The sequence below is a fragment of the Morganella sp. GD04133 genome (genome assembly GCF_029835375.1).
In the GTDB taxonomy this organism is placed as follows: Bacteria; Pseudomonadota; Gammaproteobacteria; order Enterobacterales; family Enterobacteriaceae; genus Morganella; species Morganella morganii_B.
The window spans coordinates 1-48264 of record NZ_JAODZS010000034.1 but is presented as its reverse complement, the minus strand read 5'-3'; the positions used below and the strand labels follow the sequence as shown (position 1 = coordinate 48264).

Annotated in this window: 44 protein-coding genes; 29 read left to right on the top strand and 15 right to left on the bottom strand. The window is 51.7% G+C overall.

What is annotated here, in order from left to right; all coding sequences use genetic code 11:
* Window positions 1-305 precede the first annotated feature (305 nt).
* A complete protein-coding gene (dusA, locus tag N7387_RS16415; RefSeq protein ID WP_279800311.1) occupies window positions 306-1352 on the top strand; it encodes a tRNA dihydrouridine(20/20a) synthase DusA in 1047 nt (348 codons plus the stop codon).
* Between the two features lie 35 nt (window positions 1353-1387).
* Here dusA and N7387_RS16410 read toward each other — a convergent pair whose 3' ends face one another.
* Both N7387_RS16410 and N7387_RS16405 read right to left on the bottom strand, forming a co-directional pair.
* Window positions 1388-1702, bottom strand: a complete 315-nt coding sequence (locus tag N7387_RS16410; RefSeq protein WP_279800310.1) for a hypothetical protein — start codon at window positions 1700-1702, stop codon at window positions 1388-1390.
* 161 nt (window positions 1703-1863) lie between these two features.
* Window positions 1864-2847 carry a quinone oxidoreductase gene (locus tag N7387_RS16405; RefSeq protein WP_279800308.1) on the bottom strand — a complete coding sequence of 328 codons (984 nt, stop codon included), beginning with the start codon at window positions 2845-2847 and terminating at the stop codon, window positions 1864-1866.
* Between the two features lie 231 nt (window positions 2848-3078).
* Between N7387_RS16405 and dnaB the strand changes: the two genes are divergently transcribed.
* The 3 genes from dnaB to N7387_RS16390 all read left to right on the top strand — a co-directional run bounded on the left by dnaB (window position 3079) and on the right by N7387_RS16390 (window position 6896).
* Window positions 3079-4485, top strand: a complete 1407-nt coding sequence (gene dnaB / locus N7387_RS16400; RefSeq protein WP_015422419.1) for a replicative DNA helicase — start codon at window positions 3079-3081, stop codon at window positions 4483-4485.
* A gap of 79 nt (window positions 4486-4564) precedes the next feature.
* Complete coding sequence (alr, locus tag N7387_RS16395) at window positions 4565-5644, top strand: alanine racemase (RefSeq protein WP_279800304.1); 1080 nt, start codon at window positions 4565-4567, stop codon at window positions 5642-5644.
* Between the two features lie 55 nt (window positions 5645-5699).
* Window positions 5700-6896, top strand: a complete 1197-nt coding sequence (locus N7387_RS16390; protein WP_279800303.1) for an aspartate/tyrosine/aromatic aminotransferase — start codon at window positions 5700-5702, stop codon at window positions 6894-6896.
* 51 nt (window positions 6897-6947) lie between these two features.
* Here the strand turns inward: N7387_RS16390 and N7387_RS16385 are convergent, their stop codons facing one another.
* Both N7387_RS16385 and uvrA read right to left on the bottom strand, forming a co-directional pair.
* A complete protein-coding gene (locus tag N7387_RS16385) occupies window positions 6948-7214 on the bottom strand; it encodes a DksA/TraR family C4-type zinc finger protein (RefSeq protein ID WP_279800302.1) in 267 nt (88 codons plus the stop codon).
* Between the two features lie 131 nt (window positions 7215-7345).
* Window positions 7346-10180 (bottom strand): excinuclease ABC subunit UvrA, encoded by a 2835-nt coding sequence (uvrA, locus tag N7387_RS16380; RefSeq protein ID WP_279800301.1) that lies wholly within the window; start codon window positions 10178-10180, stop codon window positions 7346-7348.
* A 276-nt stretch (window positions 10181-10456) separates the two neighbouring features.
* Here uvrA and N7387_RS16375 point away from each other — a divergent pair, with 276 nt between their 5' ends.
* Entirely contained in the window at window positions 10457-10978 is a 522-nt protein-coding gene (locus tag N7387_RS16375) for a single-stranded DNA-binding protein (RefSeq protein WP_262860259.1), read from the top strand.
* 68 nt (window positions 10979-11046) lie between these two features.
* Here the strand turns inward: N7387_RS16375 and N7387_RS16370 are convergent, their stop codons facing one another.
* A complete protein-coding gene (locus N7387_RS16370) occupies window positions 11047-11847 on the bottom strand; it encodes a hypothetical protein (protein WP_279800300.1) in 801 nt (266 codons plus the stop codon).
* 125 nt (window positions 11848-11972) lie between these two features.
* Window positions 11973-12440 (bottom strand): hypothetical protein, encoded by a 468-nt coding sequence (locus N7387_RS16365; RefSeq protein ID WP_025154694.1) that lies wholly within the window; start codon window positions 12438-12440, stop codon window positions 11973-11975.
* Window positions 12441-13772: 1332 nt separating this feature from the next.
* On the opposite strand from N7387_RS16365, the gene ilvB reads away from it, so the two are divergent.
* Together ilvB and ilvN are read left to right on the top strand one after the other, a co-directional pair.
* The gene (gene ilvB, locus N7387_RS16360; protein ID WP_279800299.1) at window positions 13773-15464 is read left to right on the top strand and encodes an acetolactate synthase large subunit; all 1692 of its coding nucleotides are present in this window, start codon (window positions 13773-13775) and stop codon (window positions 15462-15464) included.
* 17 nt (window positions 15465-15481) lie between these two features.
* On the top strand, window positions 15482-15766 hold the full coding sequence (gene ilvN / locus N7387_RS16355; RefSeq protein WP_004238249.1) for an acetolactate synthase small subunit: 285 nt from the start codon (window positions 15482-15484) through the stop codon (window positions 15764-15766).
* 42 nt (window positions 15767-15808) lie between these two features.
* Here the strand turns inward: ilvN and N7387_RS16350 are convergent, their stop codons facing one another.
* Window positions 15809-16366 (bottom strand): XRE family transcriptional regulator, encoded by a 558-nt coding sequence (locus N7387_RS16350; RefSeq protein WP_072872452.1) that lies wholly within the window; start codon window positions 16364-16366, stop codon window positions 15809-15811.
* Window positions 16367-16537: 171 nt separating this feature from the next.
* On the opposite strand from N7387_RS16350, the gene N7387_RS16345 reads away from it, so the two are divergent.
* Window positions 16538-17287, top strand: a complete 750-nt coding sequence (locus N7387_RS16345; protein WP_262860256.1) for a sulfite exporter TauE/SafE family protein — start codon at window positions 16538-16540, stop codon at window positions 17285-17287.
* A 6-nt stretch (window positions 17288-17293) separates the two neighbouring features.
* On the opposite strand, the gene N7387_RS16340 is transcribed toward N7387_RS16345, so the two are convergent.
* Window positions 17294-18088 carry a M15 family metallopeptidase gene (locus N7387_RS16340; RefSeq protein WP_279800298.1) on the bottom strand — a complete coding sequence of 265 codons (795 nt, stop codon included), beginning with the start codon at window positions 18086-18088 and terminating at the stop codon, window positions 17294-17296.
* A gap of 260 nt (window positions 18089-18348) precedes the next feature.
* Here N7387_RS16340 and N7387_RS16335 point away from each other — a divergent pair, with 260 nt between their 5' ends.
* The 3 genes from N7387_RS16335 (at window position 18349) to N7387_RS16325 (ending at window position 22518) form a co-directional block, all read left to right on the top strand.
* On the top strand, window positions 18349-19695 hold the full coding sequence (locus tag N7387_RS16335; protein WP_262860254.1) for an NCS2 family permease: 1347 nt from the start codon (window positions 18349-18351) through the stop codon (window positions 19693-19695).
* 270 nt (window positions 19696-19965) lie between these two features.
* Entirely contained in the window at window positions 19966-21615 is a 1650-nt protein-coding gene (locus N7387_RS16330; protein ID WP_025154689.1) for a Na+/H+ antiporter, read from the top strand.
* Between the two features lie 3 nt (window positions 21616-21618).
* A complete protein-coding gene (locus tag N7387_RS16325) occupies window positions 21619-22518 on the top strand; it encodes a carboxylate/amino acid/amine transporter (protein WP_279800297.1) in 900 nt (299 codons plus the stop codon).
* Here the strand turns inward: N7387_RS16325 and metR are convergent.
* Window positions 22403-23365, bottom strand: coding sequence for an HTH-type transcriptional regulator MetR (metR, locus tag N7387_RS16320; protein ID WP_279800296.1), 963 nt, complete (start codon window positions 23363-23365; stop codon window positions 22403-22405). The two genes, N7387_RS16325 and metR, sit on opposite strands and share 116 nt — an antisense overlap.
* Before the next feature lie 105 nt (window positions 23366-23470).
* Here metR and metE point away from each other — a divergent pair, with 105 nt between their 5' ends.
* Window positions 23471-25756, top strand: coding sequence for a 5-methyltetrahydropteroyltriglutamate--homocysteine S-methyltransferase (gene metE, locus N7387_RS16315; RefSeq protein WP_279800295.1), 2286 nt, complete (start codon window positions 23471-23473; stop codon window positions 25754-25756).
* A gap of 66 nt (window positions 25757-25822) precedes the next feature.
* Here the strand turns inward: metE and prfH are convergent, their stop codons facing one another.
* Both prfH and N7387_RS16305 read right to left on the bottom strand, forming a co-directional pair.
* Entirely contained in the window at window positions 25823-26434 is a 612-nt protein-coding gene (gene prfH, locus N7387_RS16310; RefSeq protein WP_279800314.1) for a peptide chain release factor H, read from the bottom strand.
* Window positions 26431-27567 (bottom strand): RNA ligase RtcB family protein, encoded by a 1137-nt coding sequence (locus tag N7387_RS16305; RefSeq protein ID WP_279800294.1) that lies wholly within the window; start codon window positions 27565-27567, stop codon window positions 26431-26433. The genes prfH and N7387_RS16305 overlap by 4 nt, the downstream gene beginning before the upstream one ends.
* A gap of 442 nt (window positions 27568-28009) precedes the next feature.
* Between N7387_RS16305 and udp the strand changes: the two genes are divergently transcribed.
* The 10 genes from udp to tatC all read left to right on the top strand — a co-directional run bounded on the left by udp (window position 28010) and on the right by tatC (window position 36587).
* The gene (udp, locus tag N7387_RS16300; protein ID WP_004238238.1) at window positions 28010-28765 is read left to right on the top strand and encodes a uridine phosphorylase; all 756 of its coding nucleotides are present in this window, start codon (window positions 28010-28012) and stop codon (window positions 28763-28765) included.
* A gap of 132 nt (window positions 28766-28897) precedes the next feature.
* Window positions 28898-29680 carry a tyrosine-protein phosphatase gene (locus tag N7387_RS16295; RefSeq protein WP_262860249.1) on the top strand — a complete coding sequence of 261 codons (783 nt, stop codon included), beginning with the start codon at window positions 28898-28900 and terminating at the stop codon, window positions 29678-29680.
* 23 nt (window positions 29681-29703) lie between these two features.
* Window positions 29704-30237 carry a DedA family protein gene (locus N7387_RS16290; RefSeq protein ID WP_262860281.1) on the top strand — a complete coding sequence of 178 codons (534 nt, stop codon included), beginning with the start codon at window positions 29704-29706 and terminating at the stop codon, window positions 30235-30237.
* 137 nt (window positions 30238-30374) lie between these two features.
* A complete protein-coding gene (gene rmuC, locus N7387_RS16285) occupies window positions 30375-31799 on the top strand; it encodes a DNA recombination protein RmuC (protein ID WP_279800292.1) in 1425 nt (474 codons plus the stop codon).
* 60 nt (window positions 31800-31859) lie between these two features.
* Window positions 31860-32615: a bifunctional demethylmenaquinone methyltransferase/2-methoxy-6-polyprenyl-1,4-benzoquinol methylase UbiE gene (gene ubiE / locus N7387_RS16280; protein WP_004238233.1), complete on the top strand. Its 756-nt coding sequence runs from the start codon at window positions 31860-31862 to the stop codon at window positions 32613-32615.
* A gap of 1 nt (window position 32616) precedes the next feature.
* On the top strand, window positions 32617-33291 hold the full coding sequence (locus N7387_RS16275; protein WP_279800291.1) for an SCP2 domain-containing protein: 675 nt from the start codon (window positions 32617-32619) through the stop codon (window positions 33289-33291).
* Window positions 33278-34915, top strand: coding sequence for a ubiquinone biosynthesis regulatory protein kinase UbiB (gene ubiB, locus N7387_RS16270; RefSeq protein WP_262860246.1), 1638 nt, complete (start codon window positions 33278-33280; stop codon window positions 34913-34915). The genes N7387_RS16275 and ubiB overlap by 14 nt, the downstream gene beginning before the upstream one ends.
* Window positions 34916-35020: 105 nt before the next feature.
* Complete coding sequence (gene tatA / locus N7387_RS16265) at window positions 35021-35281, top strand: Sec-independent protein translocase subunit TatA (protein ID WP_024475177.1); 261 nt, start codon at window positions 35021-35023, stop codon at window positions 35279-35281.
* A gap of 3 nt (window positions 35282-35284) precedes the next feature.
* The gene (tatB, locus tag N7387_RS16260; RefSeq protein ID WP_279800290.1) at window positions 35285-35809 is read left to right on the top strand and encodes a Sec-independent protein translocase protein TatB; all 525 of its coding nucleotides are present in this window, start codon (window positions 35285-35287) and stop codon (window positions 35807-35809) included.
* 22 nt (window positions 35810-35831) lie between these two features.
* The gene (gene tatC / locus N7387_RS16255) at window positions 35832-36587 is read left to right on the top strand and encodes a Sec-independent protein translocase subunit TatC (protein ID WP_072872463.1); all 756 of its coding nucleotides are present in this window, start codon (window positions 35832-35834) and stop codon (window positions 36585-36587) included.
* A 71-nt stretch (window positions 36588-36658) separates the two neighbouring features.
* Here the strand turns inward: tatC and rfaH are convergent, their stop codons facing one another.
* Window positions 36659-37150 (bottom strand): transcription/translation regulatory transformer protein RfaH, encoded by a 492-nt coding sequence (gene rfaH, locus N7387_RS16250; RefSeq protein WP_262863084.1) that lies wholly within the window; start codon window positions 37148-37150, stop codon window positions 36659-36661.
* A gap of 205 nt (window positions 37151-37355) precedes the next feature.
* Between rfaH and pepE the strand changes: the two genes are divergently transcribed.
* The 3 genes from pepE to fre all read left to right on the top strand — a co-directional run bounded on the left by pepE (window position 37356) and on the right by fre (window position 40337).
* On the top strand, window positions 37356-38081 hold the full coding sequence (pepE, locus tag N7387_RS16245; RefSeq protein WP_279800289.1) for a dipeptidase PepE: 726 nt from the start codon (window positions 37356-37358) through the stop codon (window positions 38079-38081).
* 73 nt (window positions 38082-38154) lie between these two features.
* Window positions 38155-39627 carry a 4-hydroxy-3-polyprenylbenzoate decarboxylase gene (gene ubiD / locus N7387_RS16240; protein ID WP_262860242.1) on the top strand — a complete coding sequence of 491 codons (1473 nt, stop codon included), beginning with the start codon at window positions 38155-38157 and terminating at the stop codon, window positions 39625-39627.
* Window positions 39628-39635: 8 nt separating this feature from the next.
* A complete protein-coding gene (gene fre, locus N7387_RS16235) occupies window positions 39636-40337 on the top strand; it encodes an NAD(P)H-flavin reductase (protein ID WP_262860241.1) in 702 nt (233 codons plus the stop codon).
* Between the two features lie 133 nt (window positions 40338-40470).
* On the opposite strand, the gene fadA is transcribed toward fre, so the two are convergent.
* On the bottom strand, window positions 40471-41637 hold the full coding sequence (gene fadA, locus N7387_RS16230) for an acetyl-CoA C-acyltransferase FadA (protein ID WP_279800313.1): 1167 nt from the start codon (window positions 41635-41637) through the stop codon (window positions 40471-40473).
* A 7-nt stretch (window positions 41638-41644) separates the two neighbouring features.
* A complete protein-coding gene (fadB, locus tag N7387_RS16225; RefSeq protein WP_279800287.1) occupies window positions 41645-43822 on the bottom strand; it encodes a fatty acid oxidation complex subunit alpha FadB in 2178 nt (725 codons plus the stop codon).
* Between the two features lie 288 nt (window positions 43823-44110).
* Here fadB and pepQ point away from each other — a divergent pair, with 288 nt between their 5' ends.
* The 4 genes from pepQ to hemG are packed head-to-tail and all read left to right on the top strand — an operon-like array spanning window position 44111 to window position 48079.
* Window positions 44111-45445, top strand: coding sequence for a Xaa-Pro dipeptidase (gene pepQ, locus N7387_RS16220; protein WP_279800286.1), 1335 nt, complete (start codon window positions 44111-44113; stop codon window positions 45443-45445).
* Window positions 45445-46071 (top strand): IMPACT family protein, encoded by a 627-nt coding sequence (locus N7387_RS16215; RefSeq protein WP_279800285.1) that lies wholly within the window; start codon window positions 45445-45447, stop codon window positions 46069-46071. Before pepQ ends, N7387_RS16215 begins: the two co-directional genes overlap by 1 nt.
* Window positions 46072-46091: 20 nt before the next feature.
* Window positions 46092-47543, top strand: a complete 1452-nt coding sequence (gene trkH / locus N7387_RS16210) for a Trk system potassium transporter TrkH (protein WP_025154668.1) — start codon at window positions 46092-46094, stop codon at window positions 47541-47543.
* Between the two features lie 11 nt (window positions 47544-47554).
* On the top strand, window positions 47555-48079 hold the full coding sequence (gene hemG, locus N7387_RS16205; RefSeq protein WP_279800284.1) for a menaquinone-dependent protoporphyrinogen IX dehydrogenase: 525 nt from the start codon (window positions 47555-47557) through the stop codon (window positions 48077-48079).
* Here hemG and N7387_RS16200 read toward each other — a convergent pair.
* Window positions 48076-48264 (bottom strand): hypothetical protein (locus tag N7387_RS16200; protein ID WP_279800283.1); only part of this gene is annotated, 189 nt, incomplete at its 5' end. The genes hemG and N7387_RS16200 overlap by 4 nt on opposite strands.

The window sequence follows — 48264 nt, the reverse complement described above, 5'->3', positions numbered from 1 at the left end:
GACTGGGAAACATTTTAGTTCAGACTGCGGCATGTTGAATAAAATGCAGAATCCCGTTGTTATTCACAATTAAGTTGTGCCTGAATTATATCTACCTTTGTTTGCCCATGTTTCATGGGCTTTTTTAACCGAAAAATCCGGGATTTGGGTGTGCCTGTTCTATGAATGGCGTGCTTTCACTGTGGATGCGTTTGTCTGTGGTATATAATAGGCCATCAGTTATATGCTCCTTTATTCAGGTCCCCAAATATCAGGGGCGCTGGTAGGGGAGCCAATAAAGAAAAAACATACGAAAAAGACCAAATATGCACCAAAATACGCCAACAGAAAAAACCACTGAAACCCGGCAGTTACGCACCACGAGCGGCTATAAGAACCTTAACCGTTTCTCCGTGGCACCGATGCTGGACTGGACCGACCGCCATTGCCGCTATTTCCACCGCAAACTCAGCCGCCACGCGCTGCTGTATACCGAAATGGTGACAACAGGAGCGATTCTGTTCGGGAAAGGGGACTACCTGGCGTATAACGAGGCGGAGCATCCGGTGGCATTGCAGCTTGGCGGCAGTGACCCGGCGGCACTGGCGCAGTGTGCGAAAATCGCACAGGAACGCGGTTATGATGAAATCAACCTGAATGTCGGCTGTCCGTCTGACCGTGTGCAGAACGGCATGTTCGGTGCCTGTCTGATGGGTAACGCTTCACTGGTGGCGGATTGTGTGGCAGCGATGCGGGATGTGACGGATATTCCTGTTACGGTCAAAACCCGGATCGGGATTGATGATCAGGACAGTTATGAGTTTCTGTGTGATTTTGTCGGCACCGTGGCGGATCGCGGCGGCTGTGAGATGTTTGTTATCCATGCCCGTAAAGCCTGGCTCTCCGGCCTGAGCCCGAAAGAGAACCGGGAAATTCCGCCGCTGGATTATCCGCGTGTGTATCAGTTGAAAAAGGATTTCCCTCACCTGATTATGGCGCTTAACGGCGGCATCAAAACATTGGAAGAGGCAAAAACCCATCTGCAGTATATGGATGGTGTGATGGTCGGGCGTGAGGCCTATCAGAACCCGTCAATCCTGGCACAGGTCGATAATGCGCTGTTTGATGCGGCGTTGCCGGTGACTGATACCGTCGCAGCGGTGGAAGCCATGTATCCGTATATTGAGGCAGAACTGGCGACAGGGACTTATCTCGGCCATATCACCCGCCATATGCTGGGAATTTTCCAGGGTATTCCGGGGGCGCGTCAGTGGCGGCGTCATCTGAGTGAAAATGCCCATAAAGCCGGAGCTGATCTGCGCGTGATTGAAGCGGCACTGGAATTTGTTACCCGAAAAAATATAACTGAATAATGAACTCTCTGAACAGAGAGTTCATTTTGTTTCAATTATAATGAATCAAAGAAGCGGTTATAACATGCGATGATATAACTGATTTGTGCATTAAATGCAGCTTTGATTACGTCTTTCTGTTCTGGTGTTTCAGCTTTCTTTTTCAGAATAAAAAAGCTTTCCTGCATTAATTGTACAGTGACATCTGCAGATTTCTGAAATGCCGATAAGCTGTTGTTTTTACCATAACATTCAAGAAGGGCATCAAAACGGTTATCAGCTTCATCACGAATCATCTGGAATTCAGCGTTTGTGATTCTGCCATCCTGATAGATGAAATCAACAAGATGGTTTATTTCCGTATTATTCATAGTCATTCCTTTTATCAGTGAAAGAGAAATAAGAATAAATATCCGGTGTTAAACAATCAATAAAAATAAATATATAAATTTAATATGAATCAGAGGTATTTATTAATAAAAATCCTCATTTAATAACGAGAATTTTTATTATTAATCAAATAATATATATCTTAAGGAATTAAGATACTGGAGCCGGTCGTTGCACGACTTTCCAGGCGCTTGTGTGCCAGGGCGGCATCTTTCAGCGGATAAACCTGATCCGCAGGGATAGAAATAGTCAGTTTACCGCTCAGGATCAGATCAAAAATCGCCTTGCTGGCTTCGTTAAGTTCTTCACGGTTGGTGATGTAACCAAAGACAGAAGGGCGGGTCACATACAGCGAGCCTTTCTTATTTAAGATCCCCAGGTCAACACCGGTGACCGGGCCGGAGGCGTTGCCGTAGCTGACCATCAGACCGCGTCGCTTCAGGCAGTCCAGTGACGGCAGCCAGGTATCTTTACCGACAGAGTCGTACACCACACAGACTTTTTCACCGTCAGTGAGTGCCAGCACCCGCTCAACAATGTCTTCTTTATTATAGTTGATGGTTTCCCATGCGCCGGCAGCTTTGGCTTTCTGCGCCTTTTCATCAGAACCCACGGTACCGATCATCTTCGCGCCCAGCGCTTTTGCCCACTGGCAGGCGATTTGTCCGACACCACCGGCAGCAGCGTGGAACAGGAAGACTTCCCCGGCTTTTACTTCATAGGTTTTGCGCAGCAGATAAAACGCGGTCAGGCCTTTCATAAAGCAGGCGGCAGCGGTTTCAAAGCTGATACCGTCCGGCAGAATGGCCAGCTTTTCTTCCGGCACATTATGGATTTCGCTGTACGCGCCCAGCGGAGACTGGCCGTAGACCACGCGGTCACCGACTTTGATGTGTTTTACGTTCGCACCAATTTTTACCACCACACCGGCGGCTTCAGAGCCGACACCGGAAGGGGATACCGGCGCAGGGTACAGGCCGCTGCGGAAATAGGTATCAATATAGTTCACGCCGATTGCTTTGTTTTCCACCTGAACTTCACCCGGAGCCGGGTCTGCCGGCGTAAAGTCACGATAAACCAGTACATCGGTGCCGCCGGGTGCATCAAATTCAATACGTTTAGCCATGGAGGGAACCTCATTCGGAAAAAAGAGTGACCACTTACCTGCAAACAGCGCAGAAACAGTAAGCGGGACAGTTAATCATATGATTTATTGTATTTGGCATAATTGCATGTCACTGAAAATTACTCAAGCTTCGTGCAATCAGCGGTAAAGGAGGGCTATACTACCCGCTCTGTCCCGTTCAGGGACGCAGGTATTCTCCCCGGCAGACGCACTGATAAGTAAGAGAGTTTCATGGCCAGATATCCCAAGGACACCAAGACCGACAAACCCCGTGACCATCAGATGGAAGGGCTGAAATTACCGCCGCATTCCCTGGAAGCAGAACAGTCTGTTCTCGGCGGACTGATGCTGGATAACGAGCGTTGGGATAATGTTTCTGAACGTGTGACCGGCGAAGACTTTTTCAGCCGTCCGCACCGGACGATTTTCAGTCAGATGCAGCGCCTGCTCGAGCAGGGACGACCGATTGACCTGATCACGCTGTCTGAAGCACTGGAAACCGGCGGAGAGCTGGAAAATGTCGGCGGGTTTGCTTATTTGGCAGAACTTTCGAAAAATACACCAAGTGCGGCGAACATTAATGCTTATGCTGATATCGTCCGCGAACGTGCGGTGATCCGTGACATGATTTCTGTCGCCAATGAGATCGCCGATGCCGGTTACGATCCGCAGGGGCGTTCCAGTGAAGATCTGCTCGATCTGGCAGAATCCCGCGTGTTCCAGATCGCCGAAAACCGTGCCAATAAAGATGAAGGGCCGAAGGGGATCGAGGCGATTCTGGAAGAAACCGTCGAGAAGATCGAAAAGCTCTATGCCCAGCCGCATGACGGGGTGACCGGGGTATCGTCCGGGTATCAGGATCTGGATAAAAAGACCGCCGGTCTGCAACCTTCGGATTTAATTATTGTGGCGGCGCGTCCGTCCATGGGGAAAACCACCTTCGCCATGAACCTGTGTGAAAACGCCGCCATGACCGAAGAAAAACCGGTACTGATTTTCAGCCTCGAGATGCCCGGCAACCAGATCATGATGCGTATGCTGGCTTCTCTCTCCCGTGTTGACCAGACCCGTATTCGTACCGGCCAGCTCGATGATGAGGATTGGGCGCGTATCTCCAGTACCATGGGGATTCTGCTGGAAAAGCGCAATATGTATATTGATGACTCCTCCGGCCTGACCCCGACCGAAGTCCGCTCCCGCGCACGGCGGATTTTCCGTGAGCACGGCGGTTTAAGCCTGATCATGATCGACTACCTGCAATTAATGCGGGTGCCGTCTCTCTCTGATAACCGTACCCTGGAAATCGCTGAGATTTCCCGTTCTCTGAAAGCACTGGCCAAAGAATTACAGGTGCCGGTGGTTGCGTTGTCCCAGCTGAACCGTAGTCTGGAACAACGTGCCGATAAACGCCCGGTAAACTCCGACCTGCGTGAATCAGGCTCCATCGAGCAGGATGCCGACCTTATCATGTTTATCTACCGTGACGAGGTGTATCACGAAAGCAGTGATCTGAAAGGCGTGGCTGAAATTATTATCGGTAAGCAGCGTAACGGCCCTATCGGAACCGTCCGTCTGACCTTCAACGGTCAGTGGTCGCGTTTTGATAACTATGCAGGGCCGAGTTATGACGATGAATAAACCGTCTGAATATCATGCGGACGGGATAATAACCCTGATAACAAACAAGACATCAACAACCCCTAACCAAGGAACCCCTATGAAAGCGGCAACAGCCGTCATTGACCGTGGTGCGCTGCGCTACAACTGGCAGCGGATCCGGGCGCTTGCGCCGGACAGCCGTCATGTTGCGGTGGTCAAAGCAAACGCCTACGGCCACGGATTAGTCGAAATCGCCCGTGAACTCAATGAGGCGGATGCGTTTGCGGTGGCGCGTCTGAGTGAAGCGCACGCGTTGCGCGCCGGTGGTATTGTTAAACCTATCATCTTACTGGAAGGTTTTTTCGATGCGACGGATTTGCCGGTCATTGTTGCCAGTCGTCTGGAAGTGGCGGTACATTTTGAAGAGCAGTTAGTGGCGCTGGAGCAGGCGCAGTTATCGGATCCGGTGAAAGTCTGGATGAAAATTGATACCGGCATGCACCGTCTCGGCGTGCGTCCGGAAGAAGCAGAAGCGTTTTATCAGCGGCTGTGCAACTGCAAAAATGTGCAGCAGCCGGTGAATATCATCAGCCATTTCAGCCGTGCTGATGAAGACGATGCACAGCCGACAGAAGCACAAATCACCCGCTTTATGGCATTTGCTGCCGATAAACCGGGGGAAAAATCGATTTCCGCGTCCGGCGGTATTCTTTACTGGCCGAAGGCACACCTCGACTGGGTTCGCCCCGGGATCATTCTGTACGGCGTGTCACCGAAAAGCGGTACCGAAGCCGGTGATTATGGCCTGAAACCGGTGATGACCCTCAAATCCCGCCTGATTGCCGTGCGTAAACATAAAGCCGGGGAAGCGGTCGGTTACGGCGGTACCTGGGTCAGTGATCGTGATACCTGCCTGGGTGTGATTGCCGTCGGTTACGGTGACGGCTATCCGCGCAGTGCGCCGTCCGGCACACCGGTGGTGATTAACGGACGCCGTGTTCCCATTGCCGGGCGTGTTTCCATGGACATGATAACTATCGACCTGGGACCGGATTGCAGTGATAAAGCGGGTGATGAAGTCATTTTATGGGGGGATTCACTGCCGGTGGAGCAAATCGCAGAAGCCAGTGGTATCAGTGCCTATGAACTGATCACCAGGCTGACCTCCCGCGTGGCGATGGAATATCTGGACGAATAAAATGTGACGCGATATGTTCTGATAGTGAGAAAAATAACAATCAGGAGTATCGCTTGTGTTCGAACATGTAGACGCCTACGGCGGCGACCCGATCTTAACGCTCGTTGAGCATTTCAAACAGGATCCCCGGAAGGAGAAGGTCAATCTCAGTATTGGCCTCTATTACGACGATTCCGGGGTGACTCCGCAACTGCACAGCATCACACAGGCAAAACAGCGCTATAACGCGCAGGATACCGGGGCCTCCCTGTATCTGCCGATGGAAGGTTTTCCCCCTTACCGCAGCGCGGTACAGACGCTGCTGCTGGGCGATGACAGCGAGCTTATCCGCCAGGGCCGTGTGGCGACGATCCAGACGCTGGGCGGATCCGGTGCGCTGAAGATCGGCGCGGATTTCCTGCACCGTTATTTCCCGGGATCGGATGTCTGGCTCAGTGATCCGACATGGGAAAACCATCAGGCGATCTTTGCCGGAGCTGGATTTAAAACTCATTATTATCCGTATTTTGATCCGCAGACCAAAGGCGTGAAGTTTGACGAGATGTTGGCAACATTTGAGACGTTACCGGCAAAAAGCATCATTTTACTGCATCCGTGCTGCCATAACCCGACCGGTTCCGATCTGACACCGGAGCAGTGGGATAACGTCGTCGCGGTGGTGAAAAAGCGGGAGCTGATCCCGTTTCTGGATATTGCTTATCAGGGCTTCGGCAGCGGGATGGAAGAGGATGCTTATGCTATCCGCGCCATGGCGGCGGCTGAAGTACCGTGTTTCGTCAGTAACTCGTTCTCAAAAATCTTCTCACTGTACGGTGAACGTGTGGGCGGACTGTCTGTTCTCTGCCCGACACAGCAGGAAGCAGAACGTGTGCTGGGTCAACTGAAAGCGGGTGTACGCTGTGTCTATTCCAGCGCACCGTCTTACGGGGCTAAACTGGTCTCTGAAGTGCTGAATGATACTGCGCTGAAAGCACAGTGGCTGGCGGAAGTGGACACCATGCGCAGCCGGATCGCAGAGATGCGGACAGTGCTGGTGGATACACTGAAAAACACACTACCGGAGAAAAACTTTGACCATCTGCTGCATCAGCGCGGAATGTTCAGCTATACCGGGTTCAGTCCGGAGCAGGTTACTGCACTGCGTGAGCAACATGCGGTGTACCTGGTCGGTTCCGGGCGTGTCTGCATGGCGGGGGTGAACCGTCATAATGTGGATGCGATTGCACGGACTTTTGCGGCGGTCAGCCGTTAATCCTCAGTAATGAAATGATGATGCGCGGAATCATTGTGTTCCGCGCCTGTTTCAGCGTAACTGACTGTCTTTACTGCCGCGCCGGTTATAGCCGCTGAATGCGGCCTGTTTTTTATCCGCTTCTGCCTGACAGTTCACACACAACTGTACACCGGGTATCGCTTCACGCCGCGCCTGCGGGATCGGCTCACCGCACTCTTCACAAAACAGCGCGCTTTCTCCTGTCGCCAGCTGGCTGCGCACCCGGGCGACCCCATCATCCAGTGTGGCATCAATCTGCTCCTGAACAGCAGAATCACTTGCCCATCCGCTTGCCATGTTCGCCTCCTGTTTCCGGTGGTCGCCTGATGCTTTATGTTATCACAGGTTGATTATTATTTCACCAGCACGGAAAGCGGACAAAAAAATACCGCAGCAAACGCTGCGGTATTTTCAGAGGCGGGAGAAGATTAATAGCCTCTTTTCAGGATCGGCTTCAGGAAGCGGGCGGTGTGTGAGCGCTCACATGCTGCCACCTCTTCCGGGGTACCGGCGATCAGGATTTCACCGCCGCCGCTGCCGCCTTCCGGGCCTAAATCCACAATCCAGTCTGCGGTTTTAATCACATCGAGGTTGTGTTCGATAACCACAATACTGTTGCCCTGATCGCGCAGCTGATGCAGTACCGCCAGCAGTTGTTCGATATCTGCAAAATGCAGACCGGTGGTCGGCTCATCAAGGATATAGAGTGTCTGCCCGGTGCCGCGTTTGGAGAGTTCCTTCGCCAGTTTCACCCGCTGCGCTTCACCGCCGGAGAGGGTGGTTGCCGACTGCCCGAGACGGATATAAGAGAGGCCGACATCCATCAGGGTCTGTAATTTACGCGCCAGCGCCGGGACGGCATCAAAGAATTCACGGGCTTCCTCGATAGTCATATCCAGCACTTCGTGGATGTTTTTCCCTTTGTATTTCACTTCCAGGGTTTCGCGGTTATAGCGTTTGCCTTTGCACTGGTCGCACGGCACATACACATCCGGCAGGAAGTGCATTTCCACTTTCAGCACGCCGTCCCCCTGACAGGCTTCGCAGCGGCCGCCCTTGACGTTAAAGCTGAACCGGCCCGGCGTGTAGCCGCGTGAGCGGGATTCCGGTACCCCGGCGAACAGTTCGCGGACAGGCGTAAACACACCGGTATAGGTCGCCGGGTTTGAACGCGGAGTCCGGCCGATAGGGCTCTGGTCGATATCGATCACTTTATCGAAATGCTCCAGACCGTCAACAGACTTATATGGCGCGGGCGTAATGGTGGTCGCGCCGTTGAGCTGTGTCTGGGCAATCGGGAACAGGGTGTCATTGATCAGGGTGGATTTCCCTGAACCGGAAACCCCGGTGATACAGGTAAACAGCCCGACCGGCAGATTCAGTGTCACATTCTTCAGGTTGTTACCGCTGGCACCGGTAATGGTCAGCATTTTGGCCGGATCCGCCACATTGCGTTTTTCCGGGATGGTGATCCGCCGTTCGCCGCTGAGGAATTTCCCGGTCAGGGACTCCGGTGTGCCGATAATGTCGTCCAGCGATCCCTGGGCAACAATTTCCCCGCCGTGAACACCTGCACCCGGGCCGATATCGATAATATGATCGGCGGCACGGATAGCATCCTCATCATGCTCCACCACAATCACGGTATTGCCGAGATTGCGCAGATGAATCAGGGTTTCCAGCAGGCGGTCATTATCGCGCTGATGCAGGCCGATTGACGGCTCATCCAGCACATACATCACGCCGACCAGACCGGCACCGATCTGACTGGCAAGGCGGATACGCTGTGCCTCACCGCCGGACAGCGTTTCTGCGGAGCGGGAGAGTGTCAGGTAATTCAGGCCGACGTTAACCAGGAATTTCAGGCGATCCTGAATCTCTTTCAGGACTTTTTCGGCGATTTTCGCGCGCTGACCGCTGAATTTCAGGTTATTAAAGAACTCCATCGCATGCCCGATGCTGAAATCAGAGATCTGCGGCAGTGTGGTGTTATCGACAAACACAAAGCGGGCTTCTTTTTTCAGACGGGTACCGCCGCAGGAAATACACGGGCGGTTACTGATATATTTGGCCAGTTCTTCGCGTACCGCCATGGATTCCGTCTCTTTATAACGGCGTTCCATGTTGTGCAGCACACCTTCGAACGGATGATGACGGACTGTCACATCACCCCGGTCATTGGAATATTTAAACTCAATGGATTCACGGCCTGAACCGTTGAGGATCACCTTCTGAATTTTGGCCGGTAACTCTGAATACGGGGATTCAATATCAAACTTATAATGATCCGCCAGAGACATCAGCATCTGATAATAATAGAAATTACGGCGATCCCAGCCGCGGATAGCCCCGCCGCCGAGTGACAGATTCGGGTTCTGCACCACGCGATCCGGATCGAAAAACTGCTGAACGCCCAGGCCGTCACAGGTCGGGCAGGCACCCGCCGGGTTGTTGAAGGAGAACAGGCGCGGCTCCAGCTCACTCATGCTGTATCCGCAGACCGGGCAGGCAAAGTTTGCTGAAAATACCAGCTCTTCGGCGCTGTTATCTTCCATATCGGCGATAATAGCGGTACCGCCGGACAGTGTCAGTGCCGTTTCAAAGGATTCCGCCAGGCGCTGTGTCAGATCATCCCGGACTTTGAAACGGTCAACCACCACTTCGATGGTGTGTTTGATCTGTAATTCCAGTTTCGGCGGATCAGAGAGATCACAGATTTCCCCGTCGATCCGTGCACGGATATAGCCCTGCGCCGCCAGGCTATCGAGCAGTTTGGTGTGTTCGCCTTTGCGTTCTTTGACCACCGGTGCCAGCAGCATCAGGCGTTTGCCTTCCGGCAGGGTCAGCACATTGTCCACCATCTGACTCACCGTCTGTGCTGCCAGCGGAATATCGTGATCCGGACAGCGCGGCTCACCCACGCGGGCAAACAGCAGGCGCAGATAGTCATGAATTTCAGTGATGGTCCCCACGGTGGAACGCGGGTTATGGGAAGTGGATTTCTGCTCGATGGAAATCGCCGGGGAAAGCCCTTCAATATGATCCACATCCGGTTTTTCCATCAGCGACAGGAACTGACGCGCATACGCGGACAGGGATTCCACATAGCGGCGCTGCCCCTCGGCATACAAGGTATCAAAGGCAAGGGACGACTTCCCGGAGCCGGATAACCCCGTGATAACAATCAGTTTATCACGCGGAATAATGAGGTTGATATTCTTCAGATTGTGGGTGCGGGCGCCCCGTATATCGATATTATCCATGTACCACTTCCCGGGAGTTTCAGATAGCGAACAATTTATTCAGCCTGATATTATTGCACATAACTTACTGAATGGATATCCAGTACCAGAAGAAATCTGTGTATAATCTCAGCAGCATTTGCCTGACAGCTGATGGCATTTTGCGCAGCAGATTTTAGAGAAGACACGCAAATATGAAAAGCCGATCGCGGCAAAAGATTACCGATTCAAAAAAGTCACCCAGACGTGTTAGACTAGATCCTTATATGTTTTAAACAATTTCATCGGGAGCATTTCATGGCCAGCAGAGGCGTCAACAAAGTCATTCTTATCGGGAACCTGGGTCAGGATCCGGAAGTGCGTTACATGCCTAACGGCGGTGCGGTTACCAACATCACACTGGCGACATCAGAATCATGGCGTGATAAACAAACCGGCGAAATGAAAGAGAAGACCGAATGGCACCGTGTGGTAATCTTCGGCAAACTGGCAGAAATTGCCGGTGAATATCTGAAAAAAGGCTCACAGGTTTATATCGAAGGTTCACTCCAGACCCGTAAATGGCAGGATCAGAGTGGCCAGGAGCGTTACACCACAGAAGTCGTGGTGAATATCGGCGGCAGCATGCAGATGCTGGGCGGCCGCAGCGGCGGTGGCGACAATATGTCCCAGGGCGGCGGCTGGGGTCAGCCACAGCAGCCACAACAAGGCCAGCAGTTCAGCGGCGGCGGCAATACGCGCCCGGCACAACAACCGGCAGCAGCAGCGCCGCAAAGCAATGAACCGCCAATGGATTTTGATGACGATATTCCGTTCTGATCTGAATATCTGTTATTTCATATAAAAAATCCCGCGTTGGCGGGATTTTTTATATGTGCGATCTGAAATCAGTCCGCGGCGTCGGTGATAATACCGTTAATGGCGCGGGTGACACAGGTTGCGCTGAGTTTTGAGTAACCACCTCCGCCAAGAAAAACAGCGGGGATCTGTTTCTCTGACAGGAACTGCCAGGTTGTTTTATCTCTTTGTGCAATATCACCGATTGTCAGTGAAAGGCCGCCGAGTTTATCTGCTTCAAGCGGATCTGTGCCGGTAATGACAAATGCTATTTTATAGCTACCGTTTATCTTATTTAAGGCATCACGGTATTGGTTCAGGTAATGAATTCCGGTGGTTTTCTCCGGAAGCGGAACAGGGATATCAACACGTTCGCGGGTATATTGTGATTGCGGATAAATATCCTGATTATAAATATCAAGGATCGTTACCTGGCGGTTATCCATAAAATCGACAGCATTACCATTGCCGTGATGTGCATCGGTATCAATAATTAATATTCTGTCATCTGCGGACAGGATATTTCTCCGGCGTAATTCCTGATAGCAAATCGTGATGTCATTATAGATACAGAATCCCTCCATATTCTGGTGAGATGCGTGATGATAGCCACCGGCAAGATTCCAGAAAATAGTATTTTCCTGTATGGCTTTTTGTGCTCCCAGCAGTGTGCCGGCGATACCAAAACGCATAGGGGTTAATACATGCTTATCCAGATATGCATAGCTGAGGAAGGGGAGCCGGGGAAACTCAAGTGCTCTCAGGATGCCCTTCTTATTTTTGACTCTGTATTTCATTATCCCGGAAAGATAATCGTCTATGATCTGCTCATCTATAGCGGAATCAGGCATGTGAAAACGGATTTTACTGTTATTTTTCAAATCATTAAAAATAGATTTGAATTTCATTCCGTAAAACGGATGAAAGTAACTCAACAGTCCGATGTCAAAATTATAATTCTCACTATAGATTACATTCATACTATATTTACCGAGAGTTCCTGTGCATACCGTAAGATATCATGAGGTGTCCAGATCCCTCTACCCAGAGTTGAACCTAAATATTTGGAATAATTACTGGCTGATGGTGTAAAGCCGGGTTTTTTATCACAGGCAACAGCCAGGCATTCAGCAACAATATGAGAGCAGTTATTGCGGGCCAGCTGATATCTCGGTGTGTTACTCATTAGTTCTGCGATATGAAATGCAAGTTTTTCTTCATTGATTTCATTAATAGTGACAACCAGAGGTTGTCTGTTGCCTTCATTTTCAATGTCTTCCTTTAACGCGCCCATAAAAGCACCGGGGTGACTATTAGATTTAATTTTCAGATCTTTTTTTCCTGCACTGTCTTTTGGCCAGAAACTGACGTAGTTTCCCTGAAATGAAAGAGATGCATGTCCGATATATTTTCCTTCCGGTAGCCAGATATAAACTTTTAACATGTAACACTCCTTGTTTTTAACTGAGTGCTAAATGTATTTTTTTATCCGTAAAGCGAAATAATGATTAATCTTAATCTTATTTTTTCATGCATATCGTCTGCATATGAAACATGAAATGTACTTTTCTGAAATATCACAGATGAAAATAAGGGGTCATCAGCTCAGAATAAATAAGAAAAAAATTATTTTTCTGCGTAATTCTGCATAGTCAGTGGCAAAAAAATACCCCTTACGTCTGATGACAGTAAGGGGTGATGTCTCATGCCGTTGGATGAACACATGAGATTGCCCGGGGTTAACAGGCAGTGAAGCTTATGTTGTTATAAGTCCTGTTTTTATCCTGTTTGTCTGATTTTTCATCATAACGGATATTTTTAGTATAAATAGCTGTCGTAATCGGATGTGTGTTTATCTTTTTAAAAGAAAAAACCCAATAAAATCATTGGGTATCAATAAACGATATACTCAATTTTTTATTAAAATGCGATAAGAGGCTTAAAGAGCATGTGTCGGATTACGTTTTATCGGTAAACCTGAAACGTGACAATCATAATAGTCATTATATGTGATTAAAATCACATAAATGTACCCATTTCAGCTGTAGTTGTAATTTTAATGTAATTTTATCTGTGTTTTTGCAACAAAAAAATCACATAAAATGTATCCTGTCACGAATGTTACCGGATGAGTAAGACCTGTTTTTTATCATACTGAACAATAAAACTGATAAAGAAGCTGTTTTTAGTGACTGACAGCGATAATGTGAACAGATGCTGACAAGTTATTTTGCTGCAATATATTCCTCTGCTGTTTCCTGATATTGGTTTGTATAGTTCCGGATAATCGTTCCTGTGACCTTTTTTATCGCTGTTTTTCCAGTGTAATAATACTATTTCCCGCTGAGGCTATTAACAGGGGAATTTAATTTTTTATTAAAAATCAATTAACTATGCATTTTTGATTTTTATGTCAGTCATTTATCAGTGATGGTGATCACAATTCAGCGGCTGAATAAAAAATAAATGAAAAAAGGCTTGTACAGATTTCATTCTTATGTTTTTTTAAAGTACGAACCGAATTTATTCATACACAATTTACTGTTGAGAGATATCCCGTGAAACCATTCACCCGTCCGCAAAACGTACTACTAACAACCGCGCTATCAGACGCGGTTGTCGTCGTGCGTGTGGTAGTGGTGGTGGTCGTCGGCAGCGCGCCGTAACGGGCTGGGATCAGCAACAGGATCACTAACCCCGCCGGCGTAAACCGAGCGGGGTTTTTTTATGTCAGGCTCCGCGAAACTGAACCGGTTGTTAAAAAAAGGATGATGTTATGGGAGCTTCACAGCAGACTCAGGCAAAAACCCGGATGACGGGGGCGGAATTAATTATCCGCATGTTAGAACAGCACGGGATCACCTCTGTATCCGGTATTCCGGGTGGTGCGGCGCTGCCGCTGTATGATGCACTGGGCAACAGCCGTATCCGGCATATCCTCGCCCGCCATGAGCAGGGTGCCGGGTTTATCGCACAGGGTATCGCCCGCACTACCGGCAAAGCAGCGGTGTGTATCTCCTCCAGCGGGCCGGGTGCGACCAACCTGATGACCGCCATTGCGGATGCCAAACTGGATTCGGTTCCGCTGGTCTGTATCACCGCCCAGGTCTCTTCGCCGATGATCGGTACCGATGCCTTCCAGGAAGTGGACACTTACGGCATGTCTATCCCTATCACCAAACACAACTACCTGGTGCGCAATGTTCAGGATCTGCCGGGCATTATCGCCGATGCATTCCGTATTGCGGAATCCGGCCGTCCGGGCCCGGTCTGGGTGGATGTGCCGAAAGATGTTCAGGCCGCCATCATTGAGATTGATGAATTACCACCCATCATGCCGAAAGATCCGTTACCGCTGTTTGATGCGGAAAAAGTCACAGAAGCTGCCGCGATGATTAATCAGGCAAAACGCCCGATTCTGTATATCGGCGGCGGTATTGTCGCGTCGCAGTCACAGCAGCTGGTGCAGAGTTTTGCCGAACGAGCCGGGTTGCCGACCACTATGACGCTGATGGGGTTGGGCACTATCTCGCAGCAGCATCCGCTTTATCTGGGGATGTTAGGGATGCACGGCGCGCGTTATACCAATATGATTTTGCAGGAATCGGATTTGCTGATTGTGGTCGGGGCGCGCTTTGATGACCGCGCGATCGGCAAGGCGGAGCAGTTCTGCCCGGATGCCAAAATTATCCATGTGGATATCGACCGCGCGGAGATCAGCAAGATCAAACAACCGGATATTGCGATCAACGCGGATGCCGGACAGGTTCTCACTATGTTGCTGCCGCAGATTGAGGTAAATACCCGCCAGGCGTGGAATGATCATATCACGCAGATCAAACAGGAATTCCCGCTGGAGCAGATGAATAAATCCGATCCGTTAAGCCATTTCGGATTGATCGCTGCCGTGGCGGATGCGGTGGATAATGATGCCATCATCACCACGGATGTCGGCCAGCACCAGATGTGGGTGGCGCAGGCGTATCCGTTATGCCGCCCGCGTCAGTGGCTGACCTCCGGCGGACTCGGAACGATGGGCTTCGGGTTACCGGCAGCGATTGGTGCCGCACTGGCAGAGCCGTCACGCAAGATCGTCTGCTTCACCGGGGACGGCAGTATTATGATGAATATTCAGGAGATGGCGACCGCCGCTGAGCATAACCTGGATATCAAAATTATTCTCATGAACAACCAGGCACTGGGGATGGTTCACCAGCAGCAGACACTGATGTTCAACGAGCACATTGTGGCATCTGCCTATCCGTATCAGACTGATTTTGTGACAATTGCCAAAGGCTTCGGATTACACACCTGTGATCTGAATAAAGAGAGTGATCCGCATGCTGCATTGCAGGCGGCGATTGATCGCCCCGGGCCGTGCCTGATCCACGCATTAATCGATGTCAGTGAAAAAGTGTGGCCGATGGTATTGCCGGGTGATGCCAATATCGATATGGTCACAGCGTGATGACGGAGAACAGAATCATGGAAAAAAATAATCAGCCTATCGCTCTGGAACTGGTGGTCCGCAACCACCCCGGCGTGATGACACACATTTGCGGTCTGTTTGCCCGCCGGGCGTTTAACGTGGACGGTATTCTGTGTCTGCCGCTGCCGGGACAGGATCACAGCCATATCTGGCTGCTGGTGAAATCGGATGATCGACTAAGCCAGATGGTCAGTCAGGTGGAGAAACTGGAAGACGTGCAGGACGTGAAATACAACGAAGATATCAGTATCTTTGAGCAACTGAATAAATACATTCAGTAGAATGATGAAACCGGGCAGATAAGCCCGGTTTTTTGTCTGCGGTTACGGGGATGTCTGGCCGATATGGGAATAGGACATAATCAGCGTACCGCTCAGCTCGCCTTCCATACAGATATAAGAATGGGGAATATCACAGGAGAACGCATAGAAATCCCCCGGTTCCAGCAGCACAGTCTGATCGTCATTAAAGCGCATCATCAGCGTACCCTGATGGATAAGAATATGCTCATGGGTGCCGGTGCTGTGCGCGGGGCTGTTAATAATCGCGCCGCGGATCATCTTCAGGTGCCAGATCTCCGAAATATTTCCCATGCCGACACGGAATTTAAAATCTTCCGCATATTCCCCTTTAAAGACTTTATTTTTTTCGTAACGGGGATAACCTTCATTACTGGCGGTAAACAGATCCCCCAGCGGAAAACGCAGTGCAACGGCAATGGCCTCCAGTGTATCGATACGCGGATTGGAATCACCGGATTCCAGTTTGGAGAGCGCGGCTTTCGAGATGCCGGAGAGTTTTGAAAGATCATTGAGCGACAGGTTACGCGCCTGACGCAGCAGTTTGACCTTCTGGCCGATGTGGGCACTGGTTTTTAGCATAATGTAATCGATACCAATGAAATTTGCAGGGAAACCCTGTTAGTATTGCACACGTGTTGTACAACGGTAAGCCGTGATTTTCCGGAAAAAACAGCACTGACAGGTAATACTATCAGATGAAAGGATCCGGCATGGTGATAATTAACATAAGTCATTAAACGGGTGCTCACCATGATCTATACCCTGCCATGGGCAGATTTTTTTATCTGTTTTACGGTTCTCTTCGCCGGTTATCTGGTTTTCGGCATGGTCGGTTTTGGCTCCGCACTGATCGCAAGTCCGGTGCTGGCTTTCTTTATTCCTGTCTCACACATTGTGCCGATGCTGGCGCTGATGGATCTGGGTGCGGCGGTGATTAACGTCACCCGCGACGGACGCAAAGCCGATTTTGCCGAGCTGAAATGGATGGTGCCGCTGATGATCGGCGGCAGTCTGATTGGTGCGGCGATCCTGCTGAAAACACATCCTGATTTGCTGGCGGTGTTCCTCGGGGCCTTTATTGTTCTCTATGCGCTTTATTCCCTCTTTATTAAGAAGACGGCACGGCATTATCCGCAGAAATACATCATTCCGTTCGGGATTGGCGGCGGCATTCTGAGTGCGCTGTTCGGGGCGGGCGGGTTTGTTTACGCCATCTATTTTGCCGGGCGGATTGAGGATAAAAACCGCTTTCGCATTACGCAGACCACCCTGATCGGCTTCAGTACATTAACCCGCGTAATTATTTTTCTGATTATGGGGATCTATTGGAACAGTGACATCGCCATTACCGCGCTGCTGTTCCTGCCTGCGATGGTGGCAGGAATTGTCCTCGGGCGGCATATCACCATGCGTATCCCGAAAGAGGCATTTTTCCGTTTCCTGAATATGGTGATCCTGCTGGCCGGTCTGACGTTGCTTATCAGCAATCTGTTACGCTGACGGCTGTCAGCGCAATACGTTTTTGGCACATTGCCGGGCGCGCAGCAGCTCATCTGTGGTTTTGCTTTTGCTGAAACAGTCACGGTAACGGGCGGCATAGGCGCTGTATTGTGCCTGTGCTTCCGGCAGCGGCAGGGACAGCAGATGATTGATAAAGGTAAAACTGCCGATCTCCGCATGCTGATAATCCACCGGATTTTTCCATTCCCCGCCCCAGCGGAGAAAACCATGGCTGAAAACCAGCGGCAGCACCGTTTCCATTTTTCCGTTACGAATATTTTCTCTGTTGGTCAGCGCGGCGGCGGATTGCGGCGGGCTGATAGTCACACGGCCATTTTTATCGCGGAAGCGGTAAGGGTTTTGCTGCGGATTAATGTCGATCGCCATGCCGTAAGCGTGTTTTGACCAGGCTTTCTGACTGGCCTGACGACGGCCGTTAAATGCTGACGTATTATTAGCCGCCATGGATGCCTCATCATCCCCGCCGAAGGCTTCTATCGGCAGCACGCTGTGCAGCGGGAATTTTTGCCGGTACAACTCATCGAACAGCGCTTCCGTTTCAGGGGCAATAATATCGGCGACAGTAATGGTGCCGGTGCGGGTTTCGCCCTCAAAGGAGATAAACCGGACATCCACATTGACCAGCCGTTCGCAGGGCACCGGGTTTTCTGCTGTGATAATACCGAGTGCGGTCATGGCACGGCAGGTGTCCGGGCTGAGCGGGGTAATTGCCGCCTGAGCTGTCGGTAACGCCGTACAGAGCAGGCTCACAGGGAGGAGAAAAGCAGTTAGTTTCATCATAGATTCCGTCATCAGGCACCGGGACCGATGATGATAACCCGTCAATGGCACAGAGGTGAAAAAATTCCCGGATTTGGCCTTGATTATCAGGATTTTTCCTAAGATAATCGTTTGCCTCAAAAAATCACATCTTTTCTCTGTAAAAAGCCAAACGTTTGCGTCGTGGGTATCCGGTTTTTTTATCCGGAACCAGCGGATTTTTTCTGAAAACGCAATCGTTTACGTGATGTGACACAAAATTCATTAACACAGGTGATGACATGTCTGCGACACAGCCGCAAAGCGGGTGCAAATTAGACCAATTTTTTAAACTGACTGAGCGCGGCACCACTGTCCGCCGTGAAGTTCTCGCCGGACTGACCACATTCCTGGCGATGGTGTACTCGGTGATTGTTGTGCCGGGCATGCTCGGCCAGGCGGGTTTCCCGCATACGGCGGTCTTTATCGCCACCTGTCTGGTGGCCGGGCTCGGTTCTCTGCTGATGGGGTTATGGGCAAACCTGCCGATGGCGATCGGCTGTGCGATTTCCCTGACCGCCTTTACCGCATTCAGTATGGTGATTGGTCAGAATATCCCGATCCCGGTCGTACTGGGCGCGGTGTTCCTGATGGGGGTGCTGTTCACCCTGATTTCTGTCACCGGTATCCGTACGTGGATCCTGCGCAATATCCCGCTGGGGATTGCCCACGGCACGGGGATCGGTATCGGTCTGTTCCTGCTGCTGATTGCCGCCACTAATATTGACCTTGTGATCAAAAACCCGCAGGCAGGCATGCCGGTGGTACTGGGGGATTTCACCTCTTTCCCTGTGATAATGGCGCTGGCGGGTCTGGCGGTGATTTTCGGTCTGGAGCGCCTGAAAGTCCCGGGGGCAGTACTGCTGGTGATTATTGCGATTTCCGTTATCGGGCTGATTTTTGATCCGAATGTGAAATATCAGGGCTTTTTCAAATTACCGTCCCTTGGTGATGACGGGCTGTCACTCTTTTTCAGCATGGATATCATGGGCGCACTGCAACCACTGGTGTTGCCAACAGTTCTGGCGCTGGTGATGACGGCGGTGTTTGATGCGACAGGCACGATCCGCGCGGTAGCCGGTCAGGCGAATCTGCTGGATAAAGATAATCAGATCATTAACGGCGGCAAAGCCCTGACGACAGACTCAGTCAGCAGCATTGTAGCCGGTGTTGTCGGCGCGGCGCCTGCTGCGGTGTATATCGAATCTGCGGCCGGTGCCGCTGCGGGTGGTCGTACCGGTCTGACCGCAACCGTGGTCGGGGTACTGTTCCTGCTGATCCTGTTCCTCTCTCCGCTCTCTTACCTGGTACCGGCCTATGCGACAGCACCGGCGCTGATGTATGTCGGTCTGCTGATGCTGAGTAATGTCAGTAAACTGGATTTCAGTGACTTTGTTGGTTCTATGTCAGGTTTATTGTGTGCGGTCTTCATTGTACTGACCGGTAATATTGTGACCGGGATTATGCTGGGCTTTGCTTCACTGGTTATCGGTCGTATCGCCGGAGGGGAATGGCGTAAGCTGAATATCGGTACAGTGCTTATCGCAGCGGCACTGGTGGCATTTTATGCTGGTGGCTGGGCGATTTAAGTCATAAATCACCATTTCACGGAAGCTGTTGGTGAGGATACGCTTTATTTATACGATTTATCTTAAAACACTAATTAATTGCCCGATTTAATGGCCTGAGAAGATAAAATAGCAGTGGCGAATAACGCATCCGCCGCTGCTTTTTTTGTATGATAGTGGCAACCGGCGGTAATTTTTTCTCCTCCGGGCTCTTATTGCGGTTTTTTTGCCGTTATTAACAGTATCTTTTTGTCAGCGGGCTGATTAGGCCCTAAGTTCAGTAAGGGTAATATGGAAATATTCTTTACGATTCTTATTTTGATTCTGGTCGTGTCGGTGTCCGGTGTTCTCACCAAAATGATCCCGTATCGTATTCCGTTACCCATCATTCAGATCGCAATGGGGGCCCTGCTTGCCTTCCCGCAGTTTGGTCTGCATGTCACGTTCGATCCTGAACTGTTTCTCGTCCTGCTGATACCGCCGTTGCTGTTTGTTGACGGCTGGAAGACCCCGACCAGGGAGTTTATGCAGAAAGGGCGGGAAATCTTCATCCTGGTGCTGTTCCTGGTGCTGGTGACGGTTATCGGCATCGGGTATCTGATCTACTGGCTGATGCCGGGGATTGAGCTGATTCCGGCCTTTGCCCTTGCGGCGGTGCTGTCTCCGACAGATGCCGTGGCGCTGTCGTCGATTGTCGGCAAAGGGCGCATTCCGAAACAGATGATGGGCATTCTGGAAGGGGAGGCGCTGATGAATGACGCCTCCGGTCTGGTCGCGCTGAAATTTGCCGTGGCAATTGTCATGGGCACGATGATTTTCTCCGTCACCGGTGTCACCCTGGAATTCTTCAAAGTCGCTATCGGCGGCCTGCTGGCCGGGGTGGCGGTCACCTGGCTGTACAGTAAATCACTGCGTCTGATGAGCCGCTGGAGCGGGGATGACCCGGCCACGCAAATCGTCTTTATGTTACTGCTGCCGTTTGCCTCTTATCTGATCGCGGAACACATCGGTGTGTCCGGTATCCTGGCCGCTGTGGCGGCGGGGATGACTATCAGTAAATCCGGGGTTATCCGTAATGCACCGCTGGCAATGCGTCTGCGGGCGGATAATGTCTGGGGGATGCTGGAATTTGTCTTTAACGGCCTGGTCTTTATTATGCTCGGTCTGCAACTGCCGGGGATCTGGCAGGTGTCCGTTATTGAGGCGGAACTTGACCCGACAGTAGAAACCTGGATGCTGTTTACCGCGGTTATCGTGATCTACTTTGCCCTGCTGGTGCTGCGTTTCTGCTGGTTGTGGATGATGAAAACCGTCAGCCGCCTGACCTTAAAACGCAAGCCGCTGGATTTTACGTTTTACTCCACCCGTGATCTGTGGCTGGCATCATTTGCCGGGGTACGCGGGGCGATAACGCTGGCGGGGGTACTGTCCATCCCGTTGTTCCTGCCGGACGGCACGCCGTTCCCGGCCCGTTATCAGATGGTGTTTATCGCCGCCGGCGTGATTATCTTCTCACTCTTTATGGGGGTGGTATCGCTGCCGTTCCTGCTCAAAGGGATGAATGTCGGGGATAAACAGGCGGATGCCAATGAAATCCGCGCGGCGAAAGCGGCGATGGCGGAAGTGGCCATTGTCAGTATCGGCAAGATGGAAGAGCGTCTGTCCGCCAGTTCGGATGAAGCGCTGGATGCGGAAGCGATCAGTGAGGTGGCCTCGCGGGTGGCCGGACACCTCAGGCGGCGTACCGCCGGGGGGGATGAGATGGAATATAACCTCCAGGTGGAAGATCTGGAGCGCCGTTTCCGTCTGACCGCACTGCGTGCCGAGCGCGGCGAGCTGTATCACCAGCGTGCGACCCGTAATATCAGCAATGAAACCCTGCAACTGCTGCTGCATGATCTGGATCTGCTGGAAGCCCTGCTGGTTGAGAAAGAAACATAACCGATGCCGTTACTGATAATTACCACGATCCTGTGGGCCGCATCGTTCAGCCTGATTGGCGAGTATCTCGCCGGTCAGGTGGACAGCTGGTTCTCTGTATTAGTCCGTGTGTCGCTGGCGGCACTGGTTTTTCTGCCGTTTCTGCGCTGGCGCGGGATCGCTCCGAAAGTCATTCTGATGTATATGGCGGTGGGTGCCTGTCAGCTCGGTATTATGTATCTCTTTGTTTTCCATGCCTACAACTACCTGACTGTCGCGGAATTCCTGCTGTTTACCGTGCTGACCCCCCTGTATGTGACGCTGATTTATGATCTGCTGGAGCGGCGCGGGTTGCGCTGGGGTTATGTATTCAGTTCGCTGCTGGCGGTGATTGGTGCGGCGGTGATCCGCTATGACCATCTCAGTGATTCTTTCTGGACGGGGTTGATTCTGGTGCAGCTGGCGAATATCTTCTTTGCTATCGGTCAGGTCGGTTACAAGCGGTTGATGGAAGTGCATCCGCTGGTGCAGCGCACGGCGTTTTTCTGGTTCTACCTCGGTGCCTGTGTGGTGGCGCTGGCGGGCTGGCTGCTGTTCGGTAATTTCGCCAAAATGCCGTCCACGCAGTTACAGTGGGGTGTCCTGCTGTGGCTGGGGATCGGGGCATCCGGGATCGGCTACTTTATGTGGAACTACGGCGCCACGCAGGTGGACGCCGGAACACTCGCGATCATGAACAACATGATGGTTCCGGCGGGGTTACTGGTGAACTTTGCCATCTGGCAGCAACATCCGAACTGGCTCACGTTCAGCATTGGCGCAACCCTGATTGTGGCATCTCTGTGGGTACACCGGGTATGGATACTGAAGCCGTCTTTACAAAAGGCAGATTGTCCACCGCGTGCTGACGCGTCGCGCGAATAAACGACTCAACAGCCGGCTGGCGCTGTTCCCCGCTGCGGTTTGCGGCATACAGCCGGCTCCACAATCCTTCCCCTAAGGTTTTGGTCACCACCATCCCCTGTCTTTCAAAATTCTCCACCGCCCAGTGCGGCAGTGCGGCGATCCCCATACGGGCGGCGACCATCTGGATCATCAGCAGGGTGTTATCCACGGTTTTTATCTGCGGGGAAACACCGGCCGGTTGCAGGAAACGCCGCCAGATATCAAAGCGCTGGCGCTGTACCGGATAAATCAGCAGGGTTTCTGCGGTCAGATCCTGCGGCTGGATATGCAGACGGCGGGCCAGCGGATGCTCCGGTGCCACCACCAGTTTCACCTCATAATCAAACAGCGGCGTATACGTCAGCTTCCCGTTGTGCTGCTCATCAATATCGGATGTCAGCACCACATCGAGTTCGCGTTTCAGCAGTTCCGGCTGCGGATCAAAACTGACCCCGGAAGTGAAATCGACATTAATCTGCGGCCAGCTCTCGCGGAAATGCGCCAGAGCAGGGGTCAGCCACTGAATGCAGCTGTGGCACTCAATCGCCACGCGCAGTGCGGTCAGTCCCGGCTCATTACATTCACGGATAGCATCTTTTACCAGCGGCAGTACCTGCTCCGCCAGCTGTAACAGTACCTGTCCCTGCGGGGTAAATTGCAGCGGCTGGGTTTTGCGGATAAAAATCCGGTAGCCGAGCCGGTGCTCCAGTTCACTGAACTGATGGGAAAGGGCGGATTGTGTCTGATGCAACGCACCTGCGGCTCCCGCGAGTGACCCTGACTGATTCAGTGCCTGAATCGTTTTTAAATGTTTTATTTCTATCATGAGGAACCTTCAGGTTAGCGATGAAGAATTTGCGCTTGTTTCTTATACAGTACCCGTTGATTATGGATGTGTAAACATCTGGATGGCTAAATGATAGGATTTTTTATGACGACACATAATCACACTCTGGGTTTTCCGCGCATCGGCCTGAAACGGGAACTGAAAAAAGCGCTTGAAGGTTATTGGGCAGGGCAGATTTCGCAGGATGAGCTGCGCGATACCGGTCGTGAATTACGCCGCCGTCACTGGCAGCTGCAAAAAGAGGCCGGGGTTGAATTATTACCGGTCGGGGATTTCGCCTGGTACGATCATGTTCTCGGCACCAGCCTGCTGTTCGGCAATGTGCCGCCGCGTCATGCCGGTGCAGACGGGAAAATTGACCTCGATACGCTGTTCCGTATCGCCCGTGGACGTGCGCCTTCCGGTGAACCGGCCGCAGCAGCGGAAATGACCAAATGGTTTAACACCAACTATCACTACATTGTGCCGGAGTTTCAGCGCGGTCAAACCTTCACCGTGAGCTGGCCGCAGCTGTTTGACGAGGTGGATGAGGCACTGGAACAAGGCTTTGCGGTTAAGCCGGTGCTGCTCGGCCCGGTGACCTATCTGTGGCTCGGTAAAGTGAAAGGGGCTCAGTTTGACCGCTTATCATTACTGCCGTCACTGTTAGAAGCCTATAAAATCGTACTGGAAAAGCTGGCGCAGCGCGGTATTGAGTGGATTCAGATTGATGAACCGGCGCTGGTGCTGGATCTGCCGCCGGAGTGGCAGGATGCTTACCGCACGACATATGATGCTTTGCAGGGACATGCAAAACTGCTGCTGACCACGTATTTTGACGGAGTGAGTCACCACTTACCGTTGATCCGTGAGTTGCCGGTTCAGGGGCTGCACGTCGATTTCGTCGCGGGCGGTGATGATATTCAGGCTATCCACGATGCATTACCGGCGGACTGGCTGCTCTCTGCCGGTCTGATTAACGGGCGCAATGTCTGGCGTGCCGATCTGCGGCAAAAATATGATGTAATCGCCCCGCTGGCCGGAAAACGCGACCTGTGGATCGGTACATCCTGCTCATTGCTGCACAGCCCGATTGACCTTCGGGACGAAACCAAACTGGATGAAGAAGTCAAAAGCTGGTTTGCCTTCGCACAGCAGAAATGTGAGGAACTGGCATTGCTGACCCGTGCGGTTAACAGCGGCTCGGCAGATGATATCGCCGCACTGGCGGAATACAGTGCGCCGATTACCCGCCGCCGTGATTCTTCCCGCGTTCACAATGCGGCGGTGGCTGCCCGGCTGGCTGCGGTAACCGCCCGTGACAGCGAACGCGCCGCGCCGTATGCCGAACGTGCAGAAGCACAACGCAGTCGTTTTAATTTGCCGCTGTGGCCGACCACTACAATCGGATCTTTTCCGCAAACCACGGAAATCCGCGGGCTGCGTCTGAACTTCAAAAAAGGGAATATCGATAAAGCGTTCTACCGTACTAATATCTCTGAACATATTAAGCAGGCGATTAATGAGCAGGAACGGCTCGGACTGGATGTGCTGGTTCACGGTGAAGCGGAACGTAATGACATGGTGGAGTATTTCGGCGAGCATCTCGACGGCTATGTCTTTACGCAGAACGGCTGGGTGCAGAGCTACGGTTCCCGCTGTGTGAAACCGCCGGTGATTATCGGGGACATCAGCCGTCCGGAACCGATCACCGTTGACTGGGCAACGTACGCGCAATCCCTGACCAGCAAGCCGGTGAAAGGCATGCTGACCGGGCCGGTGACCATTCTCTGCTGGTCATTCCCGCGCGAGGATGTCAGCCGTGAAACCATTGCCAAACAGATTGCTCTGGCACTGCGTGATGAAGTGGACGATTTGCAGAAAGCCGGGATTGGTATTATCCAGATCGATGAACCGGCACTGCGCGAAGGGCTGCCGCTGCGCCGGGCAGAATGGGCGGAGTATCTTACCTGGGCAGTGGATGCTTTCCGGCTGAATGCCGCAGTCGCGGAGAATGACACCCAGATCCACACCCATATGTGTTACTGCGAATTCAATGACATCATGGATTCCATTGCGGCGCTGGATGCGGATGTGATCACCATTGAAACATCACGCTCTGATATGGAGCTTCTGGAAGCATTTGAAGATTTCGATTATCCGAATGAAATCGGGCCGGGTGTTTATGATATTCACTCGCCGAATGTACCGGAAGTGGAGTGGATCGAAGCGCTGCTGCGCAAAGCGGCGGATAAGATTGCCGTGGAGCGTCTGTGGGTTAACCCGGACTGCGGCCTGAAAACGCGCGGCTGGGATGAAACCCGCAAAGCTCTGGCGAACATGGTAGAAGCGGCGCGCCGTCTGCGGGAGAATCCGCTGACATCCCGCTGAGGAAATCTGCCTTATATAAAGAGGAGAAAAGCCGGTCAGTGATGACCGGCTTTGTGTTATGTGCTGTCAGCTGACCGGACGAAAATCCGGCCCGCTGAAGCAGCGTGTTGCCCGGCCGCGTTCGATCTGGTGATGTGACCGGTGACGCTCGCCGTTCAGTGATGCGGACTGCTGTTGCTGATACTGGCTGAGATGCCATTCAATCAGGCGGCAGGCCAGTTTTTTGTTGGCGTGCTGGCTGCGTTCAGACTGCACTTTAACCGTAATACCGGTGGCAATGTGCGTGGCACGGACAGCGGATTCAGTCTTATTCACATGCTGACCGCCCGGCCCCTGTGATTTAAGACGTTCAAAGACAATCTCACTGTCTGATACCGTCTGCGGCGCAGTAAAACGGCGGATGCCGATAAACCAGTTTTTACGCCGGTGTGTCGGGCGGAACGGGCTGGCACACTGCCACTGCAATGTCCCGCACCAGTGATCCGCCAGCGTATCCGCATGCTCTCCGTCCAGTGACAGCAGGGCGGAATGCAGGCCGTGCTGTGACGGCATTTCCTCCGCAATGGTCACGGTGACCGCTGACTGTGCGGCCTCCTGCAAAAAGAGACGCAGCGCGTGCTTCACCGCCAGACAGCATTCCTCAGAGCCGTGAGCGGCAGAAAACTGTAATAACATCAGCAGCACTCCCCGCTCGTTTTGTAGGTCAGCAACGGTTTCAGCCGCGCCACCACGGTAATCAGCCCGGCACCTGACAGGCTTTCAATCACTGTCTCAATGGATTTATAGGATTGCGGTGCTTCCTCATAAATCAGCTGCTTATTGGCACAGATCACCCGGCTGCCGAGATCGGTGCGGGATAACTGTGCCGGGGTATAGCGGTGAGAAAGGCGTCCTTTGCACTCGGTGCGCATCCATTTACGCCCTGCGCCGTGTGCGAGAGAGTAAAGGCTGTCAGCGGTTGCCTGTGGTTTCACCAGATAACTGTAATCACCGCGTGAGCCGGGGATCACCACATAATCATGATCCACCGGGGTGGCCCCTTTCCGGTGCAGCCAGCCGTCACGACCGTTCACCGTACAGGCTTCCACCAGGTTGTGATTGATATCGAGTACCGTCTCTCCTTTGGTACGCAGCTGCTGCATCATCCGCAGTGCAATCAGCGCCCGGTTGTGTTGTGCAAAATCCAGCGCCTGCTGATGTGCAGTCAGGTATTCCGCCGCTTCCGGCGTGTTGTCTGTCAGACCGTCGTGGCTGAACTGCTCAACATGATGACGCAGAATCATTTGCCCCAGTCCGCGTGAACCGCTGTGAACCAGCAGTATCATCCGCTGTTTATCCAGCCCGGACGCAGCAAACAGCCCGTCATCACAAACTTTGTCAATTTGCTGAAACTCAGCAAAATGATTCCCGCCGCCGACAGAAGACAGAGAGGCGGCAAACGGATGTGAAGCGAAGTGATCGCTCACATGCTCTGCCAGCCAGTCTGTATCCGCATGGTCATGCATGCTGCGCAGTTGCTTTTCGGCTTTGTCCGCGTTGAGTTTGCTGATTTTCAGCTCAGTCTGATACAGCGCCATACCGCAGCCGATGTCGTTACCGACCAATGCGGGATAAAAACGGCCTTCAGAGAAAAATGCCGCACCCACCGGATAGCCTCTGCCGGGATGCAGATCCGGCATACCGGCAACCGCAGTCATACCCGGTAATTGTGCGGTGGTGATCAGTTGCTGAATCGCGTTACTTTCGATCCACGTCGCATCCGAGGCGATATAAGAGACGCCCGGCGCGACAAAATGCATATAATTGCCCATAATCCATTCCGGAAAATAGTGAAAATTCGGGTTTATGGCGGGCAGTCAGGAAGAAACAGACAGGAAACAGGGACGGGTAATACGGAGAAATAACGCTGTAATACCGGTGTGATAATCAGTTCTGCAAGAGCCCGCAAAGTGTGCACAGTAATGTAGTCATATGAACCTCCTTACGTTCTGAAAGTGACAGGTCAGCACGCATCGCGTGCCGGAGTGGTGCGGATAGTAGAGTGAGGCGGATAAAAAAGCAACCCGTGTTTTGCTTTTTCACAGAGCAGTCCGGCGACATTTTCAGCATAAACTGCTGTTTGTGTGATTTGAATCTCATTTTTATGTAATTGATTCATAGAAACGTATCAATGAAGTGATAATAATCACTAAATTTTGTGCAGTGGCACGCTACAGTGTCCTCAATAATCATTTTTTCGCTAAGGAGTTCAGGATGGCTGATGTATTTCATTTAGGTTTGACTAAAGCAGATTTACAGGGTGCGACGCTGGCTATCGTACCGGGCGATCCGAACCGGGTCGAAAAAATTGCCCGCCTGATGGATAACCCTGTTCATCTCGCGTCTCTGCGTGAATTCACCTCATGGCGCGGTGAACTGGACGGCAAAGCGGTTATCGTCTGTTCAACCGGCATCGGCGGCCCGTCCACCTCTATCGCGGTGGAAGAACTGGCACAGCTGGGGATCCGCACGTTCCTGCGTATCGGTACCACCGGAGCGATTCAGGAAAACATTAATGTCGGTGATGTCCTTGTGACCACGGCGGCGGTGCGCCTGGATGGTGCAAGCCTGCACTTTGCGCCGATGGAATTCCCGGCCGTGGCTGACTTTGAATGCACCACCGCGCTGGTAAATGCAGCGAAAGCAGCCAAAGCCACCGTTCATATTGGTGTGACCGCTTCTTCTGATACTTTCTATCCGGGCCAGGAGCGTTATGATACGTTCAGCGGCCGTGTGACCCGCCGGTTCAAAGGATCAATGAAAGAGTGGCAGGAAATGGGCGTGATGAACTTTGAAATGGAATCCGCCACACTGCTGACCATGTGCGCCAGCCAGGGGCTGCGTGCCGGGATGGTTGCGGGCGTTATCGTTAACCGCACCCAGCAGGAAATTCCTGATGAAGCGAAGATGAAGAAAACCGAATCCAATACCCTGGATATTGTGGTGGAAGCCGCCCGTCATCTCATCTGATCGTTACCGGTTTCATGAATCAGCCGTATCGCCGGATTTTCCGGTGGTACGGTTTTTTTTTAATCATTCATTCTGTAAATCTGATACAGTGATCGTGCCGAACATACTGATAATAATGATAAAGAGGTATCAATGACCAGACAGCCATTACCGCATCCTTCCGTACTGCCGCTCGACGGCGGGATCAATTTCCGTGACCTGGGAAACAAAGTGCTGCCGGACGGCAGTAAAATCAAACCCGGCCTGCTGTTCCGTGCCGGGGCGCTGGATCGCCTGAGCGACAACGACTTAACCCGGCTGACAGAGCAGAATCTGTTTCAGATCCTGGATTACCGCGACAGCGGTGAAATTGCTGATAAACCGGATCGTCTGTGGCAGGGTGCGCTGTACACGAACGCACCGGCAAATCCGATGTCAAAGGAAGTGGATGCTAACCTTGAGAAGCTCGGCAATGAAGCACTGACGGAGTTTGATCCGAAAGCCTTTATGCTGCGCCTCTATGAACTGCTGCCGCTGGGCAACCCGGCGTATCATGCACTCGGTGATATGCTGCGCAATCCGGAAAAAGGCGGTATTGTGCAGCATTGTGCGGTCGGCAAAGACCGGACTGGTGTGGGGTCGGCACTGGTGCTGTTTGCACTCGGCGCGGATACCGATATGGTGATGGAAGATTACCTGCTGACCAATGACACGCTGGCGCCGTACCGCCATGAACTGCTGGCAGAGCACGCGAAAAATATGCCGGAAGCGGTGGTGGAGAAATTCGCCTATGTGTACTCCGTACAGCCTGACTTCCTGAATACCGCGCTGAAAAGCATTCATTCGCATTATGGCAGTATTGATACCTGGCTGGCGAAAGATATCGGGCTGACAACGGCAGTCCGCGATAAAATCCGCAACCATTTCCTTGAATAAGATCAGACAGTAAGGGGGATTTTCTGGCACCGGCAGATATTATTACCACCGTCACCGCATTTGTCCGTGAACATGAATTCTGGGCATTGCCGATCGTCTTCGTGCTGGCATTCGGTGAATCTCTCGCATTTCTTTCCCTGTTGTTCCCGGCAACGGTGATTCTGCTCGGGGTCGGGGCGCTGATCGGGGAAGGCGGGCTGAATTTTATGCCGGTCTTTCTGGCGGCGGCCACCGGTGGCTTTTTCGGCGACTGGATCTCCTATTACATCGGCTACTACTACAAGGATAATGTCCGTCATATGTGGCCGATTTCACGCTCCCCGCAAACCCTGGTCAGAGGGCATCAGTTCTTTGAAAAATGGGGAATATGGGGTGTCTTCTTCGGGCGCTTCTTCGGGCCGTTCCGCGCCGTGGTACCGCTGGTGGCCGGGATCTGCGCGATGCCGCAGCGCCATTTTCAGCTGGCGAACCTGTCTTCTGCCGTGATCTGGGCATTCGGCCTGCTGGCCCCCGGCGCGTTCGGGCTGAAATGGATGGCCGGACTGATGGGCGGATAGCGCCGCATTTTCACGGATTACATTGATTTTTGCGTGACGCGCCGAAAAAAACGGCGGACAGTAAAAAGACAGTGGACATCTGTACAGTGCTATTTTACCGTAAGCGGCGTAAGTGACTCGCGGAGGAGACGGCCATCGTGGATATTCAGTGGCTTTATGGTTTTATCGGCATTCTGAGCGGAATTCTGCTGGGCGGCGGTGTGGTCTGGTTCAGCCTGCAACAGCGGCTGACGGACAAAAACCGGCTGTTACAGGACAATATTGCGCAACTGGCTCTGCTGGATGAAACCCAGCGTCAGGCAGCATATTGGCAGCAGGCCAGAGAACAGAGTGAACAATCACTGGAAAATGCCCGTCATATCAGCGCACAGCAGGAAGCTGAAATCCGTGAGCTGACCACCCGGCTGGAAGAGAGCCGCCTGGCTGCTGAAGAAAAACAGCGGCTGCTGCTTAACAGTGAGCAACGCCTGAATACCCAGTTTGAAAACCTGGCTTCCCGTATCTTTGAACAGAGCGGCCGCCGGACAGATGAACTCAACCGCCAGAGCCTGTCCATGCTGCTGCGTCCGTTCCGTGAACAGCTGGATAACTTTAACCGGCAGGTGCAGGAAAGTTACAGCCAGGAAAGCCGTGAACGCCACACCCTGACACATGAAATTCAGCGCCTGCAACAGCTTAATCTGCGGATGGCGCAGGAAGCGGTCAACCTCACCAATGCCCTGAAAGGTGACAATAAAATGCAGGGTAATTGGGGGGAAACGATTCTTGCCCGTATCCTGGAGGCCTCCGGTCTGCGCGAGGGCCATGAATTCGCCACCCAGGTCAGCCTGAAAAACGAACAGCAAAGCCGTTATCAGCCGGATGTGGTGATTTACCTGCCACAGAACAAGCAGGTGATTGTGGACGCCAAAGTATCGCTGGTGGCCTACGAGCGTTACTTCAACAGTGACACCCCGGACGCCCGGCAGGCGGCACTGACGGAACATATCAACTCTGTGCGTCAGCACATCCGCGGTCTGAGCCGCAAAGAATACCAGGATCTCAGCGGGATTAACTCGCTGGATTATGTACTGATGTTTATCCCTGTCGAACCGGCGTTTCTGGCAGCGGTCGGGCAGGAAAGTGTGTTACTGGACGAAGCCCTCAGAAGCAATATCATGCTGGTCAGCCCGTCCACACTGCTGGTGGCGCTGCGGACAATCGCCAATCTCTGGCGTTATGAACATCAGCATGAAAACAGTCAGGCAATTGCACAACGGGCCGCGCGTCTGTATGACAAACTCCGCCTGTTTACCGAGGAAATGGACGCTATCGGTCAGGCGCTGGATAAAGCCCAGAGCACATACCACGGGGCGATGAAAAAACTGACCACCGGTCGCGGAAACCTGCTGTCACAGGCAGAAAGCTTCCGTGAACTGGGGGTTGAGGTAAAACGCCCGCTGGATGAAATTCTGGTGCAGAAAGCCCGCCTCAGTGAACAGCAGGACAGTGCCGCGGATGAACTGCCGGAGGTCCCGGCTAATTTCGCAGAACAACACAATGAGCATAGGGTTTTGCGGTAAAGGCTGATACACTTTTCCGATCACTAATTCATGCACACAGGCAAAACAGGCAAGAAGAGAATGGAAGAGCAATCCCGGGATACAATCGATTTTGGTTTTCGCACTGTTAACAGAAACGAAAAAGCAGGTATGGTGGCAAACGTCTTTCATTCTGTTGCCGCAAAATACGATCTGATGAATGACCTGATGTCTTTCGGCATCCATCGTGTCTGGAAACGTTTTACTATTGATGCCAGTGGTGTCCGCCGCGGTCAGCGGGTGCTGGATCTTGCCGGGGGAACCGGTGATTTTACCGCAAAATTTTCCCGTATGGTCGGTGAAAACGGGCAGGTGATCCTTGCGGATATTAACGACTCCATGCTGAAAATGGGCCGGGAAAAGCTGCGTAACCACGGGGTTGTCGGCAATGTGAATTATGTTCAGGCGAACGCCGAAGAACTGCCGTTCCCGGATGATTACTTCAACTGCATCATCATCTCTTTCGGGCTGCGTAATGTCACTGATAAAGACAAAGCACTCCGCTCCATGTTCCGTGTGTTAAAACCGGGTGGTCGCCTGCTGGTGCTGGAATTCTCCAAACCGGTAATTGAACCGCTGAGTAAAGTATATGACGCTTATTCCTTCCACGTGCTGCCGCGTATCGGGCAGGCGGTTGTGAATGATGCGGACAGCTACCGCTATCTTGCCGAATCCATCCGCATGCATCCGGATCAGGAAACCCTGAAAGGCATGATGGAAAATGCCGGATTTGAGCATGTTTCCTATACCAATATGACCGGCGGCATTGTGGCGCTGCATAAAGGGTTCAAATTCTGATATGGCTGATACGTTTGCAGAAAATATTCCGTCTCCTGTCAGTCCGCAGGCACTTTATCCTGTGGTTGCCGGATTTCTGGAAACGGTACTTAACCGGCTGCTGTACAGCGAAACGGTACTGAAGCCGGCCCGCGCCCGTCTGACCGGTAAAACACTCACCCTCCGGCTGACAGAGCCGGATATGCAGTTCACACTGATCTTCAGTGAAAAGCAGCTGGATGTGATTTCCCGCTGGGAAGACCCGGCTGACTGTGTACTGCAAACCCGTTTTCTCACTCTGCTGAAACTGAAAGACAAACAACAGCTTTCTGCACTGATCCGGCAGGGTGATATCGTGATTGACGGTGATATGCAGGTTATTCAGCACTTTTCCGCGCTGCTGGATATGGCGGAATGGGATCCGGCACATTATCTGGCGCCGTATACCGGCGATATTGCCGCGCAGACACTGACTCAGATCGCCGTAAAAGGCGGGCAGTTTATCCGTCGTGCAGTATGCCGTCAGCAGGAATACCTGACCGGTGCGGTCACCCGTGAGTGGGCGCTTGCTCCTTCTGCACTGGAAGCCGCTCATTTCTGTGATGAAGTTGCGGATGCTGCACAAACCGCAAATGAACTTGAGGCGCGCCTCGCCCGTCTGGAAAAAAAAGCAGGAACCGGGTATGAGACCGAGTGAAATAAAACGCCTCTATTTTATCATCCGCACTCTCCTGAATTACGGGCTGGATGAACTGATCCCCAAAAATCGTCTGAGCTGGGCTATCCGCCTCTGGCGCCGTTCACTGTTCTGGATGCCGAACAAGCATAAAGACAAAGTGCTGGGTGAGCGTCTGCGTCTGGCGCTTCAGGAACTGGGGCCGGTATGGATAAAGTTCGGGCAGATGCTTTCCACCCGCCGGGATCTGTTCCCGCCGGCCATTGCCGATCAGCTGGCGCTGCTGCAGGATCGCGTTTCATCATTTGACGGTAATCTGGCAAAGAAAACCATTGAAGATGCCCTGGAAGGACCAGTGGAAACCTGGTTCGATGATTTTGATATTACCCCGCTGGCATCCGCATCAATTGCGCAGGTACACACCGCTGTCCTGAAAGAAAACGGACAGGCGGTGGTACTGAAAGTGATCCGTCCGGATATCCTGCCGGTGATTCAGGCGGATATTCATCTGATGTACCGGCTGGCGAACATGGTTCCCCTGTTACCGGACGGCAGACGTCTGCGGCCGAAAGAGGTCGTACGTGAGTATGAAAAAACACTGCTGGATGAGCTGAATCTGCAACGCGAAGCGGCTAATGCCATTCAGTTGCGCCGTAATTTTGAAAACAGCCCGATGCTCTATGTACCGGAGGTTTATCCCGATCTCTGCCGTGAAAATGTGTTGATCATGGAGCGGATCTACGGTATTCCGGTTTCTGATATTGCGGCTCTGCATGAGCAGGGCACAAACATGAAGTTACTGGCTGAGCGCGGCGTGCAGGTCTTCTTCACGCAGGTTTTCCGCGACAGTTTCTTCCATGCGGATATGCATCCGGGTAATATTTTTGTCAGCCGTGAGCATCCGGACGATCCTCAGTATATTGGTATCGACTGCGGTATTGTCGGCTCACTGAATAAAGAAGATAAGCGCTATCTCGCGGAAAACTTTATTGCCTTCTTTAACCGTGATTACCGCAAAGTGGCTGAGCTGCATGTGGATTCCGGCTGGGTGCCGCCGGATACCAATGTGGAAGATTTTGAATTTGCTATCCGTACGGTATGCGAACCGATTTTTGAAAAACCGCTGGCAGAAATCTCTTTCGGTCATGTGCTGCTGAACCTGTTTAATACCGCCCGGCGCTTTAATATGGAAGTTCAGCCGCAGCTGGTTTTATTACAGAAAACCCTGCTGTATGTTGAGGGGCTCGGACGCCAGCTTTATCCGCAGCTGGATCTGTGGAAAACCGCGAAACCATTCCTTGAGTCGTGGCTGAAAAGTCAGATTGGCGTAAAAGCAGTGATCCGCAGTATCAAAGAAAAAGCGCCGTTCTGGGCGGAAAAACTACCGGAATTACCGGAACTGGTGTATGACAGTCTTAAGCAGCAGCGCCGTCTGCAATCCGGTGTTGAGCGGCTGGCAGAGCAGATGAAACAGCAGCAGGCGGCTCAGCGGAAAGCGAATTTCTCCCTGGGCATCGGGGCGACATTGTTTATCTGTGCCGGGCTGTTCCATCTGGCCGGTGCACCGGTTGCACCATGGGTTCTGATGTTTTTTGGTGCGCTCACCTGGGTAACAGGATGGTGGCAATCCGGTAAAATGAAGTAAAGATTGAGTTAAAGCAAGGTTTCAGCCGATGTTGTGTATTTCCGTATACGGCTGTGGTTGTATATAATGAAGTAAGTAGGTCCATATCAATTTGAGGTAAAACTAATGGCCGGTATTAATATTTGGCAATTGTTAATTATTGCTGTGATTGTTGTTCTCCTGTTCGGAACAAACAAACTCCGTACCCTGGGATCTGATTTAGGCGCATCCATCAAAGGCTTTAAAAAAGCCATCGGTGATGACGATCAGAACAAAGCAGATACAACAACAGCCGGAAAAGACGCGGATTTTGAACAAAAAAATATCGCAGAAAAGAAAGCTGATTCAGCTGAGCAGCCAGAGAATAAAAACAAAGAGCAGGTATAACCCGTGTTTGACATCGGTTTTGGTGAACTGATCTTAGTATTGGTTATCGGACTTGTGGTTCTGGGACCTGAACGCCTTCCGGTTGCTGTAAAGACAGTAGCCGGCTGGATCCGTGTGATGCGTTCAATGGCTGCCAATGTGCAAAATGAGCTGACCCAGGAACTCAAACTTCAGGAGTTGCAGGATAACCTGAAAAAAATGGAAGAGCAGGCCGGTAAAGCCATTTCACCTGAATTGAAGGCATCGATGGATGAACTGAAAGAAGCAGCGGATACATTACGCCGCTCTTATCAGGAACCGGCAGATACACTGAAAAAGCAGCTGGATCCGGAAGCACTGGCTGACCGGGAACTTGACATCCCGTCTGCCCGCCCGGCATCCGCCGGTTCTCCGGCGGCGGAAAATCCGGCAGCACCATCCCCGGCTGCTGCAGACGAAATCCCTGCCCGCCCGTCACCGGAAGTCAGTGATACAGAACCTGCACCGTCACCGGTAACTGCTGCTGCGTCAGATTCACAGAAACATTAATAGATTACGGTAAAAGTACGTTATGGCTGTTGAAGACACGCAACCGCTGATCACTCATTTAATCGAATTACGAAAACGCATTCTCAACAGCCTGATTGCAGTCTTTGTTGTGTTTGTTGCGCTGGCGTATTTCTCAAATGATATCTATCAGCTGGTATCCTCGCCGTTGGTGAGCAAACTGCCGCAGGGCTCGAACATGATCGCAACGGATGTTGCGTCACCGTTCCTGGCGCCGATTAAGCTGACCATTATGGTCTCTATTTTTATTTCGGCACCGTACATTCTGTACCAGGTCTGGGCTTTTATCGCACCGGCACTGTATAAGCATGAACGCCGCTTATTAATGCCGCTGCTGTTTTTCAGCACTGTGCTGTTTTATATGGGGATGGCATTCGCGTATTTTGTTGTCTTCCCGCTGGCGTTCGGGTTCTTTACCTCGACAGCACCGCAGGATGTGGTCATTGCAACAGATATTAATAACTATCTCAGCTTTGTCATGGCGCTGTTTATGGCGTTTGGTATCTCCTTTGAGGTGCCGATTGCCATTATTCTGTTGTGCTGGAGCGGTGCGACGACCGTTGCCTCACTAAAGCAGAAACGGCCTTATATTCTGGTCGGGGCTTTTGTGGTGGGGATGCTGCTGACACCACCGGATGTGTTCTCGCAGACGCTGCTGGCTATCCCGATGTATCTGTTGTTTGAAGTCGGTGTGTTCTTTGCCCGTTTCTATGTACCGCGCAGTAAAGAACAACCGCAGGATGAAGAAGCCGAAGAGTAACGCGATACTGCTTCAGGTAAAAACCGCCTTAACAACAGGGCGGTTTTTTGTTTCCGGGGGGAGGAAAATACTCAGCGTTTCCGGATAAAGCTGGTGTTATCCACTTTTTTGGTCAGTTCTTTACTGATCAGCGTCAGCAGCAGCACCGAACGGGTGTCACCGTCCGGTTCCTGATAAATCGCTTCCAGGCCTTTAAACATCCCTTCAGTAATTTCCACAGTATCTCCCGGTTGCGGTACATTTTGCTCCGACAGACTGATACATTCGGCATTTTTCAGCTCTTCAATCAATGATGCGGGAACAACCGCAGGCAGCGGCCCGAAACGGACGAAATGATTGACGCCGCGCGTTGAGTTAATCGTGGTTGTATGAATAATTTCGGGATCAAAAGAGATAAACAGATAATTCGGGAACAGAGGCTCATTGACTGTCACACGTTTGCCCCGAACCACTTTTTCAATGTTCGCCATCGGTGTCAGGCATTCCACCTGCTGCCGCTGCAAATGTTCCATTGCCCGCGGAAGCTGTCCGCGTTTGCAGTACAATAAATACCAATCCTTCATTACGCTATCCAACACAAACGGGGCTTATATAAAGCCTGATAATAACAAATTTGTTTTACTATGAATGCAACAAATGGCTGTTTAAGATAAATGAGTGTGAATTCAGTCCCTTATTTGAGTTGCTTTTTACCGTAGAATGATGTCATTTAATGGGTTATAAACTGATTATCATATTTATAATGACAGAATAATAAGGGCAATGTCGATGGACATTTTTTTACTCAGTAACGGCAAACTTTCCGGTAACCCGCAATGGCTCAGTTATGCACAGGATCGCATCCGGATAATGATAAAAACCCGCGGGATCCGCTCTGCAGTGCTGATTGCCTATGCGGTTATCCGCGCTGATCACGACCAGCGTGCCCGTGAACTCTCTGAAGCGCTGGGGATAGATGTTACCTGCATCGACCATTTTGATTCCCCGGTTCAGGCTGTCGAAAATGCGGAATGTATTCTTGTCAGCGGCGGAAATACCTGGCTGCTGAATCAATTGCTGCATGAAAATGGCCTGGTTGTGCCGATCCAGCGCGCGGTTCGTGAACGAAATATCCCGTATATCGGCTGGAGTGCCGGGTGTAACGTTGCCACGCCGAGTATCCGGACCACCAATGATATGCCGGTACGTAACTGTGTGGTGATGCCGTCTCTGGGGCTGTTCCCTGTTCAGATTAACCCTCACTATATTGACGCGGTGATCAGCGGCCATATGGGTGAAACCCGTGATGAGCGGATTGCGGAATTCTGTGCCATCAATCCGGATGAGATTGTTGTGGCGCTGCGTGAAGGCAGTGGTTTCCATATCACCGGAAATGAGCTGCACTACTTCAGCGGCAAAAATGAAGGATTCAAACTCTTTCAGCACAACAAAACATTCCCGGAACAATTCGATACCAGTGCTCTGGCAGACCGGGTTCCGTTCTGCTGCTGCTGATCCCTGTACTTGTAACAGTGGGCGGGATTCCTATAATGGAGTCCCTTCCACCTGCTGACAGATTAATAACATAATGAAATATCGGGACCTGAGAGATTTTCTCACCATTCTGGAAAGTCAGGGCGAGCTTAAACGGATCAAAACTGAAGTCGATCCTTACCTCGAAATGACGGAAATTGCGGATCGCACACTGCGTGCGGGCGGCCCTGCATTGCTGTTTGAAAATCCGAAAGGTTATTCAATGCCGGTGCTCTGTAATCTGTTCGGCACAACCAAACGGGTTGCGATGGGAATGGGGCAGGAGGATGTCAAAGCGTTGCATGATGTCGGTAAACTGCTGGCTTTCCTGAAAGAGCCGGATCCGCCGAAAGGGTTCCGTGACCTTATCGATAAGCTGCCGAAGTTTAAGCAGGTTCTTAATATGCCGACCAAGCGGCTGAGTTCCGCGCCGTGCCAGGCACATGTTTTCACCGGCGATGATGTGGATCTGACAAAAATCCCGGTTATGCACTGCTGGCCGGATGATGCGGCACCGCTGATCACCTGGGGACTGACCGTCACCCGCGGGCCGTTTAAAGATCGTCAGAATTTGGGCATTTACCGCCAGCAGGTGCTGGGGAAAAATAAACTGATTATGCGCTGGTTATCGCATCGCGGCGGCGCACTCGATTTTCAGGAATGGTGTCAGGCACACCCGGGAGAGCGTTTTCCGGTTGCGGTGGCGCTGGGTGCTGATCCTGCGACAATTCTCGGCGCGGTGACGCCGGTTCCGGATACCTTGTCCGAGTACGCCTTTGCCGGATTACTGCGCGGTAATAAGTCAGAAGTGGTCAAATGTATCTCGAATGATCTGGAAGTTCCTGCCGGTGCGGAGATCATTCTTGAAGGGTATATTGAGCCGGGTGAAACTGCACCGGAAGGGCCATACGGGGATCATACCGGTTATTATAATGAAGTGGATGATTTCCCTGTCTTTACGGTCACTCATATTACCCAGCGTGATGAGCCTATCTATCACTCAACCTATACCGGTCGTCCGCCGGATGAACCGGCAACACTGGGTGTGGCGCTGAATGAAGTGCTGGTGCCGATTCTGCAGAAGCAGTTCCCTGAAATTGTGGATTTTTACCTGCCGCCGGAAGGGTGTTCATACCGCCTGGCCGTTGTCACCATGAAAAAGCAGTATGCGGGACATGCAAAGCGGGTCATGATGGGAGTCTGGTCGTATTTACGGCAATTTATGTACACTAAATTTGTTATTGTCTGCGATGATGATATCAATGCCCGTGACTGGAATGATGTGATCTGGGCGATCACGACCCGGATGGATCCGGCCCGGGACACTGTCATGATGGAAAATACCCCGATTGACTATCTCGATTTTGCATCTCCGGTATCGGGGCTGGGGTCGAAGATGGGACTGGATGCAACAAATAAATGGCCCGGCGAAACCTCGCGCGAGTGGGGCAAACCGATTGTTATGACCGATGAAGTCAGACAGCGTGTTGACGCCATATGGGACGAATTAAATATTCTCGATAATTGAGGGAGCACATGGCAACGTTAAACTGCAAAGTTACCTCTGTTGAATCTATAACGGATACGGTATACCGCATAAAATTATTACCGGATGGTGATTTTTCATTCAAAGCCGGGCAATACCTGATGGTGGTGATGGATGAACGGGATAAGCGCCCGTTCTCAATGGCATCCGCGCCGTCATCCCGGCAGGAAATTGAGCTGCATATCGGTGCATCTGAATTTAATCTTTATGCGATGGCGGTGATGGATCGGATCCTGGATAACCGGCGGGTGACTATTGATATCCCGCACGGCAACGCCTGGTTCCGGGAAAACAGTGACGCACCCATGCTCCTGATTGCCGGAGGAACCGGTTTTTCTTACACCCGTTCTGTTCTGCTGGCGGCCCTGGAAGAAAATCCGCAGCGTGATATCACGTTTTACTGGGGTGCCAGAGAGCATGTTTATCTCTATGACCTCGGTGAATTGCAGGCGCTCGCCGAAACACATCCGAACCTGAAAATTATCCCTGTTGTTGAACAGCCGGATGATACCTGGCGCGGACGAACCGGTACGGTGCTCAGTGCGGTTCTGGATGATTTTGGTTCACTGGCCGGAAAAGATATCTATATTGCCGGCCGGTTTGAAATGGCTAAAATCGCCCGTGAGCGTTTTTGCCAGGAACGCGGTGCGGATGCTGATCGTCTGTTTGGTGATGCATTCGAGTTTATTTAAAGAAAATCCCGCCCCCTGACGGCGGGAGAATGCTGATAACAGGTCAGCCAAACGGTTAAAGCAGTGTCAGCGACGTTCTTGTGTGGTGAGATGAAGCAGAAAACGTCGCTGTTATTTATAACGTTCTCAGTGATCAGCCACGGACACGTTCAATCACGGTTGCTATCCCCTGACCAAAACCAATACACATCGTTGCCAGCCCGAATTGTGCATCCCGCTGCTCCATGACCGTCAGCAGTGAATTAATGATCCGGGTGCCGGAACAGCCGAGAGGATGCCCGAGTGCAATCGCGCCGCCATGCAGATTCACTTTGTCATCATAACAGTCAGATAATCCCATACCCTTCAGGCAGGCAAGTGCCTGTGCCGCAAATGCTTCGTTCAGTTCGATAACATCAATATCTGCCAGCGTTAGCCCGGCCTTTTTCAGAACTGCCTGTGTTGCCTGTACCGGGCCGTATCCCATCAGTGCCGGTTCACAGCCGGTAACACTCATCGCCCGTACCACTGCCCGCGGAGATAAACCATGTTCACGGGCATAGTGCTCCCCGGCCAGCAGCGTTACTGAGGCACCATCTGAAATTGCAGAGGAGTTACCGGCGGTAACCGTACCGCTGACCGGATCAAATACCGGACGCAATGCGGCCAGCTCGGTAAGGCTGCCGTTATCGCGGACGGTTTCATCCCGGGTGGCAATGACAGGTACTCCGGCCTGGTTATGCCCCTGAACCGGGTGGATTTCACGGCTGAATCTGTTGTCCCGGAATGCCTGTGCGGCCCGCTGATGTGAACGCAGAGCAAATTCATCCTGTGACTCACGGCTGACAGAAAATTGCCGCGCCAGTGCTTCGGCGGTTAATCCCATCATGCCGGACGCTTTGGCGGTGTGCAGTGCGGCAGCCGGATTGATATCGATACCGTGTGTCATCGGGATATGACCCATATGTTCAACGCCCCCTGCAAGTACCAGTTTACCGTCACCGGTCTGAATCAGACGGGCAGCATCATGCAGCGCCTGCATCGATGAACCGCACAGCCGGTTAACGGTAACCGCCGGCACCGTATGCGGAATATCTGTCAGCAGGGCGGCATGACGGGCGATATTAAACCCCTGTTCGCCGGTCTGCTGCACACATCCCCAGATAATGTCATCAATATCAGCCGCATTGATATTGTTACGTTTTATCACCGTACTCATCACTTCTGCTGAGAGAGTTTCTGCCCGCACATGCCGGAAAATACCGTTTTTTGAACGTCCCATTGAGGTGCGGAGACCATCAATTATCATGACTTTTCCCATATAAACCTCACTGTGCAGTAACAAGGTGACTATCCGGTTGCGGATAATAAGGTGTGTTATTAACAGCATGTGCCCGCAGACTGTCCGGAATGGCATAAAGCGGACTCAGTGCGCTGTATTGCGCTGCTTTTTCACAGAAAGCGCGGGTGCCGGTATCATCCAGATAACGGAAAATACCGCCCCGGAACGGCGGAAAGCCAAGACCGTAAACCAGCGCCAGGTCTGCTTCGGCCGGGCTGCTGATTATGCCTTCCTCGTAGCAGCGGATAACCTCGTTCACCATCGGAATCATCAGGCGGTCGATAATCTCGTCCGCGGTAAAATCGCGGGGTGTTCGCTCCAGTGGTGCAAGAACTTCTTCGAACTGTTCATCGGGCTGTTTCTGCAGGCGGCCTTTGCCGTCATCAGTATGGCGGTAAAACCCGAGACGGCTTTTCTGCCCCAGTCGTTTCAGTCCGGCAAACAGACTGATGACATTGCGCTCTTCAACGACCATCCGTTCCGGATAGCCCTCAGCCATCACATGCTGTACATGATTGGCGGTATCCAGCCCGACAACATCGAGCAGCAGCGCCGGTCCCATCGGCCAGCCGAATTCCTGTTCCATCACACGATCCACAGCTTTAATATCCGCACCGGCGGACACCAGCAGAGAAAACGCGTTCAGATACGGAAACAGTACGCGGTTGATAAAAAACCCAGGGCAATCCCCCACCACAACGGGGGTTTTTCCCATTTTGTGGGCATAGTGCACCACAGCGGCGATTGTGTCGTCTGATGTTTTCTCTCCCCGGATTACTTCAACCAGCGGCATTTTAGGTACGGGATTGAAAAAATGCATTCCGCAGAAATTGTGCGGGCGTTTCAGCACCTGAGCCAGTTCACTGACAGGGATCGAAGAAGTATTTGATGTCAGAATACAGTGTTCGCTGACCTGTTGTTCAATATCGGCCAGCACTTTTTGTTTGATGGCTTTGTTCTCAACAACCGCTTCAACCACAATATCGCAGTCACTGAGTTCATTATCATGGCGGACGGGGTGGATAGCGGCGCGTATCCCGGCGGCCTGAACCAGTGTCATTTTTCCTGACTGACACTGTTTTTCCAGCAGCTTTACCGTTTCATCAATACCGGCCTGCAGGGCTGCAGGCTGAATATCTTTCAGGTGTACCGGAATGCCGCTGTAAGCGGACTGATAAGCGATACCGCCGCCCATAATGCCTGCGCCGATAACGGCAGCGTGTTCCGGTGCATCACGTAACGCGGTCTGCCGGCGGGTAAGACCTTTGACATATTGTTCATTCAGGAAAAGAGAAACCAGGGCGCGGGCGGCCCGTGTCCGGGTCAGCGGAACAAAATGGGCCGTTTCGCAGAGTAATGCCTCATCACGGGGTAATCCGGCTCCGGCTTCTATTCCGTTTACTGCCGCCATCGGCGCGGGGTAATGTTTACCTGCTTTTTGCCGGACAAGGGCTTTGGCTGTGATTAAACTCATCTGCAGTTCTGCCGGGCGTAACTGCAACGCCGCTTTTTTCTGCCGTCGCCGTGCCTGCCAGTCCATCCGGCCACTGATGGCCTGTTCCAGCAGTATCAGTGAGCCGTTAATCAGTTCATCATCCTGCACAATACCGTCTGTCAGACCTAGTTTCAGTGCTTCCCCGGCAGTCACGATTTTTCCCTGTGTGATCAGTTCAAGGGCATTATCACAACCAATCAGGCGGGGCAGACGGACTGAGCCGCCGAAGCCCGGCATTATCCCGAGTTTGGTTTCCGGCAGGCCGATACGCAGATCGTCAGTGGCGAGGCGGTAGTCTGTTGTCAGTGCGCACTCACACCCGCCGCCGAGTGTGAATTTCCGCAGTGCAGCGACAGTAGGCACAGGCAGATCTTCAATCCGGTTAAACAACCGGTTGGCAAAATTCAGCCATTCGGTGAGTTGTTCGTCCGGCGCATTAAACAGTGTAAGAAATTCTGTAATATCTGCGCCCAGGATAAAGCTTTCTTTGGCGGAGGTAATAATCAGGCCTTTCAGCTGTGGTATTTGTTCAAGGCAGGCAACGGCTTCATCCAGTGAGGCAATTGTCCGGGTATCCAGTTTATTTATCGCTCCCTGCGCATCAAAAACAAGTTTTGCAATTCCCTCTTTTTCCCAGCTGACCTTCATTGATTCACTGTGATAAAGCATACGGTTCTCCTTAAATATCGCATCGCTCCGGTAAAGGATGAGAACACCAGGTGGTATGACCAGATGGGGTAATTGTGATTTTTTTGTTAACAAAAGCAAATGAAATGATGATTTTTTGCGCTGAAGATCACGCAAAATGTCTCAATATGCAGAAACAGAAAAGAAAAACGTCGTGACGCGCCGAAGATTCCCGGTAAATAACCGGGGATGACATAGCCTGCCATATCCATCATCGCGGAGATCATGCTAAGCTTTTGTCACTATCATAATGAAAAAAGGTTAATTCCCATGGAAAAAATGGCATCCCTCTACCGTGAGTATATCGCAACATTATTACAGCGGACCCGCGATATTCTTGCGCGCGAGAAACTGGACTCGTTACTGATCCACTCAGGTGAACCGATACGCATTTTTCTCGATGATCGTGACTATCCCTTTAAAAGTAACGTGCATTTTAAAGCATGGGTGCCGGTCACTGATGTACCGCATTGCTGGCTGTGGACTGATGGTGTGAATAAGCCGAAGTTATGGTTCTATTCCCCGGTTGATTACTGGCACAGCGTCGAGGCGTTACCTTCTTCTTACTGGACAAACGATGTTGAGGTTATCCATCTGAAGAATGCCGGTGATATTGCCTCCATGCTGGCTTCACAGGATAAAATCCGTACTGCGTATATCGGGCCGAATACTGATCGTGCCGCAGCGCTGGGGATCAGCAGCAATCATATTAACCCGAAAGCGGTGCTGGATTTCTTTGCGTTTCATCGTTCATATAAAACAGATTACGAACTGGCCTGCATGCGTGAAGCACAAAAAATGGCGGTTAACGGGCATCTTGCCGCCCATGAAGCCTTTTTATCCGGCCTGAGTGAATTTGATATCAATATGGCGTACCTGATGGCAACCGGCCATCGTGATACTGATGTACCGTATGACAATATTGTTGCTATTAATGAAAACGCCGCTGTTCTGCACTACACCAAACTGAATAAAAACACACCACATACACGGCACAGCTTCCTGATTGACGCCGGAGCCGAATTCAATGGTTATGCCGCTGATTTAACGCGGACGTATGCTGCTGATGCTGACAGCGATTTCGCACAACTGGTCTCTGATCTGAATGATGAGCAGCAGTCACTGATCGGTGATATTAAAGCCGGGGTCCGCTATACCGATTACCATATTCAGATGCATCACCGCATCGCGAAGCTGCTGAAAAAACATAAGATCATCACCGGAATGTCTGAAGAAGCAATGGTCAGTGAAGGGGTAACCACACCATTCCTGCCGCATGGTCTGGGGCATCCGCTGGGTCTTCAGGTTCATGATGCTGCCGGGTTTATGCAGAATGATCAGGGTGAGCATCTGGCAGCACCGGAAATGTATCCGTTCCTGCGCTGCACCCGTATTCTGGAGCCGCGTATGGTGCTGACAATCGAGCCGGGACTGTATTTTATTGAATCTCTGCTGGCACCGTGGCGTGAAGGTAAGTTCAGTCAGCATTTTGACTGGAAACGTATTGAGCAGTTTAAACCTTGTGGCGGCATCCGCATTGAAGATAACATTATTATCCATGACAACAGTGTGGAAAATATGACGCGGGATCTGAATCTGCCGTAATGAAATCGTACCTTATACCGGCTGAGCCGGTTACGTTTACTGAAGAGATAAAAAAAAGCCGTTTCATCACCCTGTTGCAACATACGGACGGGGTGGATGAAGCAAAGCAATTTATCCAGTCTGTCAAAGATGAATATCCCGATGCCCGGCACCATTGCTGGGCATTTGTTGCGGGGCGTCCGGATGATTCGCAGCAACTGGGTTTTTCTGATGACGGTGAGCCGACCGGAACCGCCGGTAAACCGATGATTGCACCGCTGCTCGGCAGCGGCATCGGGGAAATTACGGCGGTGGTTGTCCGTTATTTCGGCGGAATAAAATTAGGCACCGGCGGGCTGGTCCGTGCATACGGCAGCGGGGTTCAGCAGGCACTGAAATTGCTGGTGACGAAAATCAAAATCCCGCAGGTGATATGTGAAATAACCTGTGATTACAGCTTTATCAGCCAGGCAGAATTAGTGGTCCGGCAGGTGGATGGCACGATAATCAACAGCGATTTCGGTGCGGATGTGACGTTACGTATCTCGATTCCTGCTACCTTACTGAGTGAGGTTAGTGATAAATTACGTGACCTGAGCCGGGGGATGTTTGAGCTTAAATGCCCTGATGACACCACCGGAAACTGATTTCTGAGGACTCTGCTGCAATGCATTTTCGCGCCATAACCCGTATTGTCGGGTTACTCGTCATTATTTTTTCTGTCACCATGATCATTCCCGGGATTGTGGCGCTCATCTATAAAGACGGTGCAGGTAAAGCATTCAGTCAGACATTCCTGGCGGCACTGATTATCGGCCTGCTGCTCTGGATCCCGAACCGTAATAAAAAAAGTGAGTTAAAGCCGAAAGAAGGTTTTCTGATTGTGGTGCTGTTCTGGACAGTGCTGGGCAGTGTCGGGGCATTACCTTTTATTTTTTCTGAGCGTCCGAACCTGTCGGTGACCGATGCGTTTTTTGAATCATTCTCCGGGTTAACCACAACGGGAGCCACCACACTGGTCGGGCTGGATACACTGCCCAAAGCGATTTTATTCTACCGGCAGATGTTACAGTGGCTGGGCGGGATGGGGATCATTGTACTGGCTGTTGCTATCCTGCCGCTGCTGGGTGTCGGGGGAATGCAGTTGTACCGGGCGGAAATGCCGGGGCCGCTGAAAGACAATAAAATGCGCCCGAGGATTGCGGAAACGGCAAAAACGCTCTGGCTGATTTATGTGTTCCTCACCATCGTCTGTGCAATTGCTCTCTGGTTTGCGGGGATGGATGTTTTTGATGCGATATCTCACAGCTTTTCCACTATCGCCATCGGCGGATTTTCCACCCATGATGCCAGTATCGGTTACTTTAACAGTCCGGCAATTAACACCATCATTGCCATTTTCCTGCTGATCTCGGGCTGTAACTATGGCCTGCACTTTGCAGTACTGACCGGACGCAGCCTGGGCGTCTACTGGCGTGATCTGGAATTCAGGATGTTTATTTCCCTCCAGCTTGTGCTGGTCGTGATCTGTGCGTTGGTTTTGTGGAAGTTTGATGTCTATGCTACGGAGGGACAAACCCTCAACCAGGCATTTTTCCAGGTTGTCTCAATGGCGACAACCGCCGGGTTCTCCACTGACAGTTTCTATAAATGGCCGTTATTCCTGCCGATGCTGTTGCTGTGTGCCGCATTTGTCGGCGGATGTGCGGGGTCGACCGGTGGTGGTCTGAAGGTTATCCGTATTATGCTGCTGTTCCTTCAGGGCGCACGTGAACTGAAACGCCTTGTGCATCCGAATGCGGTTTACACTATCAAACTGGGCCGCAGGGCATTGCCGGAACGCATTATCGAAGCTGTCTGGGGATTTTTCTCCGCTTATGCGCTGGTCTTTGTGGTCAGTATGCTGTTACTGATAGCGACAGGTGTTGATGAATTTTCCGCTTTCTCTGCGATAGCCACCACACTGAATAATCTGGGACCGGGGCTGGGAACGCTGGGTGAGAACTTTACTACCCTGAATCCGGGCGGAAAATGGATCCTTGTCGTGACGATGTTATTTGGTCGTCTGGAAGTCTTTACTTTGCTGGTATTGCTGACGCCGACGTTCTGGCGTGATTAACGGAGTGTTTCATGTCGTACTTGTTGCTTTATTCCGGCCATGACGGGCAGACAAAAAAAATCATTACTGAAATTGCCCTGCATCTGCGCAAAGCAGGAGCAGAGTGTGATGTCCGATCTTTGCAGGATAATCAGCCGCTGAATCTGGCACCGTATGAGAAGGTGCTGGTCGGGGCATCTATCCGCTACGGTCACTTTAACCGCGCGCTGGATAAATTCGCGAAGTTGCACGTAGTGCAGCTGAATCAGATGAAAACCGCTTTCTTCGGCGTAAACCTGACAGCCCGCAAGCCGGAGAAACGGACACCAGAGACAAATGTGTATGTCCGGAAGTTTCTGGCCGCAACCCCCTGGAGGCCGACCATCTGTACGGTATTCGCCGGGGCATTACTGTATCCGCGTTACGGCTGGTTTGACCGGATGATGATCCGTCTGATTATGAAAATGACAAAAGGTGAAACGGATACCACCAAGGAAGTGGAATACACGGATTGGCAGCAGGTTGAAGCCTTTGCTGCTGAGTTTGTTCAGATTTAAAGCAAATCACCGGGATTTTGCCGGATAAAACACCGTTGTGGTGAAAAAAGTGGCGAACAGAAAAAAAGTTGAAATAAACACTTGTCTTCTGAAAGCGACTCCCTATAATGCACCTCCACTGACACGGAACAACGCGCTAACACGCGGTCCGGCAGGAAAAAAGAGACGGCAGATAAGAAATTATT

What these genes read in the sequence shown, in the direction of transcription:
- dnaB (WP_015422419.1), top strand. Translation starts at nt 3,079, where the DNA reads ATGGCCAGATATCCCAAGGACACCAAGACCGACAAACCCCGTGACCAT.
- N7387_RS16410 (WP_279800310.1), bottom strand. Translation starts at nt 1,702, where the DNA reads ATGAATAATACGGAAATAAACCATCTTGTTGATTTCATCTATCAGGAT.
- N7387_RS16405 (WP_279800308.1), bottom strand. Translation starts at nt 2,847, where the DNA reads ATGGCTAAACGTATTGAATTTGATGCACCCGGCGGCACCGATGTACTG.
- ubiB (WP_262860246.1), top strand. Translation starts at nt 33,278, where the DNA reads ATGAGACCGAGTGAAATAAAACGCCTCTATTTTATCATCCGCACTCTC.
- metE (WP_279800295.1), top strand. Translation starts at nt 23,471, where the DNA reads ATGACGACACATAATCACACTCTGGGTTTTCCGCGCATCGGCCTGAAA.
- N7387_RS16325 (WP_279800297.1), top strand. Translation starts at nt 21,619, where the DNA reads ATGCCGTTACTGATAATTACCACGATCCTGTGGGCCGCATCGTTCAGC.
- N7387_RS16370 (WP_279800300.1), bottom strand. Translation starts at nt 11,847, where the DNA reads ATGCCTGATTCCGCTATAGATGAGCAGATCATAGACGATTATCTTTCC.
- N7387_RS16295 (WP_262860249.1), top strand. Translation starts at nt 28,898, where the DNA reads ATGACCAGACAGCCATTACCGCATCCTTCCGTACTGCCGCTCGACGGC.
- N7387_RS16215 (WP_279800285.1), top strand. Translation starts at nt 45,445, where the DNA reads ATGAAATCGTACCTTATACCGGCTGAGCCGGTTACGTTTACTGAAGAG.
- N7387_RS16375 (WP_262860259.1), top strand. Translation starts at nt 10,457, where the DNA reads ATGGCCAGCAGAGGCGTCAACAAAGTCATTCTTATCGGGAACCTGGGT.
- rfaH (WP_262863084.1), bottom strand. Translation starts at nt 37,150, where the DNA reads ATGAAGGATTGGTATTTATTGTACTGCAAACGCGGACAGCTTCCGCGG.
- ilvN (WP_004238249.1), top strand. Translation starts at nt 15,482, where the DNA reads ATGGAAAAAAATAATCAGCCTATCGCTCTGGAACTGGTGGTCCGCAAC.
- udp (WP_004238238.1), top strand. Translation starts at nt 28,010, where the DNA reads ATGGCTGATGTATTTCATTTAGGTTTGACTAAAGCAGATTTACAGGGT.
- N7387_RS16340 (WP_279800298.1), bottom strand. Translation starts at nt 18,088, where the DNA reads ATGATGAAACTAACTGCTTTTCTCCTCCCTGTGAGCCTGCTCTGTACG.
- fre (WP_262860241.1), top strand. Translation starts at nt 39,636, where the DNA reads ATGGCAACGTTAAACTGCAAAGTTACCTCTGTTGAATCTATAACGGAT.
- metR (WP_279800296.1), bottom strand. Translation starts at nt 23,365, where the DNA reads ATGATAGAAATAAAACATTTAAAAACGATTCAGGCACTGAATCAGTCA.
- N7387_RS16275 (WP_279800291.1), top strand. Translation starts at nt 32,617, where the DNA reads ATGGCTGATACGTTTGCAGAAAATATTCCGTCTCCTGTCAGTCCGCAG.
- N7387_RS16335 (WP_262860254.1), top strand. Translation starts at nt 18,349, where the DNA reads ATGTCTGCGACACAGCCGCAAAGCGGGTGCAAATTAGACCAATTTTTT.
- pepQ (WP_279800286.1), top strand. Translation starts at nt 44,111, where the DNA reads ATGGAAAAAATGGCATCCCTCTACCGTGAGTATATCGCAACATTATTA.
- N7387_RS16330 (WP_025154689.1), top strand. Translation starts at nt 19,966, where the DNA reads ATGGAAATATTCTTTACGATTCTTATTTTGATTCTGGTCGTGTCGGTG.
- N7387_RS16350 (WP_072872452.1), bottom strand. Translation starts at nt 16,366, where the DNA reads ATGCTAAAAACCAGTGCCCACATCGGCCAGAAGGTCAAACTGCTGCGT.
- fadA (WP_279800313.1), bottom strand. Translation starts at nt 41,637, where the DNA reads ATGGGAAAAGTCATGATAATTGATGGTCTCCGCACCTCAATGGGACGT.
- ilvB (WP_279800299.1), top strand. Translation starts at nt 13,773, where the DNA reads ATGGGAGCTTCACAGCAGACTCAGGCAAAAACCCGGATGACGGGGGCG.
- trkH (WP_025154668.1), top strand. Translation starts at nt 46,092, where the DNA reads ATGCATTTTCGCGCCATAACCCGTATTGTCGGGTTACTCGTCATTATT.
- N7387_RS16305 (WP_279800294.1), bottom strand. Translation starts at nt 27,567, where the DNA reads ATGGGCAATTATATGCATTTTGTCGCGCCGGGCGTCTCTTATATCGCC.
- N7387_RS16365 (WP_025154694.1), bottom strand. Translation starts at nt 12,440, where the DNA reads ATGTTAAAAGTTTATATCTGGCTACCGGAAGGAAAATATATCGGACAT.
- alr (WP_279800304.1), top strand. Translation starts at nt 4,565, where the DNA reads ATGAAAGCGGCAACAGCCGTCATTGACCGTGGTGCGCTGCGCTACAAC.
- fadB (WP_279800287.1), bottom strand. Translation starts at nt 43,822, where the DNA reads ATGCTTTATCACAGTGAATCAATGAAGGTCAGCTGGGAAAAAGAGGGA.
- tatC (WP_072872463.1), top strand. Translation starts at nt 35,832, where the DNA reads ATGGCTGTTGAAGACACGCAACCGCTGATCACTCATTTAATCGAATTA.
- hemG (WP_279800284.1), top strand. Translation starts at nt 47,555, where the DNA reads ATGTCGTACTTGTTGCTTTATTCCGGCCATGACGGGCAGACAAAAAAA.
- ubiD (WP_262860242.1), top strand. Translation starts at nt 38,155, where the DNA reads ATGAAATATCGGGACCTGAGAGATTTTCTCACCATTCTGGAAAGTCAG.
- ubiE (WP_004238233.1), top strand. Translation starts at nt 31,860, where the DNA reads ATGGAAGAGCAATCCCGGGATACAATCGATTTTGGTTTTCGCACTGTT.
- N7387_RS16385 (WP_279800302.1), bottom strand. Translation starts at nt 7,214, where the DNA reads ATGGCAAGCGGATGGGCAAGTGATTCTGCTGTTCAGGAGCAGATTGAT.
- dusA (WP_279800311.1), top strand. Translation starts at nt 306, where the DNA reads ATGCACCAAAATACGCCAACAGAAAAAACCACTGAAACCCGGCAGTTA.
- pepE (WP_279800289.1), top strand. Translation starts at nt 37,356, where the DNA reads ATGGACATTTTTTTACTCAGTAACGGCAAACTTTCCGGTAACCCGCAA.
- uvrA (WP_279800301.1), bottom strand. Translation starts at nt 10,180, where the DNA reads ATGGATAATATCGATATACGGGGCGCCCGCACCCACAATCTGAAGAAT.
- tatA (WP_024475177.1), top strand. Translation starts at nt 35,021, where the DNA reads ATGGCCGGTATTAATATTTGGCAATTGTTAATTATTGCTGTGATTGTT.
- N7387_RS16345 (WP_262860256.1), top strand. Translation starts at nt 16,538, where the DNA reads ATGATCTATACCCTGCCATGGGCAGATTTTTTTATCTGTTTTACGGTT.